The organism is Bacillus sp. FSL L8-0152, from assembly GCF_038006365.1.
Lineage (GTDB): Bacteria > Bacillota > Bacilli > Bacillales > Bacillaceae_G > Bacillus_A > Bacillus_A cereus.
This window is the reverse complement of the sequence record NZ_JBBOVB010000005.1, coordinates 1-51,450: the sequence shown is the minus strand read 5'-3', so window position 1 is coordinate 51,450 and position 51,450 is coordinate 1. Positions and strand designations below refer to the sequence as shown.

Sequence of the window (51,450 nt, the reverse complement as noted above, 5' to 3'; positions counted from 1 at the left end):
AAATACTGAAAATTAAATCTTATTTACATTGAGAAAATATTCATCCTACAAAGGAAGGTTATTTTTATGAATAAAGGTGATGCAATTTTAAGGTTGTTATCAGAAATCAAGTTGGAACTTAAAGAAGTAAAAGAACAGATGGAGAAAATGCAAACAAAGTTAGATACATTAGAACAACAAAATCAGGTGAAGAACAAAATAGAGCGAAAAAAGCCAAAAACAAAACCTGATAAACAAGATAAGCGAGATTGGAAATACCCAGCTAAGCTGAAATGAAAATTGTACAGAAAAAGTGAGATGATAGGTACATGAATAGAAAAGAATTTGAGGATACCTTACAAAATTTTTCTTTCTTTTTAGCTAGTCGTGGAAGAAAAGCATCCACAATTAAACGATATGTCTATGATATTGAGGACTTTGGAAGATGGCTGCAAACCTCGAATCGTTTTCAAGAAAAGAACTTATGGAACAAGATAGATAAAGAAGATTTTGAAGCCTATTTTCAGGAACTCATATACAAACGAAAGTATGGAGAGAGAACCATTCATCGCATTGCAGTCGTGTTAAAGAAATTGTATCAGTTCTTGGATATTCCAAGTCCTATTGTAGAAATGCAGGGAATCACTCCACCGAATCGGGCCCTACGTAAGGAGGACTTTATTACGAAGGAAGAAGAGAAAAAGCTGAAAAACATTCTTTCTTCTTCTGAAGGATTGTCAGAAGAACAACTTTCCGTTCGACCGCTTCTCATAGATCGAAATGTATCCATCCTATCACTTCTTTTAAATTATGGGCTCACACTACAAGAACTCGTATCGTTACAGATGCAACAGGTGCACTTTGGAAAGAACATGATTACTGTTTTACATAACAAAGGGACAGAGAGAAGGATCATGTTAAAGGAAGAGGATAAAATACGTTTATTTACGTACTATAAAACGATACCTGAACCAGTTCGTCCTAGATATCACAGTACAGATCCGTTATTGGTTGCATTTGATTTTAAACGAGGGACATTTCGTTGGGTGTATGACAATGATGCTCCAAAAGCACTAACAGCCATTGCTGTACAAAAGATGATTCGATTAGAAGTAGCCAGAGCGCAACTGAGAAAAGGAATTTCAGCACAGCACTTACGGAACACCTATATTCTACGCTGTCTAGAAAGAAATATGTCTACAGAGGAAGTCATAAAAAGAACAGGATTCCTTTCTCATCTATCAGTAAAGCGTTATGTAGAATATGCAAATCAATATTCACATGGAAAATAATGCGAAAAGAATCAATTTTTATGACATACTAAAATAATATAAGTTTATCTTTAAAAATATAACAATTGAATCTCTTGTGATGGAGAAATAATATTCGTCATATGCCGAAAATTCCAGTATTTTCAATACACTTACTTTATATGGTAATTCGCTAAAAATAGAATCGTAGAACATGAAGCATACGAAAAGCTCCCTGACTTGTTATACAAATCAGGGAGTAAAAGGTAGTACAGTATATCGGTTACGCTAATTATAACATAACTGGATTCAATCGGTCTATGTTTTCTGAATATTCAATTTATTTTTTAATATTAGTTCTTCAGGTTCAGATGGCCCTAAAGAATCATCTAACCTTGTGAAAAAGTGTACGGTACACTTTACTTGTCTAAAATAAGGCGTATTTCCGACAGTTCCATATTTGTAAACTTCGCAATATCTTCGATATCCATGCCATTTTTATGCATGCCTCGGATAAGTTGCTCTCTTTCGGCTACTTTCCCTTTTTCCATACCTTCTTCTATACCAATCTCACGAGCATGTGCCAATTTCGCTTGTTCATCAAATAGCACTTTTTCCCGTGCTTCATATGCGAGACGGAAAGAGCTACTCTGACTCATATTTTCCCATTTGTGGATTGCCTTCTGTAACATTGGATCTTGTTTCATGGCGATATCCTCCAACGTGTGAGTTAAATGTTCATCTTCATGCGCTGGTAGTAAAAGTAACCAACGAGCGAATTCATTTTCCCACGGATTAATTTTTTCTTCTCTCCATTGCTGTAGCAATTTCGGAATTTCAATAAAATGGATTTCCAAATCTTCGAGTAACACTTCCTTGTGTTGTTGACTCCAAAATTGTCCGACTGTATGCATATCATCATATTGAGGAAAGAGATCAAAATCTAATAGATTAATCGCAATCGTTTTCCGTAAAGAACGATAGGGCATTCCTTGCTCTAATTGAGATGTATACAGTTTACTCCAATAATACAGGGAACGTTTTACTATCTCTTGTGTATTTCGTAACTGAATTTCCACATTTACCTTGGTCTCATCTTGAAGTGTAGCTAATATATCTAGTATGGATAATTTATCTTCTTCATATTCTTTATGTAAATGTGGGTCTTCAATTTTTAAAGATACAATCGGTGTAGATAAGGATTCATGCAAGATTGCATTTAAAAAAGAAATCAGTAATTCCTCTTGTCCTTGTACACCAAATAATTGCTTAAAAGCAAAATCGACTCGTAAATTTACTAAAGGTTGATTCATAGAGTGAGTCACCTTTCTTTGTGTTTATTCTATCTCTATTGTAGCGGATACGGAAGAGAGGACGCAACCCTTGAATATTGCTTGTTTGTGATTGTTAGTTATTAAACCTTACGGTACATGAAATTATATGTATTGCCACTTAAACAGGCATATAGCCCTGCATAATCAGCTTGTTTTTTCTTAATTACGTTAAACGCCTTTATTATCTTATTTTTAGCGTTTAACGTTTTTTACATAGAAATGTATTCTCTTGCTCGTCTTCTTTCTTTAAAAATCAATCTGAGCAGTCTTTTTTTATTTTTCACAGAAAAATAGTCGTTCTATCTGTTTTTCAGAACATCATGCATACTTAGTGACCTATCTGGATTAGAGATGAATCACCAAATGAGACGAACAATAGTTCTCTGCTCGATTTTTCAACTCTTCATACGTGTATAACTTTTGCTTATCAAATAATTTCGGATGTTTCTTTCTATAGTATCCAAATAATTCTTCTCCATTTTTCCGTATACGATACCGACGCGTTTGTCTGATTGTACCTGGTATTTCTTCAGGAGCAAACTGTTTGAGTATTTGTAATGCTTGTGAAGAAGGGATTTCTTCCCCTGTTACATAGGCATGGATAAAGATAAGTTCTTTTATTGTTATATAATTGTAATGCGAATTTCCGCTCATAGAAGAATACCCCTCCTCGGTCATTATTTTTATCCGCACATGACTAGACAAATAAACGAAACTATTTGTTTAGCCTAGCAGTATCTTCAGGATTTGTTTCACTTTTTCATCGTCCACTCGATAAAATACTTCTAATCCTTTTCGCTCACATGCTACGACTTTATGTAATTTTAACTTGCCAAGATATTGTGAAACAGTGGGTTGTGGTATGGCAAGATACCGTTGTAATTCAGAAACATTTAATGAATTTTTCTTTATTATTTGACGTACAATTTGGAGACGGACAGGGTGTGCTAATGCCCTTACTACTTCTGCAACACGTTCTAATTCCTTTGGATTCGTGTAAAAGGCATTTTTCATCTTTTTACCTCTCCCATTTCTTTTATACAGAGTATTCCCTCTATATAATACATTTTTCTGTTATAGAATTTACATCTCATAAACTATCTTGCACCATTTCATTTACACCTTTATACTGAAACAAGTATACATAACAATAAGAGGTGCCTTATGAACAAATCAGAATTAATCAAACAAGTTGCAATACAATCCGAACTAACAAAACCACAAGCGAGTCTTGCAGTAGATGCAGTATTAGAGTCCATTCAACATGCACTACAAAATGGGGAACATGTACAGCTACTTGGCTTCGGCACATTCGAAGTAAGAGAACGTGCTGCCCGTGAAGGACGCAATCCACATACTGGTGAAGCTCTTACGATCCCTGCGGGAAAAACACCTGCCTTTAAAGCGGGGAAAGCATTAAAAGAAGCTGTAAAAGCTAAATAATATATCTTTAACAGTAGCATGAATTCTAAGGATTTCATGCTACTGTTTTATTTTAGAATCGAATCGTGGAGATCGCATGTTTATATACAAGCTGTTGCTTTCCTTCAACTTCTATTAAAACAGAATAAGTATCAAATCCTCTTATTATTCCTTTTACATGCAATCCTTTTAACAGAATTAAAGTGATATCCTTCCTCTTTTGAAACGCCTCTTGTAACAATTGTTCCTGCAAAGATATCATGTTCTTACTTCTATCCTTTTGAAATGCTTGTAATTTCGTTTCCAAAGCGTTCGCCCCCTATTCTTCTCATACCGTTACTTTGTATTGTTCTAATTCAGCTAACAGTTGTTTTACACCCTCTGGACTCAGCGTCAGCTTTCCACCTGCCAGTTTTACATTCCTTGCAGATATTTCTCCCGTGATAGGACACATACCATGAGATGTATATTTTTGTAGAATTATAGCATCCTCTTCTACAAAAATTTCTAGAGCGTCTCCAGAATCTACTTGTAAAATTCGTCTTGTTTCTTTTGGTATCACAATCCGTCCTAAATTATCTACTTTGCGTACAATTCCTGTCGCTCTCATAGAAATGCCCTCCTTTTGTACACATAGAATATCTCACATCTTATGTGACCGTTTTCATTTTTAAAAACTATATATACTATAAAAAGTTGATTTTAATCTGTATAAATAGAGAGGTTTCCCATGTCTACATCTGATGTTCTCCACTAACAAAAACAAATGGAATAAAAAAGAAGCAACTGCGACAGTTGGTAAAAGCACACGGATATACAGATCCCATTGTTCTTGCATCTAGCCAAGAACTAGATCAATTCGTGTACGTGATTACTCTCCTCGAACAGTTAAATGTAAAAAATGATTCCAATTCATCAATAGAATTGGAATCTCATTATACATATGTCCTCTATATTTTACCATAACTGGACTTTATGTGGGCTGAATAAAGAAACTTCTGCATAAATATAATTCTTACGTTTTTAAATATTAAAAATATAAACAAAATAACATTTCCCCTTAAATGCTAAAAGTTCCGCAAGGAACAGGTCGTATTTTCTTTCGCTATGCTTCAGAAAATCTCCACCTTTTATTTTTACTGCTTCACTCCGTTACTGCAGTAAAAATAATCCTTGCCCAACTTTTTTTGGCTCGTGAAATGGCGTCGCCAAGCCGACATACCCAAAAGCAAGTGTTTTCTCTATCGGCTTGATCTTTCCAGTATACGAGCCAAACCGCTAGCCTTTCGTCCTCCTATTTAGTTTTTCATCAATCGTCACCAGACGTTTCAAACCGTGGGGCATCGTCCCCACACGACGAGCCAACCTCTACCCCAAAAGGCAAGGGAACATCTTTTCATCTAAATCTAAAAAAAGGTTTCATTCTTTAGAAATTCGTGGTTCTCCAAACCATACAAACATAGCATCTCTGGAAATAATCCATTCTTTTCTTGTTCCATTTGGAGCTAAAAAAAACTTAATCAGTCCATCCTCAATCATTTTGTTCAATTCTGCTTTCTGTTCTTCCGTTAATGTAGATGGACTGATTTTATTTTTTAACGTGGCACGCTTAATTCCCCATGTATAGGATGCTTCAGCAGGTGTCATATACTTTTCGATTTCTTTCATGGTAACACTACTCCTTTAATGTTATAAGTAAGAAAAGGGAATAAAAGAATATCCCTTTTCTTTTAAAATGTATTGTAGTTTAGCGCTTAAATCTGTTTTCTAAAATTGCTAATTTGATAAGCCTTATCTTTATGTCTTGACTTAACGAAAGCCATTCTGGTGTATTAATTTTCATTTTTCTTCTTCCCTTCATTATATGTTATAATAAGGGGGTATAAAAGAATGTTCGAGATTCTTTTATACCCAAGTCATTCGTTTAGAGGCGGATGGCTTTTTCGCTTTTATTTTCTTCGTTATAGCTAACTCCTAAAATGTAATCTACTGCTTTCTGTGCTTGACTCGCTGCCTTAACAATTAATGTTTTATCATTTTTTAAATTACGTAACCAAGACTGTATATAAGACGCTGAGTTATCAAATGTTATATCAACGAACCCTGCAAATCCAGTTAGCATACTGGCTCCAATTTCAGCAACCAATTCCTCTTTTGAATAATCTTCTGACCCGAAATGAGCTGTTGCTGAAGTGATTCCGTCTCTCTTTAATCTGCTGGAATGACCTGTTGAATGAATAAATTCATGAAATAAAGTGCAATAGTATTCTTCAACTTTCGGAAAATCCTTCATTGGAGGTACATTTACATGATCCATAACAGGTTGATAAAATGCCCTTCCGCTGTTCCAGCTGAGACTTGGAGAATTTATATATCCCTTTGCGATGTTTTCCGCTTCTTCAATTGGATTATGTTCAAAAGTCTCTTCCTCTTTCCGCTTGCTTTCAATTCCTTCGCACTGATTTATGTTAAAAACTCTGTAATATCTCAACATTGGAATCTTTTCAACATTCCCCGATGCTTCATCTTCTTTTTCTAACCATTTCCAGAAAACCACAATTTCTGATTTTGCTCCTTTTTTGACTTTTCCTTTTGCTTCCTGAACCTGCTTGAAAGTAACATACTCACCTGAATCTAATAACATTGTATTAATTCCTCTGTACGGCTTTTGAGTTTTCCAGTTTACGGCTACATTTCCGTTTATCCAAGGCTTTTGCCAAGGCACTGTTCCTTGTTCTAGTTTCTCAATAATTTTGTTTGTTACGATCTCATAAACGTTATTTGTCATTTGATTTTCCCCTTTCATTATCTTTCAACCTTACAAGTCTATTATCTCATGAATAACTTAGACTTACAAGTCTTTTTAATTGTTTTTTTAATTACTTTTCGACAAAAAAGACCCTACTAATTAAGTAGAGTCTTTCCTTAATAATTTTCTATTTAACAAGATATTGCTGTGATTTTTTTATTGTAAATTGTTTATTTCCTTAACAATTCGTTTCGTTCACGTAACTAAACAAAATTCAAATTGTAATAGGGGCACGGCAACGATTCCTTCTTTTTGGGGCCACTTAAAAATAGTCGCAGTCCTTTTCATAAAAAGGTTGCGACTATTTTAGTCTAATTTGCAACTTGTAATCGTTTAGGTGAAATGGCCATGTCAAATTGAATGTCAGGTGGTTGGCGATTATCATCTAATCTATATTTGCCGAATCGATTGATATGAAACGTAAGATATGGGCTCAAATCCGAAAGCACTTCTTCGTCTAATTCATTTCCTTCCTGAATGTATTCATGTAAAATACGGGTAAGCTGAAAAACATTGTAGAAGATCACACAATTTGCAATGAGATGATTATATTTTATTGTTTTCCGTTGTCTTTCCCGATGGTTTTCTGCAATAATTCCATCTCCTCCAAAGAATAACCATTTTGTAAACCCGTTAAAAGATTCACTTTTATTTGTAGCCGCTTGAATTGTACTTCGTAACTCTTCATCAGATAAATATTTTAATAAAAATAATGTACGAATTGCACAGCCTAATTCGCGGAATGATTGATATAATTTATTTTTCTTGCTATATGCACTGAGTTTATTAAGAATGGTAGACGGATGAATCCGTCCGGCCTTAATTGACATCACGACACGTAACATATCCTCATAATGCTCTTCAATCACGTTCCAATTTACCGATGTTGTAAATAGTTCATTTATATGCTGATAATTGGAAGATTGGTGTGGTCGTAATAATTTTAAATTTTTCCAATTTCGAATTCGAGGCATAAGCTGGATACCTAATAAATAGGACAATCCAAATATAGGTGCATTTTGACCTTGCGTGTCAGAATGTAGGGTATTCGGTTGAATATCAGATTGATTTTTCATGAGAATATCTAAAATATAAACACCTTCCCAAACACCACAAGGAATGAAATGGCTGAATAAGGCGATATAATTATCTGAGACATGGTAATAGCCAATCCCACCATAGCCGCCGTAACGTATATGATTTTCAGATAATAAATTTTGTTCATATAGATCCCACTTTGTTCCATCAGCTGCCGCGCTGTTTCCCGTTCCCCAATATTTCGGAAGTTTAAACTTATTATAAGCATTAATCAACCCTTCAATGGCCTTCTGAATATTTTCTTCCGTAACATGACGTTCATTAATCCAAGCGATTTGCCTACGATCCACTGTGCCAAGTGAACGAGCTGCTTGGGTAGGTCCTAAATTGCATCCATAACAAAAAACAGTTGTTAAGTACCGTTCTGCTGGTTTAGCTATTTTGCTATCATAACCAGAAATCGGACTAAAAAAACGTGTCCAATTTAACCAGTAATTTGTATCGCTCAATAAATCTAGAACATTAATAGGTACCATTTTTTCTTCAATGCGTTTTCGAACCGCTTTTAGTAAGGGTGACATTTTTTTCTTTTTTAATTTTGTTATATAGGGTTCTCCATTCCGAATCGTAACAGCTTTATTTTTTGGAAAAGAATTATCTACTTTTTTTGCAAGTGATTCCAACTGATCATATACCTGTGTTTTAAATTCCTTAGCTGTTGTTGGAAGGCCTGCTTGTTCACAAAATGTATGTAAATTTTGTTTATATTCATCCCAAGATATTAATTGTTCTCGATAATCAGCATATTGTTCACTACTCTCAATACATAAATCACCAGATTTTAATTCATTTCTAACTTGGTAAAATACACAGGCTTCAAAGTGACGTCGATTAATTTTGTCTGGATATACATTTCTTCTACGATTGGAACTAATCCAACGCCACCAACCTTCAGGAATCCATGTTAAATCAACAAGAGGAACTGTTTCCCATTCATTTTTATTTCCCCCATTTTTCCTCGTATAGATAGTGGAAATCCACTCGGATTTTTTCTGTTTATTTTTTAATACGAAAGAAATGGCTTGTTCTAATCCCTTATTTTGTGTAGTCGATTTAAATTGCAGTGATTCAAGCATCTTAATCAGTTCAGAACGATTACTTTTTAAATATTTCCACATAAAAGAAAAGTAATTGTTACCAGTATAAGCTAAGTAATCCTCACAATTCTCTAAAATTTGTTGTCCACGATTCCCTCCAATTAATGTTTCTAATAAACGTAATCGTGTTTCTGAAGAATTGTCTAATTGATAAGTAGTGATGGTATCACGTAATGTAGTAATGAGTTTATCTGTTTGTTTTTCTCGTTTTTCTTTTAAAATATGAAGGGCTCTTTCCGCTTTATTTTCTGCTTTGGCAATCCGTTTGATATACATTGTTCCAATATCATCAATTGTTTGAGCGTATTGAACATGTAATAAGGAAATGGCTAATGTATATCGCTTATGCGGCTCAAGTTCTTTCATACGAGCTGCATCTAATGTTTTTGCCTCAGCTGCTAATCGTTCTACTTTTGCAGGAGGAATATGTAGGTTTCGAAAAAACGTAGCCCCTACTTGGCGGTTGCTCATCCAATTTTTTCGTTCAATCCATATCCTGATTTGTTCTAGCGTAGGACGTCCTGGATCCTTTTTGATCCCGTACCAATCAGAATAAGTAGCTCCATCCACCTGTTGAAATAACGCATCTATTTTTTCTTTTTCTTCATTGTCCAATGAATCCGTAACCTGTTTGTATAAACTTCGATAAGCTATACTATGAATATGATTGACCGACTTTACTAATGTCTGAAATGCAGGTAATTCATAACTATGTTTAACTAATTCATCGATTGCAACATTTACAATATCACTTTTTGCATCTTTCTCTAACACTGCACTTTCCATTGCCCGTGTCATAATCTGGCGAGCTTGGTTATCAAATATTTTTACCTTTCTATAATTACGAATCATAGTAATTTGACGTTTCCCAGTGCCTGTCCGATGATAGGAATCCCATTTTTCATCGCCTGTAAGAGTAATGTTAGCTGTTTTAGCGATGTGCTTAATAATAACAAGTGGAACCTCTGCAATAGGAACAAAATAGTTTAAACATTGGAAGGTTTTTAGCATAATTAAAAAGTTCAAATGAGAAAAAGAGTTACGAGAATGTGTTGCCGTCCAATCCAATTCTTTTAGTGTGGGTGCAAATAGCTTATCTAGTTCTTTAGGTGTAGGGTTACTCTTTAATCTTGGGTAAGCTGTTTCTTGAACAGTAAGCATAATGGATCTCCTTTCTATGATAATTTTCTAGTTTTAAAAATATATTTGGCTCCACATATCATGTACAACCTTTACAGGATATTTATCTTTCTTCACTAAGTTTTTGTAATATACTCCATTGTTCTTCTACAGATGGAGTAACATACCGGCGAGTGGTTTCAATTGATTCATGTCTGGCCATTTGTGCAACTAACACAAGGTCACCACCACTCACTTCTAAAAGGTTTTTGCAATATGTATGTCTAAGACTGTGTGTAGTTAGCCCACCTTTTGGTGAAACTTGTTCTAAAAGTGGCTTTACTTGTTTGTGAATAGCTTGTCTGGTAACTTTTTTCTGATGAGTGGAAAGAAAAAGGGCTGTGCTATCAATAGATTGTCCTCGAACTTCCATCCACTCATCAAGGGCACGACAAATATCTTTTACAGCCTTTACTACATCAAGCTTACCACCTTTACCTTCACGAATTGTAATAGTACCTACACTACCAATTTTTCTATAATCCTCTAAATCTAGATTTGCAACTTCACCAATTCTAAGACCTGCTTGTAACATTAAACGAACCATGGCCATATTTCGTTTTCGTTTCCGTTCATTTGTTTCTCGTCGGATCAAGTTAAGTAATTTTACTTGTTCAATTTCATTCAACCAACGAGGGGTATCTTCTAACCTAGAAATACGTTTTATCTTTATTTTCTTTGTAGGATCATATATTGCAATCTTTTGTTCAATAAGATACGACCAATATACTTTTAATGAGGCAATTCGTTTATTTATTGTAGGTTTCGCCACTTTTTCAATGGTTTGCATATAATGAATCCATTCATGAATAACTTTTGCACTTATTTCATCTGGATTCCAATTTTGTCCATGTGATATGTGTAACCATTCCATAAATTGACGGACTGAACGAGCATATACTTGAATGGTTTGTTCTCGTTTTCCTTCATTTTTCAACCAAATCTTAAAATCCATTAGTAGTTCCCTCTCTTTAAAAGTGTTCCGTAAACTTAATTTAATACCAATTTGAAAAGTGTTCCGTAAACAATATCTATTATAATAAACCCAATAAGTTTACGGAAGACATCTTCTGTAAATAAAAAAACAGATCAAATTCAAAATGATATTTGATCTGTTTTTATGAGTGGCCCCAAAAAGAAGGAATCGTTGCCGTGACCCTAATACGTTATCAGTCAAACTTCCATCAGTGGAGGTTTGACTGATTAACTATCTAAAATATGCAATTGCTTTTAGAAAACATCTTCTCCATCAATCCAAGTTTCATAGCCTTCAAAGTCAACCCTTAGATCACATCCGTTCTTGCTATATTTTTTATCTAATATTTTACCTGTGGCTTCGAGAGGAAGATCTGGTTCATAAGAAGATGAACTTAATTCTATTTGCTGACCGATTTCAAATTTATCAAATATACTCTTATACTTTTTTTCTTGTTTTTTATGAAGTTCTTCAATACTTAAATTAACTACCGTATTCATAATTCATTCCCCCGTTTTATATAAAATTCAAATTGGATTAAAACTCTGCAAAGATCCTTCTATTTATTGTTCATTTTCAATAATGTAATATCCTTGACTAGAAATTGATTTTATACGCTTTAAATCATCAATTATCCTTGCATTTAATTCTACTATGGTTCTACTTCCCCCATTCCGTCCATCGAGATCATCCAATTCCCATAGCAAACTTTTCTCACCATCAAAACCCATAAATTCTGGGTTAATTCCTTCTTTTAAAACTTTTATGGCATCTTCACAAGCATGAACTAGATTGTCAGGAGAAACTAATTCTAATTTCTTTGAGTTTGGAGGTTCAAATTGACTATATATCGGAATATGTATTCCATAATTTGCGAATACAGCTCTTAATGTCCCACTTGTTGTGTAAGTAAATCTTAATTCGCCTTGATCAAAATATCGTATCATCTCATCAAAATCATTTTCTTCATGTTCTACGATTTCAAATTGTTTGAAATAAGTCCAAGTTACTCCCATAAATTATTCCTCCCTACGTTTTATACAAAATTCAAATTTTAGTACCTTTCAATTTGTAGATTTGAAATAAAGTTAAATGTTTCAGTAAGGATTTGAGATTGTATTGTTCAATCTTTTTTATACAATACAACGTGTTTTTAATCTTCCTAATTCTTCAAACCAAATTTTATCGTTAGTTTCTAATGCTAGAAGTTGAAGATTATGAATTGCATCATTGTCTAATTGAAATTTAACTGGGGATATGTCGTCTTTTGAGTAAACCTTACTGTTTCTGTAACCAAATTTAACTTTTATAGATGTTTCAGTATGGTTTTTAAAAACGATAAAACCGACTTGATTTTCAGCTAAAACCCATTCACCAACGTTCATAATTACCCCTCCATTTTTATACAAAATTCAAATTGTATTAAACTCTATAAATTAACGCTATTATTTATTGTTAAGAAAATGTTCTATGGCAAAAAAACCAAGTAAAACAAAAACTACACCCATAATCCCTTCAAATACGCTCATATTCTGCTCCTTTTAAACAAAATTCAAATTGTATAAAGATTCCTCAAGCTTCTCTTCTTTGCTGACGTTTTACCTTTGATATCTTCATGGTCTTCTTCTTCGATTTTTGAATTTGTTCTTCCATATATTGAAGAACACGAGCTGTAATCTTTTCTGGAAAGAATCCTTGACGTTCTAAGAGAATATTCTCAATTACCCATGCTTTTCTTGTGTAATACTCATACTCTCCACCCGTTTCATTTACAGTAACCTGTAATTTTTTTTCTGTTTTAGATGCTTTATTGAGCAATTGCAAACCATAATAAGTCTGGCTTCTCGCTTCTCTCACTTCTTTTAGCAACAAATACAAATCATACGTGTGATACTGTTTCAACTCACCTACAGACTGATTAATATGCTCCAAGAAGATATTCTGTTGCATCTTTGTAAATTCAAAACGCTCACCATTCCGACAAATCTGTAGCATACCTGTTTGTTGTTCCCGCATATGACCACCACAGAATTCACAAACCTCTTGTACTACACCATTATTATCAACTTGTATGGGAGTTGCACAGTATAGACAGTTCACAAATACCACGCTACCTTTCGTTTTTATATATTCTAGATTGTTTAGATGAATGGATATTACTTTTCCGATAATTCTATTTCTTGTCCTCCGTTGCTAAAAAACTCTCTCAATTTCATCCCACATCTACAGACAATGATCTTTCCTGTTCGGAAAAGACTTCAATCCACAAAATCATTTAATTCTAATATTTTTACTTTCAAATTAAATTTCATTACCATAATTTCATTCTATTCACTTCTTAGCTTATTTCTCTGCTACCATTCATCGTTGTTAGGATTAGCTTGATTTCTTTTCTTTGTTTTTCCTGTTTGTTCGTTGTGTTTCTTTTTTGTTGATTCTTTGGCGTTTTAAGTGCTTCTAGGTACTTTTCAATATCAAACCAATATTTTTTTCCATCCGAATGGAATTTATATCTTGGGTGCTTAGTTAAATCATATTTTTTATCTTTAAAAGCTCTTTTACCGATTATTTGTACAATGCATTCATCACGTTCCATCACTAACAATTCATCTTGTGTCATTAATGATCTACCTAGTTTTGAATAATTTTGACCGAAACTATTGTTGTTAGAACGTGTTTTACTTTCGTTATAGTCATTAATTGTTTCTTTACCTAGTTCTTCACTCAGTGATTTAATGGTTGTTTTTTCTTTACCACCCAAAAATATTGAAGTATCGCAGTTACCGACTATAGTATCTGATTTCTCTTTATAAATTGTTTTCAACTGCGAAAATGCCTGTAAAATGATAGTTGCTGAAATATTACGGGAGCGAATGGTTGAAATCAACTTTTCGAAGTTTGGAATCTGCCCAATATTGGCAAATTCATCTAACATAAATCGAACATGAGTTGGAAACTCTCCTTTGTATTTCTCATCGGCAATTGTACATAACATGTTGAACATTTGAGAATACATAATAGCGACAATAAAATTAAATGTATCATCTGTATCAGGTACTATAATAAACAGCGCTGTTTTACGTCCTTCATCTCCAAGAGTATCAAGTTCCAATTCATCTGTGGAAAGTAAATCACGAATTGCTGGGATGTTTAATGGAGATAATCTCCCTCCACAAGAAATTAAGATACTTTTTGCTGTTTTACCGGCTGCAAGTTTATATAATTTGTATTGTTTTACAGCGAAGTGATTACTATCTTCTTTCTCCAATTCCTCAAAAAGATAATCCATAGGATTTTTATAATCTTCGTCATCTTCTTTTACTGTTGAATATGTTATTAAATCCATCAATGTCCCTAGATGTTGTTCTTCTTTAGGGAACTTTGAAACGATTAAACTGAAATAAGCCTGATATAACAAACTCTCTGCTTTCTCCCAAAAGGGATCGCCTTTTGGGCCATCTCCACTTGTGTTTGCAATTATAGTATGAACGAGTTTTAAAATATCTTGCTCACTATAAACATAGTGTAATGGATTATATCGCATACTTTTTAAAAAGTTCACTGTATTAAATATCTTAATTTTGTACTTCCCTTTATTTTTTAACGCCATGCCTATTTCATTAACAATTGTTCCTTTGGGATCAGTACATACATAGCTTGCATTCATTTGTAGCATATTGGGTTTAATTACAAACCTTGTTTTACCACTACCCGACCCACCAACAACATATACATTTTTATTACGTCTTAGCTTAAAGGGAACACCTTTATCGTCTAATCTAATTTTTGTATTTTCTGAGAAAAGAATATTATTATATTGATCTTCTTCATCATACATACCTTTTAAATCTTTTTGTACATCACCCCATTGTGCGGAGCCATGTTCAACACCTTTTTTATATTTCTTTTTATTATTTTTCTTGTCAATTAAAACAAATACAACAAATACTACTACAAACAGGGGAACAAACAAGTCAATAACATTGAAAGACAAAGGAAAAGCGTATAAAAGATATTGAGGTTCTGAAAACAAATAATCAATTGCTGCAAGTGTATTAACTTCAAAAGTCACTCTAAAGTAATAGAAAAGGTAATTTAATAGAATAAATACAATTACACCAAGAATAATATAAGTTTTATTCTCCTTAATTTTTTCCATTTCAATACTCCTTATTTACCGTATTGAACGCCTATTTTATCGCTGTTACCCTATATGAATGCAAATCGTTAAAAAACCGTTCTGACGTTCTTAATAAAGCGTTTTTTATCCTACTTTTATGGATCTTATATAAAGAAAGGGCGTGTAAAATTACTCGCCCTTTTTTGTTTAATTCTGACTTAGCTAAATAAATTTTTTAATGAAGGAACAAGTAACGTTGCGATTAAAACAATACCAGCCCCACTCATAAACTGTTTCATCCCTTGTGACTTTGCCCCTGGGTTATCATTACCATAACCTTCTAATAAGTTTACAACTCCCCATACACCTAAACCTGCACCAATTAAGATAACTAATTTTTGTAATACATCTACACCTTTTGTGAAAAAATCCATATATTTTTCCCCCTACCTTTTTTGTTTAACTTTGACTTAGCTAAATAAATTTTTTAATGAAGGAACAAGTAACGTTGCGATTAAAACAATACCAGCCCCACTCATAAACTGTTTCATCCCTTGTGACTTTGCACCTGGGTTATCATTACCGTAACCTTCTAATAAATTTACAACTCCCCATACACCTAGACCCGCACCAATTAAGATCACTAATTTTTGTAATACATCTACGCCTTTGCTGAAAAAATCCATTATTTTTTCCCCTTTTCTTTATTTGTATTTGGTAATTCATTCTTTATAAGGATAGATAATAAAATATCCACTTTATAATACTTGATAAGTTTTAAACCGCCATTTATTAAAAGGGGTAAACCTATCAAAAGTAACACTACTTGAATAACAAGATATATATCTAACATAGTCTTTACCGCCTCTACATATTAATGTTTTGTTTTTGATTCTTTTCTTTCTTTTTTCTCTTTTTGAAGAATAAAAATGTTCCTAAAATGATACAGATCACCGCAACTGTAATCAATGCAATTATTATATTTGGATTAGTTGAATCTTTCGTCTGGCTATTTTTTTCATCTTTCTTATATAAAAAACTGTTTGCATTGTTCTTTGCGGTAGTCGGATATATTTCTGTTATTTCTGTTGCATTCACTTGAACGGTTCTTGTATCCAGTCCTAAAAATGTTGAACCTTTATTAACGTATCTTTCTGTATCCAGGTTAATTGTAGTGTCTTGTCTAACCGCATATTCTTCATGAGAATTTTCGTTTTCATCTAATATTTTAATTGTTCTTCCATAAGGTAGCGTTAGACTAGAAACAAATGCACCACTTTCATCTAAAAATTTGACCATGTATTTCTCGCCAATATTTTTATTTTTAAACACGTACTTTGTTTCAGTGTATGCAGTAATTTTGTTGCTGTTTGAAGCTACATTCCCTTTTAACTTAGTATCATTTTGCATTGAACCTCCCCACGGATTACTTGTAGGGGGATTAGCATTACTATTATCTGTCTTTGTATTATCTTTTGTATTGTTAGTATCCGATTTTTGATTGTTATTTGTAGCTGCACCTTTGTTGTCGTTGTTATTGTCTTTCGGTTTTTCTATTGTTCCAGTTGTTCCTTTATTAAGCACTTCAGTTGTAGTTTCACTTTGTTTTTCAGTGTTGGTTTGGCTTTCTTTTAATTCTTTAAAACGTTCATTTAAAATCTTTTCAACCTGATCTGAAACATCTTTATCTGTAATTGGTTTTTTTTCAGATTCAGTGATCACTTTTTCAGCGTTCTCCCATTTTGCATAAAGAGTAACGGAATCTTTTAAATTGTCATTGCCAAATTTATTTGTTAATTCAGGATTTGTATACCAACCGATGAAAACCTTGTCTTTATTAGACAGTTTAGGTGTTTTAATTTTTTGACCAACATTCAATTTTACAGGTTCAATTTGTTCTTCTATATTTGTTACAAAATTCACTGTGATTTCTTCTGTTTTATCGTCAATACCATTATTATTAAAGTCAGAGAAAAATTTAGCATAATATTCACCTTTAGAATCCGCGATCTTAATATCCTCAATATTTTGTAATTTCTCCTCAACCTTTTTCCCATCACCTTTGTCTACCATTGCAAACCAGCCTGTGAATTTATAATTATTGTCTGGATTTACATCGGGTAAAACATCTTTTAACTTTGCATCTTTAGTAGCACTTTTCACTACTTCTTTTATTCGCTTATGGTTTTCTAATAAATTTCCACCCACATCTTTAACATAAAACCTGACTGAAAATTCTTCTTTTACTGTTAAGACTGGTTTAATAAATAATTTTCCATCTTTCATTTCAATGGTCCAATAACTTAACATTTTCCCATTACTAACCTTCGGTTTCTCAAGGTTCATTTCTTTATCACTAGTTAATACCATACTTTCCACTACATCATTATTTTCATTAAGCACTTGGATCATCGTTTTTGATGCTACTTGTTCATGGAATAAAACTTTACTTTCATAGCTCACTTTCAAATAATTCCGAGCAATATTTTCATTTTCTTGTGTTTGTGTAGGATTATTTACAGTAGCAAGGACTGTTGTGTTACCTATTAAAGAAAGTGATAGAACACTACTGACTAAAACTCGCTTTGATTTTTCCCACATATCATTTATCCCTTCTGTTTAATTCTTTTTACTCTTTACTTCTTTTTGCTTCAATTTTTCTTGAGTATGATTCAACTCCTTTTGCGCCCTGCTTAACCAATTCAAGTTGAATTCAACATTTTCAAAAATCGAATCTTTTTTACTCTCAGTTTTATCATTTGATTCAATCTTTGATTTACTCATATTCTCCTTATCACAAGAAGGATTTATATACTCCATAATGTCTTTTTCTAGGTCGTCAAAAGGTATATTTTCTAATTTCAAATTTGTTTCTTTTTCTAAGTTTGAAATAATAAAACCGTTATTATAATACTCCTGAGCTATAATGCCTTTTTTATTGTGATTTAACACTAAAAGCAACAAGTTGAGCAAAAAGATATTTGTACGTTGATTTTCAACTAATATATTTTCGTTATCCTCTATTTTTGTAAGGGGATATAACTTGAAAATTTGCGATTTATCAATTTTTATATTTAACTCTTGCTCAACTTGCTTTTCTAATTGCTCATTATTCTGAGTCGGAAGATGAAACATGTGCTTTTTTATATAGGCTTTAATTAGCACTATTAATCTTCCTTATCGTGTTTCTTTTTCTCATTTTCTAAATTATCTTCATAGTAATCATCTTCCATTACTTCTTCATCTTCATTTGTTTTGCTTTGATTCTTTTTCTTTTTCATGACTAAGAAGTAATATAAAGTAACCCCAATCCCAGCAAGTGCTAATACAATAAGCAGAAACGAATTATTATTACTTTCTTCTTTTGGTTGTTCTGATGCAGGTTTAGTACTTGCTGTTGTTTTATCAGCTTCAGCTTGTTTTTGATTTGGTACATTCGGTTTTACACTTGTGCCATCTTTACTAGTGGTTGCAGCCGCAGTACCATCTAATGTATTCTTTTTAACATCTGATAAAAAATACACATTGTTTTGAGTTTTATCTAAATCTACAATCAAGTAAAATACGTTACTATCTTTATCAGTAATTGTATAAAATGCTTTAGATCCACTCGTTGTAAAATCTGTTACTGTCCCTGTACCATCAACTTTTTTTCCGTTAACACTTGCAGGCGTTTGGGCTTCAACTTCTTTCTCTTTCTTTTCAGCTGTAACACCTGGTCCAGACGGTGGCTCTCCTACTGATTTATTTTCTGTTACCTTTTGTGTTTCAGTTTTATTTTCTTCTGCGTATGCTAAGTTGGAAATACTTCCGAATGACAGTGAACACATTAATACTGTTGCGAAAAACGATCGTTTAGTGATTTTGAACATAATCTTGAGCTCCTTCTCGCATAGTACTGTTATTTGAGTTTTCCTCTTTCACTTCAGTTTCAACTTGTTTTTTTTCTACTTCATTATCGAGTGCCTTTAGTGCCTCATCAGGACTTACTCCTGTTTCTTGCAGTCGTTTGAACACTTCACTATATTTCAGGTTAAACAGTAGTTGTTTATCTTTTTCTAATCGGCTTTTTTCATCTTTTAAATTGTCGTTTATTTTTTCAATTCGCTGTTCTCTATTTGCGATTTTTTCCTCTAATTTTTTTATGCGATCTGACAAAAAAACCACTCCTTAATACATTTTTAAAACTAATTATCTTTTCACTCTGTGGATTCCAGCGAAATGTTTTTGCCAGTATGGAGTTTTCCAACTGTGATAACCAATCCCAGCATCTTCACTGTCATACATAGTGTTTTCGTCAATGTAAAACCCAACATGAGAAATATGATCGGGACTTTGATAAGTACCTTTGAAAAAGATTAAATCCCCTGGTTGTGCTTGACTTGGATCAATTGGTTCTGTTAGCTCATATTGACTTAGGGCGTATGAAGGTAAATCTATTCCAATTTGTTTTAAGCCCCAAGATGTTAACCCGCTACAATCGAATCCTTGAGTTGGATTTTTACCGCCCCATTTATACGGCCATCCTTGATACTTCTCAATCTCAGCTAATACTATTTTGAAATCTCCTGAAATATTTGCACCAGGACCACCAATGTACTCACTAATTAACTCACCATAATGGAAGTTTCCTCCATCAACATATCTATAGGGTTTACCTACTCGAAGCGATGTTTCATTGACGTAAGATGTAGTAATCCCAGTAGTATTTCCTAACGATGGGGCTACTACAGTTCGTGAGTATTCTTCAGCTACCTCAAGGTTATACTCTCCCCCTCTTTTACCAAGCCATGTTGCGAAATAATTACCATAATTATAGGCTTGTGCTAATGCCTTAATATTATTTTCAAACCCCATGTTAAAAGCTTTTAGGGCAAGCAAGCATTCTTTTAAGTGCTTTACACCTTGTCGAACTGACTCTTCCTCTGTCTGAAATACGTTTGGTCTACCATAACCAGCAGATTCCGAAGACTGCATAATATCGCGAGTACCCGTTCCTCCGCTCTCGATTTGTATTATAGCTAAAAGTAAATTAACGAAATCTTGCATGCCTTGTGCAGCAGCCTCTTTTTCAACTAGTCCTCGCCATTTTTCAACTTCAGGAGATAAGTTTTTTGAAGCTCCAATGTTTCCACTGACTTGTTCTTGTGATGATGATCCTGCACCAAATGCACCTGCAATTAGTAAACATATCATCCCAATAAGTAGTAACGGTACAGCACTAGCCAATCCACCACCAAGTATTGCTGCAATCTTAGTTCCTATTAGTTTTTTAACATTTTGGAGATTAATTTTACCTAAGCTTTTGAACAAATTAGCAACTTGATTTTTAACGTTAGATGCAATACTAGTTAAAGTTTTTGCCTTATTCTTATCTCGAAATGAACCGTAGTACATTTTCTTTTTAACAGCTTTTTTCTTCAAGATGGATCTTGATTCTACTTTGAGTTTTTTATCTTTATTAGGAAAAGCTACGAGTTTACTTTGTTGCTTACCCATTTTCCCTAATTTCGCATTTGCTTTAATTTTATTTTTAGCGAGTTTTTTTGTAGCTCTAGCAATTTTCGTAGCACTTTGACTCGCTAATTTTACGCCTTCATCACCTTTTTCTAGTTGCTCCTGATACTTTAAAGCACTACTTCCCGCTACATTTAGCGGTAATTTTGTTAACTTTATTGCTGTTGCTTTCGTTAATTTTTTTGCGTTAATCTTTTTATCTAGTTTTTTGTTTAGCTTTTTTTCCTTTAGGTAATTTTCAAGTTTCCCTTTATCAAGTGTTTTTATATAAAGCTTTTCTCGTCTTCTGTGCCTTAATTTTTTAAAACCCTTTTTAGCTAATCCGAAACCCTTTTTGGTTAATGTTCTGGTTGTTCTATAACCTTGAGTGACTCCTTGACTCCCTATTCTAACGCCTTCATCTTCTCTTTCTAATGCTGTTTGATACTTTTTAATACCACCCTTTAAAGAGTCTTTTGTAGCAATCGCAGTAGTTTTAGCACCATATTTCAAACTGTTTTTTGCATCAATTAAGTTCTTTTTAACTTCGGCCTTTGTAGCAATCAAGGAATTCTTACCCAGTTTTCCAACAAAACGCATTCCCTTTTGGATTTTTGAGTTATCAGTTGATGATTTTGGGGAATCTTTATCATTTTCTTTTAAAAGAGCTTTCCCCGTTTGCCCTGTATGATTTTGTTGTGATGTTTTTAATATTTCTGGTTGCTTAACATCTTTAATGAGATCTTGTTTTCGAATCTTTTGATTAACATGTTGTGACTGTTTAGAAGATTGCTTTTGTAATTTCCCTTGATTTGTCCCCTGTTGCGGAATTTCTATTGCACTTTTAGTTTGCGAAACTTGTTTTTGCTCGGCTGTTTCAACCTTACGATCAACTTTCTGTACCGCACTTTCATGGGGTTGAAATTCCTGTTTGATGTGTTGGGATAACTTAGAAGATTGCTTCTGTAACTTCCCTTGCCTTTTTTCTGGTGGGCTTTCAGTAGCATCTATCGTTTGTAAAACTTGTTTTTGTTCGGCTGTTTCTTGTTTTTTATTTAGTACCTTTACGGTACTTTCTGGTTGCTTTAGTTCTTGAGCACTGTGTTCTAGTAACTTAGAAGATTGCTTTTGCAATTTTCCCTGGCTGGTATCCTGTTTTGGGCTTTCTATAACACTTGCTGTCTGTGAAAATTGCTTTTGTTCAGCTGTTTCAAACGTTTTATTCTGTACCTTTGCGGTACTTTCTGGTTGATGAAATTCTTGGCTGGTATGCTCAAATAATTTAGAAGATTGCTTTTGTAATTTTCCTTGGTTTGCCTCTTGGTGTGGACTTTCTATAGTATTTACAGTTTGTGAAAACTGTTTTTGTTCAACTGTTTCAAACGTTTTATTTTGTACCTTTGCGGTATTTTCTGGTTGATGAAATTCTTGGCTGGTATGCTCAAATAATTTAGAAGATTGCTTTTGTAATTTTCCTTGGTTTGCCTCTTGGTGTGGACTTTCTATAGTATTTACAGTTTGTGAAAACTGTTTTTGTTCAACTGTTTCAAACGTTTTATTTTGTACCTTTGCGGTATTTTCTGGTTGATGAAATTCTTGGCTGGTATGCTCAAATAATTTAGAAGATTGCTTTTGTAATTTTCCTTGGTTTGCCTCTTGGTGTGGACTTTCTATAGTATTTACAGTTTGTGAAAACTGTTTTTGTTCAACTGTTTCAAACGTTTTATTTTGTACCTTTGCGGTATTTTCTGGTTGATGAAATTCTTGGCTGGTATGCTCAAATAATTTAGAAGATTGCTTTTGTAATTTTCCTTGGTTTGCCTCTTGGTGTGGACTTTCTATAGTATTTACAGTTTGTGAAAACTGTTTTTGTTCAACTGTTTCAAACGTTTTATTTTGTACCTTTGCGGTATTTTCTGGTTGATGAAATTCTTGGCTGGTATGCTCAAATAATTTAGAAGATTGCTTTTGTAATTTTCCTTGGTTTGCCTCTTGGTGTGGACTTTCTATAGTATTTACAGTTTGTGAAAACTGTTTTTGTTCAACTGTTTCAAACGTTTTATTTTGTACCTTTGCGGTATTTTCTGGTTGATGAAATTCTTGGCTGGTATGCTCAAATAATTTAGAAGACTGCTTTTGCAATTTTCCTTGATTTGTCTCTTGGTGTGGGTTTTCTATAGTACTTGTAGTTTGCGAAAACTGTTTTTGTTCAACTGTTTCATATTTCCTATCTACTACCTGTACCACACTTTCTTGAGGTTGAAATTCTTGGCTGGTGTGCTGTGATAACTTGGAAGATTGTTTTTGTAACGTCCCTTGACCTGTATCCTGTTTTGGACTTTCTATAGTACTTGTAGTTTGCGCATATTGTTTTTGTTCGGCTGTTTCATATTTCCTATCTACTACCTGTACCGCGCTTTCTTGTTGCTGAAACTCTTGATTACTGTGTTGCGATTGTTTAGATGATTCTTTTTCTAATTTCCCCTGATCTATCTCTTGTTGCGGGCTTTCAATAACATTTTTAGCTTGTAAGATGTTTTTTTGCTCTGCTGTCTCAATATTTTTATCTAATTCCTTCATAGCACTCTCTTGTTGCCGAAAATTGCTATTTGATTTATCAGATGTTTTTTTCCTAATCAAGTTTCAGCAGCCCCCTCATCACTCATTTGCGGTTGCCCTCAAATGCTTAATTTCCTCTGGCTTTGTTGTCATAACTGGATATAGGGAATTGTCTTTAGGAAACTTATCCTTAAACGGTAAAATGACTCCTGAATAAACAATTAAACCTTCTCCCTCTTTAGAGTTAGTTATATAGTTTGCTTGATAATCACTAATACCGAATTTACTTTGTAAAATTCTTCTATCACTTTGCGCTTGATTTAAAAGGTAAACAAAGTCTGTATTATCAATGATTGTTTCAATTTTCGGACTTGTTAATAAATCTTTAACGTTTTGCGTCATACCTGTTGGTATACCGCCCCATTTTCTAAACCTTTTCCAAAATTCCACACTATAATTTGCTGTTTGTTCTTCTGCTAAAAGTTTGTGGAATTCATCCATGTAATACCATGTCTTCTTATCTTGATTACGGTTTATCGTTACTTTGTTCCAAACGTGATCCTGTAGGACTAACATGCCTAACTCTCGTAAATTAGAACCCAACTCTTTAATATTGAAACAAATCAAGCGATTATTAACGTCAACAGATGTAGGATGATTAAATACATTTAATGAACCGTGAACATATAATTCTAATGCATCTGCTAATTCTTGCCCTTCAACTCTCTTGGTATCAACTAAAGCATTATATAAATCCTTTAAAATCGGTATTTTACCAGGTATTGGATTTTCAAGATAAGGACGATAAATAATACGAACACATTTATCTACAATTGTTCTTTGTTTTGCTGTTAGTCCCCATTTCCCCCCAGCAACTACTTCCATCATGGTGAGAACGAACTCCGACTTGTAGGCAACTGGATCTTCTCCTTCCCCATATTCCAATGAAATATCTAACGGATTGATATGTTGCTTGGAATTTACAGATAGTTTAATCACTTCTCCACCTAGCCTGTAAACAAATGGGGTGTATTCCGCCTCTGGATCACAAATCAAAATATCATCTGTAGTTCTCAAGAAGGTATCTATTATTTCTCGTTTGGAGGAAAATGATTTCCCCGAACCAGGTGTACCCAAAACCAATCCATTTGGATTTTTAAGGGATTTTCGGCTAACCTGAATCAAGTTACTACTTAGAGCATTTAAACCGTAATATACAGGTTCTCTTTCTTCTTGATACAATTCTATTGTAGTAAATGGTACGAATATGGCAGTAGATGAGGTTGTCAGTCCACGCTCTAAATCTGTTTCAGTAATGTTATCACCAAACGGTAAAGCACTGATTAGTGCTCTTTCTTGCTGTAGTTTCAGTTTTTTCAATGTACAATTTTGCTTTTGTGCGACAGAATTCAATCTAAAAATTGCATTATCTAGGCTTTTGCGGTCATTTTCAAAAACTACAATTGTAAAGGTCAAATAGAAATATCTTTCATTTTCTCTTTGTAAGTCCCTTAAAATCTTTCTACTTTCTTCAACGTGCATATTTAAATCTGTTGGAAGAATATCCATGTCATAACCACTGCGTAGAGCCTTTTTTTGTTCCTCGATTTTAATACTATCTAGGTCAGATGTTTTTGATTTAACCATTTTAACAGCCTGTTGTTGTCCCAGACTACGAATATGCATACTAACAAGTATTTCGAGGTCTAAGTCTAAAAAGTCTGCTAGAACTCGGTCCGATAATTCCGTTGCTTCAATCTTTAAATGTAAAGCAGCCGCATGCTTGTTATTCACTTTAAATTCATCTGCATAGGACTCAAAATCTATATTCTTAGGTGCAATCAAATCTTTAGTTGTTCCACCATTTAATTGTTCCTTTGATAAATTCTCTAATTCGATGTAGTGTTTAGAATTATTATTTAACAGGTAATTAATAATTGATAATCGTTCAATACCATTTAATTCTTCTACCCCTACACCTAATGTTTTAAAGTGATCTCTAATATTTTCTTCGATACTTGCTAAACGTCTAACGGCATTATCATAGGTTTCATCTGTGATTGAAAAAACCAAGTACTTATTTCGGACAATACCATTATTTCCTTTTTTCCTTTGTTCCTCTAAGAATGAAAAGTATTCTTCCTGCATTGTTTCAAAATCTTCAATATTACTCATGCTTTTGCTGTACTCAAGCACTTCCTCATTCTCTTCACCATTCATGCGATAATTGATAAAGCAAAATTGAATTTTAATCGTGTCATCGAATGAGTTTAGTAATGTACTATATTGTGCGAAGATCCTTTGTTTTATTTCGTCTTGTGATAATTGATACGATATATCCGAAAAACGAATCATTCTGTTATATGTTTTCTGTCCAACATGACAAACCCCATTCGGATACATTTTGTTGTAATTTAATGTTTCTTGTGTAGTTTTTTTTATTGGCCGTTTTGAATCAATTAGTTTTTGCAACGCCTGAAACAGATTGATTTTTTCTAACCTTGCGTTTTTCATTCATCATATTCCTTTCTGTTGCAATTTTAACGTTTCTTTTTGATACCTTAAAGTATCTTTTTTGTGGATTCAGATGTTTATATTCTAAATACAGTTTGATCCACGTTTCAGCAGGCATCCCATCTTTGGTGTAGATTGTAGCGAAAATCGCTGGGCATGCTGCAAAGAAAAGACCATATAAAGCAATGTCCACGCTATAGCTTTTTAGTAAGAAAAATACTGGTAAACCTATCGCTAAAGCGATTGAAAATCCTATCAATTGCCTTTTTGTTAATCCGAAAAACAACTTAGATTTTATGCTCTTTAACTCCTTGGGAATAGATACAACGAAATTGTTATTCATTCTTATCTAACCCCTTCCTAAGTTCACTAGGCATATCTTTCAAAAATCTTAAATCCTCTATAAATAAGGCGTTGTGTACTACCTTTTTACTTGGAAAAATAATTTTTAGAAAGATAATGATAAATGTAAATGTCCAAAGAGCAAGTAGTATCATATTAAATACACCTAGTACGCTAACAGTCTTTAAATCATCTGAAACAGTTTTTGATGTTGAATATTCGTATAAATCTTCAGCATTACTTACAATTAAATGTATCTCAAACAATGCTATTATTAATGTTATTAGAGACATTACACCAAACGTAATTAATAACTTTTTATTTTTAGTGAACCATAGCTTCATCTACATTGCCCCCACTACAGATTTGGCAAGTGTATGTGTTCTAGTTAACGTGACTACTAGAATTGCCATTGAAACAATCATTAACATTAATCCGTATAACCCTGTTCCCTCGGTAGTTATTAAGCTACTTGCCTTTTCAAGTAATCCAGCATATACAACTAGACAGACTAACATGAAATATCCCTGAAGCATTAGTGCCAATAAATTTTTAACGTATGATTGCCCTATACTTCCAATCCAATCACGATTTAAAAACGTTGCAAAAGGAAGTGGAGCAACTGAAATATAAAGCATAATTGTAACGATACGACTCCAAGCTACTAAATAGATAATCCCACTCATAACGAACGATATAACTAAAGCAATACCTGAAACAAACCACATTGACATTGCAGCTCCTACATCACCCTCTTCTATTGAGCCAATAATGTTCTCTTTTATAGAATCAGGTATCTTTAATGTCGAGGCTGGCACATGATTTGTTATCCATTTACCGAGATCAAATACAGCAAGTGTTATATCAAAAGCGTTAGTTAACAATAAAATCATTGCACTTGTTTTAATGATTAAAAACATTAATTGTCCCGCGTCAAAATCGCCACCACGATTTTTTTCAACAACTAGTTGATATAGTTCATAACAAAACACATATGTTAAAATCAGCCCCGCAACGGGCAATATGGCGGTGTCAGATATTATCCTCAGGTTATCGACAATCGTTTGGGAAAACTCTGTTGGCGTTTCTGAAACATTTGTTTGAACCGTATCAACGCTTTTTTGGAACAATTCAGTAATCATATCAAGGAAGCTCTTCGTACTCCCCATAAGCATGTCAAAAAAGAAATTCGTTATGCCCTTTATGATGTCGTCTAACATTCGTCCACCTCGTTTAATTCAAATCAATATAAACAAGTTTATTTGTCTTATTTATTTTTTGAACGATTTTTAATTGTAAGCTTTTATTTTTAGCGTATCTATTCGGAATCGCTAATAATATTTTTCCTGATTGTTCAAAAGTCGATTTTGCTCTATGATCGGCGGTAATATATGTTTGCTGGTATTCTAAAAATTCATTTTCACTAGCTAATTCATTTTCACCTATTACAAGTCCTGAACCCACGTTTAATAAATAGCCTTCGTATGGATTACTTCTTGCTTTTTCATTTATTTCATGTTTCATGTTAATGATTAGTAGTTTAAAATCATTTTTGAAGTTTAAACTTTTTTTACTTACATAATCGTTATAACGATCCCGAAAATCAAGTTCAGATGATTGATCAAAATCTCTCATTTCAACATTTGTAATACTACGAGTGAATGTAACTTTTTGCCCTTCAATTTTATAGTTGTTATTTTCAAAAATATTGACTGGCAAGTGTACGGATTCATTCTTTTTGACACTTTTTATCGACGTCTTCTGATGTTCTATTACACGATTGTCCTTTGGCTCACTACAAGCTCCTAACAGAGAAACTGATACAAGTATGAATAAAGCCTTATTGGTTATCTTCAGTTTCGTAACCTCCCATTCTCTGTCCTACCGCCTTGCGCTACGCTACAGTTGCATCAACTCCGTACACTTCTGTTGTCCCATACCCTTAAGTACTTTCATTTTCATATTTTCTGCCCTTGTATATGTTCATCTAGAATCTGTAGAGTAAGATGCATCGCTTCCTTAGGAATCTGCCCATCAAACCGCTTCATAACTCGGTAAAATGGATGACTCTCATGTAATACGTCTATAATATGAGAGCATATATAGGGGTTCTTTTCCATTTGTGTAAAGAACATTTGCAAATCAGCTAAAAATCCCTTTTCTTTCGGAAACATACCCAGATACAGTACCGTACTTGCTAAAAGATCTACCACCGTTTCTTTCCAAACAGTCGCCTGTTCCACAGCCTGATACGCCTTGCTAGAAACTACCAAATCTTCTGCATATCGGTTTAACTCTTGCATTAAGTAGAACTTTCTACCTCTCCCAGGTTTTCCAAAGATTACGTTATTTTTCTTCACTTCCGCTCCCACCTCTGGTAAAGTAAGCGGATTGATGTACATCTGCTCTATACTCTGTGTCAAATCTATACATTTTGTCAAAAACATGACCAAATACCCCTTTCATCGTTTTATTTTTATATATCGTTAAAGAGAAATATAAAGTATTGTTAAAGTGGTTACTTTGGCTGTACCGATGTTGGAAATTTCTCATCGTATTAAACCATTAATATATGTGTTCAGTTTTCAAAAGCCAGTAATTCCATTTGAATTTTGAATATTTTTCACTATAATTAATCTAGAAAGTTAATTAAATTTCATCTTTTTATAATCAATTACTATGAAGTAACTTCTTCACGAACCTTATAATAAGTCGGTATGAAAAAGTATTCTACAGGTTTATTGAAAATAGCAGAGATCTTTTCTGCTCGTTCTGCATTCACTCCAGATTTTCCTTTTTCAATAGCATGTAACACTTGGGGTTTAATGTGTATCTTTTGGGAAAGCTTTTCTAAAGAAATTGATTTACTTACCCTCTCTTGGTATAACATAGTTAATTCAACCTCCTTTCTTTCGACTTAACTACATTGTACATCACTTCAAAAGTGAAATCAACTATAATTTAGTATTTTTTCAGAAAATACATCCGAAGTAGTTGTCGTTTAACTACTTCGGATGTATATCTTTATAGGATATTAATTAGAAAGGAATTGAAATATGAGTATTTTTGGTGCCCGTGTAAAAACGTTACGCTTAGATCGCGGATGGAGTATGAAACAATTAGGAGAGGAAATCAGTAAATTATCTGGATCTCCCTTACCTCAAACAACTGTATCTAATTGGGAGAATAAAGGTTCAGAACCTCCATATAGTATTCTAGTTTTTACTGCTACAGCATTAGAAGTAAGTACAGATTATTTACTTGGCAAAACTGATGAACTACAATTTGAACAGCATACTTTAAAAGATGCTGTACTCACACATCCTGATTGCACAGAAGATGTTGCAATCATAAATAACAATAGTACTGCATCTTTGCAAAACTTAATTCAAGAATTAAAACAAGAACTAAATAATCTACCTATAAATAAAAAAGAGTCCATAGAAAACGACTTAAATGAATATTTAGAATTCTTAGGATATAAACAAGAAAAATTATTATTTGACTTTAAAACATTTTCAAAATACATTAAATATCAAATAAAAAATCCCTAGTAATAACTAGGGATTTTTAAAATTTATATGGTATTTGCTTTAAATAAAACCATAACTATTATTGATATCCTTCAATAATAGTTATACAATAGAACATATACATAAAAAACAACTATGATATAGTAAAAAAAACAAAAATAAACCCTACCGCACACATTTTTAATTGGTAAATTCACTTTGGCCGGTGAACCAATTAAAAACCCGATTAAAGTAGGGGGTTTATCTTTTATAATTATGCTTGCTACATGACCATTATAGCATGTAAAAATTATAATGTGAATAAAAACCTCTACTTTTCCAGCGTTTTTCTGTGCATTTACGGTGGCAAAAAATAGGAGGTTTTTTTCTATGGCAACTAATTTTGAAACCCTAACTGCTAGTGATCTAACTAGCGGTATTCACTTAGACAAAAGAACTTTGAAGACAAACATGAAATTTAGTAAAAAAAATCAAAAATCAAAATTCCTCATGCATGGGCCAAAGTTTTTTGATGAGCTTCGTATATATTTAATCAAAAATAACGTGCTTGGAGAATATGCTTTGCCTTCATCCGCATTAGCCACTTACATTTTACTTCACTATAAGGTAAATGATTTAGGGCGACTTCCTCGCGATTTCAAACTATCTACTATCGCGAACGAATCTGATATTCCCTATACAACTATTCATACAGGTTTCCAAGCTTTACTTCATTCTGGACTTGTTAGAGAAATTTTTATTAACGGAAAAATTCCAGTGTATGAAATTTGCAACTATGCAAGATTAAATCGTACAGCAAAGGAAACAAAAGATAATGATGGAAAACTTTCATATTTTCGAATTCCCCATGTATTATTAGAGACTTCGATTTTAAAAGAATTAGTTTCCCATCGTGACAGCAAAGGTATTATTGAATTTTTAGGATTATGTACCCACTTTACTCATCAATTTAAAAATAGTAAAAATTCCGTTGAAGATTATTCTTGTGTTCGTAACATGGATGGCTTAAAGGAACGTTTAGGGCGCAATGCGAAAAAGGTGCGTAACTACCTGAAAATCATCTCGCCAATTTTTAAATTTGATGCTGCTATACAAAAGGTTCGAAACCCACGTAAAGGACGCATAGCTCGTATACGTGAAAAAATCCAACAAATCGTTATCACTCAATTTACAGTTAGCATGAATCCTGCATGTGTGATTGAAAATGATCGACCTGAGATTAAACAAACTGAAGCTAAAATGCGTAAAGAAGCAACAGCCCGTCTTGAATCCATTGGCATAGCATTAACCAATAAAGATCGTAAAGACATTGTTGTTTCTTATAAAGGAGAAGTATCACGAATCGCTACATATATTAAAAACAAACAACTTCGTGATAATTTTATGACTTATACCATGAGTTATGCAATGGATCAATGTGAAAGTTTCTTAACACTTGGAGAAAAAATAAAATCAATCGGTGGCATGATACGAGCAAAACTGCGTGAATCGTTTGTTCCATGGGCGGAACGATATTTAGACAATGATACGCGTCATGCACTTGTACTGGAACTCATTTCTCATGATATAGATGTACCTAATGCGTTCCGACTTACTTAAATTTGAAAAACGAATAGATTATAAGCCTTGTTCAAAAAAATTACTAAGAACAGGGCTATTTGTCATGTTGAAATAAAATAGACAATCTTTCTATTACCCTATAATTCTAAAAAACAGTAGGTTTGATTTTTCTTCCCTACTGTTTTTTGTACTTCCATATACTGAATTACGTCTAAATACTTGTGGAATTGTTAGTAATTTATTAATTAAATTGTGTAAACCTTAGTACATTGTTATAAAACTTGTGTGAAACTGAATTGTTTGTTGTTGTATTTATGGATAAGTTAGTATTTCGATTCAATTTTGCCAGACAATTAATCTAACCCTAGAGCCACAAGGGATTTCAGAGTTTTCTTTTCGCCTATATAGTATTTGTATTTTTTATATAATTATTGAACCTTTTATATAATTATTGAAATTGTTACTTAATAAATGAATTTATACATAAAAAGTGAAAAAATTAATAAAAACTCTATTCTTTAATACATTTAAGATTCATAAGGGATTCTGACAAACCTCATAAATAGAATTAAAACTTTTAGGGAAACTTGACTAGTTTTAGGGAAACACAAGGGTTTTCATAAACCATATAGAATTGCTAGAGCAACTCACTTAATCTCTAAAACTTTAATTAGGAGTTGATTGTATGAGTCAAGTAATCTCATTACAACGTCCACAACGTCCATTAAACAGTTCGGACGTTGTAAACAAGCTAAACATACCCCCAAGCACATTGCGGACATATACGGCACATTTCAGACGTTTGGGCCATACATTCCAGAAAAAGAATGGCCGAATATTGTATTCAACTTGTGATGTAGAGCTATTTAAACAAATGATGGAATTACATGAACAAGGTTTTGGGACAATTCCTGAATGTGTTTACAACGTTGTAAACGTCCATCGCAACGTTGTAAACAGTTCAAACAATAGCGAGGACACAAAGGACAATCAAAACAAACAAATTAAACAACCTCAGGACACCTGTTCACCAATTGAAACAGTAGATGAAATAGCACGGATCAGGAAAGAAATGGAGGAATTGCGGAAATTTGTCGATGAAAGCATAAAAAAACGAGATGAATTGTTGCTGCAAACACTACGGGAAGTATTGGATGCTAAACAAAAGAAGCAAAAAAAGAAACGATGGTGGCAATTATGGAAGTAAGCCAACCATCCCCAACCTCTTTTAAGATTGGAAGGGGTTGGGGATAGACGAATCTGTCCATTCCTTATCCTCCCTCGCAAAGAACGCTCAATCCAGTACCATGGACGGATACAATGTGTACGCCACCACTGTTTGATCGTGGGGACCAATGATTTTTAAAAAAGGAAACTCTAAATATAGCGTAGAGTTTCCTTTTTATCTTTTTAATTAGCAAGGTAAAGGGCTGTATTCTAAATTATTCGTTCTAAAATCAAAATACCGACAAAATTTTATCCAATTAGGGTGTTCGTCATACATTGGTAGTAAACTTACAAGTCCTACTTATTAAAGTGTAGGATAAATGTATTTAAATTATATAAAAAATATATGATTTTATATATCATCTTCTTCTGAGTTTTCGCACATTTCGTTTATATATATATTATATATATTATGTGTATGAACCTTATATAAAATTTAAATAAAAAATGTATATTAATCCCTTCTTGGTTAAAGGTGAAATAATTTTCATATAAAAAATATATAAGAATCATATAAAATAAATACATATTGTATTGAAAATTAAATGTTGATGGTTTACAATATAATTAAGATATAAAAACGTACAAAAAATATATAAAAAAGGTGGTTTTTGAATATGATGATGAGAACAGTCGCTGATATCGGAAATAGTGAATTGAAAATGGTGATTAATGGTGGAAAGGTAATCAAACTACCAGATGTAAATAAGCGTGTATTTGGCCGCGTGACAAATAAAGAAGGAAGTTTAAAACAAAGCGTAACTAACTTAATGAATGAGATTTGTGCTCATGTAACGAGTGATGCAATTGAACGTGATGGAAAATTCTATGTAGGATATCGTGCTGCACACTCAAACGGTAAGCCTGATAGCCTTGACATTGAATTAGGAGATAAATATAAACGAGATATACCAGTGGTTAATGTTCTATCTGTCATGGCAACTAAAGCGGTTCAAACGATTTATGAAGAAGTAGGAGAATTACCAAAAAGTATAGAGGTACCTGCATCTCTAATATTAGCAATTCCAGCTTCTGAATATGAAGGAAAGAAAGCTCGTTTTCTAGAAAGCCGTTTTAAAGAAAATGTGCATATTGTGATCGTGTATGTGGGTGAAGAAAAAGTAACAGTACAAATCGAATTTGAAACTGTAAAAGTAACTCGAGAAGGTATTCCGGCTTTATATGCCATCTTTGAAGGAAATCAAGATATGTTCGATGACTTTAATAAGTTGTATAAAAAAGAAACAGATAGTAAAGAAGATGATAAAGAGGTTAAAAAGAGAAAAGCTAATCTAATGGTAGAAGAAGAAGTAAATGGTGAATATTTTAAAAACAAAAAAATTCTGCACGCTGATATTGGAGATGGTACCTCTGAATACATTTTCTCTAAGGGTTTAAACCCTGTTCCAGACGCTTGTTGGGGAGAAAAAAGAGGGATTGGTCATGCAATAGAGGGAGCAATTAAATTGTTGCAAGAAGAATATGAGGGTGGCGTAGATATCAATCGTCAACAATTCAGTGAATTAGTTACTGATCCTAACGATAAAAAACATGATAAAGCTGTAGAGTTTTTAGAAGAAACTCGTTATATGCAAGCTCAAGGGATTTATGATGATATCGAAAAAGCATATGTTTATAAAACAGCTAGCCAAGCTGAAGTTCTCGCGGTTTACGGCGGAGGAAGCATTGCACTAAAAGAAGATTTGTATAAAAAAGCATTTGAGTTTTGTGAAGTAAATGATATGCAATTATTGTGGATCTCACCAACTTATGCAACAGAAATGAATGTTAGAGGTATGGAGATTTTAAGTAAAAAATTGGCTTCTAAGGTGGCTAAGAAATGAGTAAACAGAAACAGAGAGAACAATACAATTGGAATTTTAAAAAAGAGACAAACCCAAAATTTTATGATTGGCTCAATGCACAAACGAATCTATCTGAATCGTTAATTACATTAGTTTTACATTTTGTAGACCAGTACGGAATAGATGATGTAACAGATTATGAAGTATCGAAGAAAATGCAAAGAGATCTGTTCATGAAGGAAAAGTTTTATCAAGACATTTCGGCGTTGCTAGAAAATGCGAATGTAAATAATATTCACCAAAACAAGAATGTTCCAATTGTTGAAGTAAAGGAACAAAAAGTCGGGAAAGAAGAAATGCATATTGAGAAAGTGGATAAGAACGAGGAAGTAAAAGTGCAAAAGGAATCAGGGCCAATTGAAAAGAAACAAAAAGATGATACTTATTTGAATGATGTTGATGAAAGCGCAATATTTGGTGAGTGAATCTTGCTATAATTTATATTAATTATCAAATATATTTTGAGGCGGATTAGATATGATTTATGTTCAAACAGATGATAAAACACATTGCTTATTCAAAGGAGCGATTATAGATCTAATACCCGTTGAAAAGTTAGATTTAAAGGAAGTTAGTAGAATAACATCCGAGTGGGAAAAATCAAAAGAAGTAAAAAATCAACAATACGTATAAATACAACATGGAGTGCTTATTTTGAGGTACTCCATTTTTCTATTTTGATAAAAAAGGAGAAAAGAGAAATAGCCATATTACATTTGTAATTCGGCTATTTCTCCTTTTGTGAGTAATACTCTCAGCCAGTATTGCCATGTGCATAACTAATTACAGCACTACTAGCTTGTTGGACATCAAATCCGATTGAAGGATTTCCAATTGTAAAAATACCTATTGCGATAAGGCTTACTAAACTTAATTTTAAGAGCTTCATTTTACCACCTCTTTGCTAATAATTTTTTCTTTTGCCTGATAAGTTAAATGGAAGTATGTGCTAGATTTTTCGAATTGTGTATCGTTATGAAACTGAAGAGCTAAAATTTCGTAATACTCTTGAATATACTCCCATAGTTTTTCTTGCTTAAAGTATTCCATTCCTGCTAATATAGTATTTTCTAAAATTTCAGTTTTATCTCCGTTGCATAATTTATCAAGAATTTCAAAGTGATATTGGTATTCCAGTATCTCTAATTCTTTACAAATATGTAGGCCTCTTTTTATAAGCTCTGATGCAATATCTGTTTCTCCTAATATTAGGCGTTGTTTAGCTTCAACAAAAAGTGCTCTATAGTTACTTGACATCTTCTCATTTACTTCAGATAAATAACGAACCGCCAAGACAGATTGCTTTTGTTCAGCATACATTAAACCCAAATTTTGACGAGCAATTAATATATCCCTTTCGTTACCGAATGAACGAAATAAGTCTATTGCTGTGAGGAAATATTCTTCTGCCATCTCAAATTCGTTTAAGTGAGTACAAGCTAATCCTAAAAGATTATTACAATAGGAAATTTTTAATTCGCAATCAGTGTTATTAATAAATATATCCTTGGATATATTTGCGTATTTTATGGCAAAAAGAGCTTGGTGAATATGGTAATGAAAAATAGCTAAATTATAATAGAATTCAGCTTTTTCAAGATCATCAGGAATGTGTATTAGTAGTAATTCAGCTTTTTCATAATGCTCTTTTGCTAAATTATAGCTTCCAACTGCATTAGAGTGAATGGCTTTAAAAAAGTGGTAATAATATGCTAGATAATCTTCTCTTGGAGTGTCGAAATCTTCGATTTTGTCAAAACTATTTTTAGAAATACCCATGTTATTAATTAGATATTTATGACGGAAATTAAGAAGTGAGTAATAAAATAATAAATCTTGATTGTTTTGTATATTACTAATTTGACTTTCGATTTCTTTTTTTAAACGATTAGCATTGTCACTATTCCTGGAACGAATTTGTAAATACCATTCATTAAGTAATTCAGTAAGTTGTTCATTTCCCTTTAGTTGAACGTTCATATAATCCTCCAATCACCCTAATAAAGGGAATATTCTTATAATACATAATATCAGATAAAAAAATACTCATCTTGATAAGGCGTATTTTTCAATATTATTCAGAAAATTTAGATTTATCGCGAATAATACAAACTCTATATAGTGGTATATCCATCTTGATGGAAAGTTAGTTCATTCCTTTTTAAAATTTTGTCATGTTAGAGCCGATTCGCCCAAGTGTAAGAAAAAATAGGATGAAAAGTAGCACAAATTTAATAATTGCAAATGAAATGGTAACGGTGAATATCAATAACTTTAAAAATGTTCTTAGAATCCATTTTAAAATATTCATAGATATTTGCTCCTTTATAATTCCATATCATGACTTTTTCGTTTTATTTTCTTCTCTCTCTTCTCTTCATTATCCTCTTCAGTTTCTTTATTGGTTGAGCTTTTTACTTTGTCTAAATCTCCAACTGTTTGTACAGTATTTTTTGTGTCGTCTATATCTATGCGGTCAGGTGTTCCATCATTATCTAAATCCCGTTCTCTGGTTATTTCCTCATAACGAATACGAATGATTGGATCTTTAGCCATTATAGTATCTAATGTATCAGCCCCTACTTTGTTATCTATTTCTTTCAAATCTAATGATTCAATACTTGTCAAAAATGATTCTTTATATTGTTCTTCAAATAGATCTTTAAAGGAGGTGTATGTGATTGATTGCGTGGGAAACATTCTTTCTTTATCTTCCAAATTAAATGAGGAGAATTCTATGTTTCCATCATCTCTTTCTTTGAAGTTTTCAAGAAAACTTTTTTCAAATTCACATAATGTTCTATATGAAATTTCCTCTCTTTCTTTATCCATAGTATTCATTCCTCTCCTTAAGTTTATTTTTAAAAAACGATAGATAAAAATATATCTATCGTTTTAAAGATTTATCGACTAATTGATTGTTTCTTGTTCTTATCTTGAGATACTTCTTTTTCTTCTTTCTTGATTTTGGCATCAAGATTTTTAACGCCATCCATTGAAAATTCAACTTTCTTTTGTTTAGGAGTATCTTTTTCTTTTTCCTTTGCGCTCTCTTTTCCGTTTTCTCTTGCCATTTCTTTCTTTGCATCTGTAAGAATACTTTGAAAATTGTTGGCGTGAATTTTCCCATTTTGTTTCTCGGTTGAATTTATATCTGCATATATATTTTGATTAACAACAGCGGTTACTTTTTCTATTTGTTCAGGAGTGAAATCTTTCAACATCTCATCAAATTTATCTGACTCTTTATACGAGCTTTTATCTGCATAATGATTACTTAATCCTTCAGACATAACATTTGTATATTGAATCATTAATTTTTGTTCATCATTGCTCAATGAATTTAACATATTTTTAACTTGTTCTTTATCATCTTTAGCATGTATTTCAACTTCAGTTTTTTCTTTATTCATATCTTTTTCCGTTAACTTCGGCTCTTTTTCTACATCTTGTTTATAACGGTTTTCAAATAGTTTTTCAACACGATTCACTTCTTGCGAATATAAACCTCTTTTGATTTCATCAAGTTCTTCTAACTTTGCATAAAGAAGCTTTTCTTGTTTTGACAAACGATCATAATTAATATTATTTTCTTTTGGTTCTTTCTTTTCTGCTGTCGTAATTTCATCGTAAACTTCTTTTACTTTTTCGGCTTGTTCTGGTGTTAAATTTTGGCGAACTTCTTTCAGCTCTTTTTCTGCTGTCTTCACTTCTTCTTTTTCTAATACCGCACTTTTTCTTTCAACAATATTTTTTAATGCTTTTTCAATTACATTAGCCTGTGCTGCTGAAAAGAAGAAAGAATAATCCTCTTTACCATTTCTCACAACAGAAAAATCCACACCTAATTTTTTTAACTCTTTTTGATAATCATTTAACTGTTGCTTTGTTAAATTTTCATCTAAAGCAACTATGCCGCCAGTTTTTTCATGTTTTTTCATAAGATCACTAATTTTTTGTTTTCCAATTTTAGTCTTATCATCAAATATAAAATCTTTTGGTTCTTGTTCTTTGCTTTCCAGTAATTTTGATAAAGCTTCTAAAAGACGTAATAAAGTTTGTTCTGATATTTTCAAAGACTGTGCTACGATTTCTATTGCGACCTGTGTATGCTCATCTACAGAAACCATTTTCAGACCAACCCCTTTATAAAGTGATTAACTAAATTATACCATTTTTCGGACGGAGATGATATAATTTTCAGAAAGAAATATTGAGGTTTTAGCAAAAGGCAAGCTACGGGTGTGTGACCACACACCCCAAAAACGTTGTTTTTGACTTGGTAGGATATTCCTACGACCTTTACAAATATATATAAGCGATTTTTTGCAAAATCACTTATATATTTGTTGTCGCTTCGCTCGAATTTTTTAAAGATGGAAAGGAGTTTTTTTTTATGCCAAGAATTAAAACAGATTTAAAAATATCGTTATCAAATGAGGATAAAGAATTAATAAAAAATAAAGCAAATGATTTAGGGTATAAAACTGTATCTGCATTTCTTATTGATAGTGCAAAAACGCATTTTAAACTTGAAGTTGATATGAAAGTTTATAGGGATTTAACTAAAGAAATAAACTATATTGGTAAGAATATAAATAGCTTAATTAGAAGGATCAATACAGACGGAATTTACACGGATAGTGATATTGATTTTCTAAGAGTTAATCAGAAAAAAATCATAAAAATAATTCATAAAGAATATGACCGATTACTTGATTTAAAAACCAAGTTTAATAGCGATAGCTTGACTAAAAAACAGAAGAAAAAATTAATAGAATCATTATCCGAAAATCAAATTCAAATACCCAAAAAATTAGTATTAGAAGAAGTATATGAAAAAATAAAAGAAGATTTTCTTTATATTATAGAATCTATAGAAAACTCGCCTGAACAAGATAAGGAAGTAACAGAATATGTATGGCAATATTTATATGGAGATACGTTATATAAGTTAGATGATAATCAATTAATAAAATTAGCCGATAGCATATTTATTTTCGCACAGAAATTAAAATTCAAGTTATCCAAACTTGATAATGTTTTTGAAGATGATGATTGGTTTGAATTGAAAGATATATTAGATGAATATGAAATTTATTAGGTAGGGATTGATTACAATGTCTATTGTTAAAATACAAAAAATCAAGAATTTAAACGGTTTCATAAATTACGGTATGCAAGAGCACAAAACAAACGAAGAATTAGTCACATCCTATGAGTGTTCTATTGAAACAATAGAAAGGGATTTTAGAAGTATTTTAGTTGATTATAATGAAAAGAATAATTGTAATAAAAACGTGAGCGCAAGAATGATTATTCAATCGTTTGATAGTGACGATAATCTAACACCAGAACAAGTTCATCAATATGGAGTAGAATTTGCTGATAATTATTTGAAAGGAAATCATCAATATACAGTTATTACACATATAGAAACTGATAATTTACACAATCATATCGTTTTTAATGATATTGATTTTAATAAATTAAAAATGTTCGATTCAAAGCGTGCAAACACTTTGGATAGATTACGAGAAGAAAATGATAAAATATCCGAAAAGTATGGTTTGTCAATAATCGAAGAAGGCAGAAAGGGGAGAAAAAAATATTTAGCTTTTAACGAGTATGTAGCCAGATCAAAGCAGAAATCCTTCAAAGGAAATTTAGAAGAAATAATTGATAAAAACATATCAAAATCAAATTCATTCAATGAATTTTTAAGCTTCATGCAAAAAGAAGGATATGAGCATAAACAGGGGAAATATTTATCATTTATGAATCCGAAGTCAGGGAAGTTTATGCGAACTAAAACAATGGGATTTAATTACCTTGAATCCTCTATCAAATACAGAATAGAAAACAAAGGTTATTCACCAATCAAAATAAGTATAATCAACAGGAAATGGATTGATAAGTCACAAGAGAAATTTAAAAATAATAAGGGGCTTCAAAGATGGGCTACTAAGCAAAATATTAATTACTTAAACGAATTAAGCTCTAAGCTATATAAACTCAATGTTTCGATTACGGAACTTGAGGAAATTGAAGCAAATAAGGAAGCGTTAATTGACAGCTTTGAAAAGCAACTTTTAGGTATTGATAATGAGATTTTTAGATTAAATAAAATGAAGGGCTGTTTCCGCACTTATAAAAAGAGTCATCCTTTAATTGTTGCTTATAAAAAAGCTGAAAATAAAATGGCATTTAAACAAGAACGGTATCATGAATTTAAAGAGTATGATGTTGCAAAACGTGATATGAACTATCTCAAAAAGAATTATGGTATTACTGATGAATCTGAATTACATTATAAGTTGTCATTGATGACAAAAGAGCGGAATTTACTGTATGGAAGTTTAGGAAAAGAAAAAGAAGTGGAAGTAAATAGACAAGAGCATCAAAGACAGCAGCAACAACGTAAAAAAGAAAATGAAAGATAAAAAGTTGTAGCGCCTCACAAAAATAATATTGTATAGTTTTTGATGATTGAAATAAATTAAAGCGCTGGGAGGTGGAACGTTTTTGTCATATATATGGAATGAGATCTTAACGGCTCGTGAGGCGAGTATAAAGCTAGGTAAAAATCCTAAATATATATATTTTTTATGGATAAGGCATTCAAATGTTTTATTGAAGGATAGCGTGAAAATGATTGGTAGAGAACTACTGATTACAAGAGAAGGATATGAATACTTAAAGATATTAGCAAAAAAAGGTGAGTGACCTTGCTGTTTAAATTAACGTACAAGAGTAGTCCATAAAAGGGAACTCTTGTATTTTTTTTAGTACAAATTCGAAAAAATGAATCATCATCATATTTATTAAATGTACCTAGAAATTTATATGGATGGTGAGGATTTATGAGTCAATATCAAATGTTGTACAGCACACCGTATCTCTATTCTTCTCGTACATTGCAACAAATGTACAAAAGTACAAGAAAAGAAGAGGATATAACAGCGATACAGGGGCACATGCTACGTCATGACGTGTATCTGGACCGACAGTACCGAGGTTATTATTATTTAAGTCAAAAAATAGAAGAAGATTTATATGATGATGAACATCCTGTATCTTGGAATGAGTTATTAGAAGATTATCAGTTATTTAGGGATTCACAAGGTAATTTATCTATTCAGCCGAAAGGATGGAGATAATATGACCATTGTTGGAGAATTAGGCATTGTATATGGCGTGACAGGAGCAACGGTTATAGGCATTAAATTATTAAAAAGAATAGGGCTTCACCTTCCTGATTGGATGCTACGTGCGGGTCTCAAATGCTTATTAATTGGAACGGTGTGGTATGTGCTACGTGATATGCTCGATGTATTTCTACGCTAGTATTCGATCGGGTAGTTGATGGGAACTGTCGTAGTGTATTTGAACAACTTTTTTATGATATTCCTGATAGCCCCAACTACCTCTAAGGAGGTAAGGAGTTTATGTTTTCACTTTTGGTGATTCCAGTTACTTTTTTAACAGTGGCGTATTTTTATAAAGGAAAAGAAATGAGTGATAAGAAGAAAATTAAAGCATTTTTTGAAATTACGAAAGTGTGTGTGCAGCATAAAGGAGAAACCCGGTACCCAGTGTTCCTCAAACAGACGGAAGATGGTATGAGTACCACATATGTCTATCGGCTTCCTTTGGGAGTTCCCAGTCAGTTAATACAGAAGTTAGCGCAAGTATTAGAGGAAGGACTCTATAAGCCCGTGATAATCTCGTTTCAGCAACGTGAATTGTTCATACGGGTTTTTGAACAACGGATTCCTGAGGAATGGCATTGGTCCAAAGAATTGTTACAAGAGAAAACGTGGAGAATTGTCATGGGGAGAGCGTTAGACAGAATGATGTATCATGACTTTGAAAAAACACCACATATGTGTGTTAGTGGTATGACTCGCTTTGGTAAGACTGTCTTTCTCAAAAATATCATGACCAGCTTAATCTTACAGCAGCCAGATCATGTGAAATTGTATGTGATTGACTTAAAAGAAGGTTTAGAGTTTAGTCCCTACAGGGATTTATTACAAGTAGAAGAAGTGGCGGAGAATCCCATGCAAGCATTTGATATGTTGAATCGTATCCGTGAAAAGATGGTAGAACAGGTAGTACGCATGAAAGACTCTTATTTTACCAATATTGTAGATACGCCAATCAAAGAACGCTATTTCATTATAGTTGATGAATCAGCGAACTTGTGTCCAACACAGGGATTGCCAAAACAAAAGAGAGATATGCTCTATATGTGTCAAGAAATGTTATCGGAAATAGCGAGGATTGGCGGAGCATTGGGGTTTCGACTGATTTTTTGCACCCAATACCCGACTTCTGATACCTTACCAAGACAGATTAAACAAAATAGTGATGCAAAGATTGGATTTCGTTTGCCGACAGTGGTTGCTTCGCAAGTCGCAATAGATGAAGGAGGACTAGAAACTCTTCCCTCGATTGCTGGAAGAGCCTTATTCAAAACAGATCGTATAGAAGAAATCCAAGTGCCTTATCTGTCCAATAAGGAAATGTGGAATGCATTAAAACAGTATAAGGTGGTGAAGCATTATGAAACACCAAAAATTGAAGCAAAAAGCGAGACAAATCGAGATTTTATCGAGTTTAAGTAAGCTCGAATTTGCTTCTAGGAGACAATTGCAAGCGATTCATTGTCTTGGAAGTATTCGGAATGCCAATCGTATTTTGAAGGATTTACGGCCGTATTGCCATGTGACTTCGCACAACCGAGAGTATGTCTATTATCTCAATAAAAAAGGGATGGCACTGCTCGGTATACAGGCAAAAGAACGAAAAAAGAAGCATCAATTAGAACATATTTTATTACGAAATGAAGCATGGATGTGGCTAGATTTTCCTGAATGGAAGCCAGAGCAAGTCATTACCTTACGTTATCAAGGAGAAGAAAAAACAATTGTGCCAGATGCCTTCTTCATCAAAGACAATGTTCCCTATTTTGTAGAAATCGATCGGCTACAGCACATGAAAGTGAATGAAAAGAAAATACAGTATTATGCGTATGTAACTAACATTTATCAGAAGCAACAACATCTAAAGCCCATCATCATCTTTTGTACGATCTCTGACTGTAGGGAGAAGCAATTAATGAATTATGCGATGAAACATAATGTGTATGTGCAAACGTATTTAATGAAAGATGTATGGTAAGCATTTACTTTACTCTAAAAAAAATCTTCATATCTAACGTCTTTTTTTAATTTCTTTAAACCTTTGTTAATTTTAAAAATTGTAGAATATTTAGGTTGATAGGATTCTTCATTGCATATTCTAGAAATCGTTCCCCTACTTAATTTTGAGGTATTTTCTAAGTCTAATTGACTGATATCAGACTGTTTGTCTATCCAGCGTCCAAATTTGCTTCGCTTTTTACCTAAGTTAAACCAGTTCATAATTAACACCCTTATGTTTTAATAGTTGCTACAAGGTTGTCCAAGATGTCCAATTTTTATACAGAAGAAACATTTGGACATAAAAGTGAATACTGATGAATAGATTAATAATAGTAAAATGAATAATTAAAAATGTAATTTTTTCTCGGAATATAGCATACATATTAATAGCTACAAGTTGCGACTACACTGAAGTATAAATTGCAACTTGTTGTAACAGGTATGCTAGTGAAATAAAAAGGCTGAATCCCTTGTGAGAGAAGGGATTCAGCCTTTTATTGTTTTATAATCTAATAAATATTTTTTGGCTGTTTCATATGCACGATGTCATTAGCTGTCGAGTTTTATCAGCATAGTCTTAGTTCACTAATATACTAGATACAATACTTAGGACAGTTATTGAGCACAGATTAAAAGCTCCATGAGCTAACCAAGCTGACAGGAATCCCAATCTGAGAAAAAGTAAAGCATCCACTACGCCTGGAATGAAATATAAATAGAAGGTTGATATGTCAGGCCCATGTAATAATGCAAATCCTATGTTTGTTAGTATTACCCAACTCCATATATATTGAGGTTTTTTTTGTATAAATAATTCACGGTACACTTTTTCTAACCATAAAAATTTTGTTTTAAAATCAGCAAGTGCAAAAAATATTCCAGCATAAAGTAAATATCTAAAGAAAATTTCTTCATTAAATGGTCCTATTATAGAAACTAAGAAAAGAAATCCTGTTGTAGTTAAATCTGATGTATATGTTACTTGACCAGATCCTATGCCAATCATATTATGACCAAAAAAAGTGGGAATAAAGCGGATGAAAGTCAATATAATTTGCATGAGTATTGCAATTAGAATAGGGAGTCCAATCGTTAAATATGGTTTGTTTTTATGAAGGACGAAGCGGTTTTGGAAATCATTTCTGATTGTAGGGAATACGAGAATGCCTGTTAATAAAACTGAAAAGAAATAGAGTGACCCAATGGCATCTGTATTATCAGAAAGCCCCAACCCTGATAGCTTATCAGCTAATACCAGAAGTATAAAAAATAAAAAGAAAGCTATAAAAAATATAATCGGTCGAACAATGTCACGTAGAAAAGTCAAATGAATTCCTCCTTTTAAATAGTTATTAATGTAATTTTATCATTATTTAGAAAATTATTTCATTTTTGTTTTATATAGCAAAATAAAATTTCACATACCACGATTAAAAATATATAATGCAAAAGGAAAATACATAAAATAGGGAATTCCGCCTGTGACAATGTCGGTATTTGTTATATAATAGGGAAGAACAATCAATATGGCTCTGTATATGCGGAGTGAAAAATGAAGTACCCCAAAACAAAGGGCAAGTATCATGTAGTTCAGCTGACATAATACTTGCCCTTTCCTATTCGTTAAATAATATAGCAAATCCATTGCGATGCTATTGCCTTGGCTAAAGGAATATATCTTCTGAAACCCCAACATGTAGTTTTAGTAAAGGGAATCCCCTTAACAGGAAAACGTTGCTATGAAAGCGATACATAGATATTTTGTAAATCAAAACACTAAGGTACATAATTTCTCCGATTTCTGTAGATAAAGAAGCATGTATGCCCTCAATGTTAATTTGTTTTATACAAAATATGATAGAATATATATGTCAAATTATTTTTATATACGATTTATGAACTGTGAAATGGGAGGTCTTTTATGAAAATATGGTTAGATGGAAAACGAATCTTTGAAGAAGAGACGGACTATGGAAGTAAGTATTATGTATTCCCACGAGATAAGATGCAAAAAAATGTATCATTACATGGCTATATAGTGAAAAAAGGGGAATTTAACCAGCCTTGCAAATGGATTTATGCCGATGACCTACCGAAAACAGAACGTATTATAACTGTGAAGGATTTCGACTACTCCCAATATGATTGCTTTATATTTGATGACTATACACTAGGAAAAGATATTCAAAAAGTTTTGTTTTCATATAATATTGACATTCATCAGGATATAAAAGAGTTTTTGAAATTAGAAGTATTACCTGAAGAAGTGGTAAAGGAATTAAAAATACTTTTTGAGGAAAAAGAATACTACAATAAATATCCTGAAGATTTTTTGTTTTGTGAATCATATAATTATAAATACAATGAAATGGAAAAAAGGTTTATTGTTGATCCCGATGATAATATAGGTGTTTCCATTACATATGACCAGACAGACTGGTTTGGTAGACAATACCTTGTAGAAGTGTATGCAAAAGAAGTCCACTCTCAGACACATTATGTATTGAAAAATGATTGGGACTATTGGTACAAATACTATCCAGGTGATTCAAACGAAAATTATTGGATTATTGAAGAAATAGATGAAGAACAGATAGAGAATTTTTCTTTTGAAGAATATCAACCTGTAGAAATTGAGAAAAGAGACCTTCCAGAAAAAGCACCTGAAATAGATCTATCGAAGTATTTTGCACCAGATACAGTATATGATTTTTATTACTCTGAAAAAATGTTTATCATGTGGTATAACTTAGAACAAAAAGTCGCGACAGTGAATATAAATGGAAGCCGAGAATTCTACACAGAAATGGTGAGGGAAGGCGAAGAATTAACAAGTAACTGGGACGATATGAAACATATTGGTCGCACTACTTATGGTGAAGCGGACATACAACATCCTAATTTAACACATAAGGACATATTGGAGCATATGTTTGGAAAGCGAGCCCTCTTACAATCATAAGCCCATACTATAATATTTAAGGAGCGAATAGACATGTCAGTAACTGAAGAGCATATGAAAAGTAGACGGCACTATATATTTGAAAGATTAAAACAACCAGGTTACGTAAATAAAAGTATCCAAACCATTGAGCAAGTAAAACAAGAAGTACAAGAACATATAGAAGAAATGATAGATTTGTTGTTTCTGGATGCAGAGGACCCATGTTTACCGTTACTTTGTGCTTCTCAAGTAAAAGGATTCGAGCAACATCCAACGTATCGAAAATTACATTCCATGACAAGACCACAATTGTGGGATATGGAAAAAGAAGAACGCGATCAAATCTTAGATGACACCTTGGCTTTGGTGAATGAAGTATTTCATTTACAACGTACGATTTTTATTATGTTGTATCAAGAAAAAACAGAGCTGTTAACTAAGTTTTATGAGCAACGTCCACAAAAAAAATCAAAGTTACATTTTGATGTGAATGATGGGAATGGTTTTAACAAAAAAGAATATATAAATAGGATTCGTTCTTTACGACATGATATTCGTGTAGTGGCGTTTAGAAAATTTAATAGGCAAGATGAGATACATAGTGATATGGATACGATAAAAAAACATTATGAAACGGAAATAGAACCAAAAATAAAAGAGATTGTGTCTATTATTGATCCGAGCTTGATTGAGCTGGATTTCTTTTTTAAACCAATCATAGCATACGGTATGAATCAAATTTCTTTAGAAGAAATGATTCGTAAATTAGAAGGGGCATTTATTCAGATTCATAACATCTCTAAGGTGGAATATTGTCCTACATTGGAAATGACGGTACAACAATGTAAGATGCTCTTATTATTTAAAGAAGCGGATACGAAATTAGATAATAAAAAACATAATTTAAAGGTACTTCAATAAAACTAGTTGTTGAAAATGTTTCGATGGGTTATATGTAAACAAAAAGAAAAGCGAGATAAAATATCTCGCTTTTCTTTTTATAAAAGGTTTTTAATGACAGATTACATTTAGTATATACTAAATGTATAGAACATGTAGTGGTTTTCATTTTTTCTCAATAAGATTAATTTTTACTAAAATAGTGCAAGTTGATAATCAGATAATCGAAATAATATGCGGTCTATGACCCGAAATTACATGTATCTGGGCCCCAAGGTACGTGTATATTCATTATGCTTTAAATTGTCTATAATTTATTAGGTATTTGATGATTTAAAAAAGAAATAATATTTTTTTCGTAATATGGGATTCTTATTAATTTCAAATTGTTATTTTGACAATAATCATTTTTTATCTTATCCCTTTTTTTCGTCTCTTCATATTTCTTTTTCCCACCAAAGTACGGAACTGATTTAAAATGCTGTTCACCATCAAATTCAATTAAAGCTAATAAAGAGTTATTTTTATCAAAAATAGCAAAATCAAATTTTAATAAATCAATATTTTTACAATCTGGGAATGTAAATTCTCTTTTAAAACAAATATTTTGTGCTTCAAGATATTCTTTAATGATACGCTCCCCCTTACTTTCATTACAATAGGGACATCTAGTTCCTGTAACAAAGTGTGAAGGAGTTACTTGATATGTATGACCACAAATCGTGTGTTGCATGAGTATCTTCTTCCTTGCTTTTTCATAAGAGCCAATGACTTTATATTCGTTCCCTACAAGTTGGAATACTCTTTCTACAAATTCATCATGTGTTTTTGTTTTAGCCATACTAATTCTTTTACCTTTGCATTTTGGACAGCCTTTCCCTTTTAAAAAATTAGATGGCATGACAGTAAATTCATTTCCGCAATCGTTATGTCTCATCTGTACATGGATATGTGTTGCTATGTATTCTGATAGCACAGTATATTCCTCACTAACTAAATGCTTACACTCTTTAAGGAATTCAATATGGGATTTTCTTTTTAAATCTCCAATCACCTTACGGTTACATTTAGGACAGCGAGAACCAAATAGAAAACTTGCTGGATCTACTAAGTATTCAAGGCCACAAATATTATGTCGCATTAAAATCTTTATATGTGCTTTTTCGTAATTTCCTAAGACAGTATATTCCTCACCCACAGAAGAGTAGACATCTCTAATGAATTGTTCATGTGTTTTTGCATTCATATTCTTAAATGAACACACTTTACATCTCGAACCGGAGGAAGTGAAATGGCTGGCTCTAACCCAAAATGCGCGTCCACAAGTATTATGCTTCATCAAAACCTTTTCCTTTGATGAAATATACTTTGTTAAAATTGTGTACTCTTCCCCTACTAAATTGTAAATTTTGGTCAGGAACTGTTCGTGAGTAATTGAATTCCTGTTCTTTTTACTTGTATTTTCAGACATTAATAGAAACCCTCCTAATAAAAATCATTCGTAACAGTAATAAGTTCAAACTTTCTTTTCACTATAAATCTAGGGGGTTTTTGGGAAATATAGGATATAACATGAAAAAAATATATTGGTCATGTCCCTATTTATTTAAAATAAAGTCATTTGACAAGGTTTAATTAAATCTATATTTAAGCATGTAACTTCAATTTGATATTTTGTCCCCATTCTTCTTCTAATTTCAAATTCAATAGTTTGAACCGCCTCTTCTTCCGATGTAGCATATAGTTGAATTTCTTCAGGTCTGTATTTTTCACCAAGTGGAGAAATAATTGTGTAGATAATGTGATATACATTTTTGTTTATTACTGTTTGCATCTGATATCCTCCTGTAAACTTAAATTTCAATCGTTTCTTTACATTTCTTTGCGATATGCTTTATAAATTCAATTATTGGATATGCAACCAAAGAAGAAGGTTGTGCAAATTGCACACCTTCTTTTTGGAGTATTTTGATGAGTTCTTCTATAGTAATTTCTTTTCGTTTAACTTTATTGTAATGTTGAAATACAATTTGTTTCCATTTATAAGATGACCCATGAATATAGCCTTCGCCTTTAATGGGACGATTAAAAATTATTTCTAGCAATTCCCGTTTTTGTTTTTCTTCGATTGTACTTTTCATAATAGAAACACCCCTTTTGATTATTTTGCAATACAAAGCTTTCTTCCATATTTGCTATAACCTGTTTCTAACGTTAAAATCCAATCATGTAAATCTTCCCAGGTGAATCCTAAATCTGTTAAGATTGGCGGGAATTGTTCGAAATCCTCCCTCCAATCATATAAATTGTTTAGAGCATCCTCTAATCGGCCAAATGAAAACAAGGGGATATTTTTCTTCTTTTGATTTTTATAAGTAGCACGTACTAAGTAAACATAAGTCCTACCATGTTTTTTACTAAAAACGAAAAAGCCTTTTGTTCCCTCTTTTCCTTTCATTTATCTCATCCTTTACGTTTTTCCCACCATACTATTAAAAAAAGAATATATGGTGGGAAAGATTTATTTGAATGTGATCTTACTTAACTAGTTATTAGCACATTATCTTTTACGAAATTTTTAGCTTGTATATAGGCCTCACCATACCATTTCGGGAAAATTGTACGTTAAGAGACAACTGCCCAGAAAACCTTATATTTCTTTTCCCTCTATTTTTTTAGCCCTTGAACAATGCCTTTCAGATAATCCTCTTTTAGATTCCGATCTATTTGAACATACCCATTTAAATTTTCAAAAATCAACATTACTTTTTTCATTATTGCAACCATACGCACAATAATCTATTATATGTACACCAAAAGTATCTTTTCCCTGCTCTACATAACGATTATCTTCACCACATAGATCACAATCACCAATAGTAAAATATTCATCTTTATCATGTGAAGATTCCACTTAATCACTCCTTTGCTCATGCGATATGATCTTTCAAATCAGACTCTCCATTTCCCAGTTTCTCTTTTTAATAAAATTCAAATTTGATATCAATTAAAGATTTTAATCAGTCTTCCATTAATCCATCCATTTTTGGCATTCCCTCCTTCATTTTAGGTAGTGGTTTTGTAGTTAAAGTTATTTCGTAATCCTGTGCTAGTTTGTAAAATGTTGTTCTTTTGAATCCATATTTTTTCATGGCAGCCGTAGCGGTTAATGCACCTGATTTCCATTCTTTGTAAGCATTTATAAATTCTTCAGATATTTCCTGTTTAGGTCTTCCTAGATGTTTTCCTTTTTTCTTTGCTAATTGAATTCCTTCACGTTGACGGGTTTTGATTTTTGTTCGTTCTTCTTCAGCAAGCCATGAAAGAATTTGTAATACCAAGTCTGTGATAAGATTTCCTAAGCTATCTTTGTATTTTGTTGTATCTAATAAAGGCATATCCAAAACCACGATATGTGCTTGTATATTTTTTGTAATGTCTTCCCATTCATTTAATATTTCTACTTTATTTCGTCCAAGTCTATCTAGTTCTTTTACATATATAACATCTCCTTTACGTAACATCCGTTTTAAGAGCTGATATTGTTCTCGATTAAAGTCCCATCCAGATTTTCTGTCAATGAAAATATCTCTTTCATTGATTTGAAGCTCCTTCATCACTTCAAGTTGTCTACCTTCATTTTGATCCTTGCTACTCACACGGATATATCCGAATTTTCTGTTATCCATATTTTGATTTCTCCTTCTAGCTATGTTGCTTGCTTTTATTGTAACACTTTCGTTCGAAAAGGTATATATAACAAATGAATATTCATAAAAGTAAATTCCGACATTTACGAACATATATAATGATATAGCTATAAGTTATTCGAAAAGGTGTACCTTTACGAATAAAAAAGAACAGACTATTGAAATAATCTGTCATAGATAAAAGATGAAATGAAAGTCATTCAAATTCATAGTATAATGAATTTCTAGATAATAAAGAGGATCAACATAAAAAAAGAACGGTTCTATTGGCATAGTCCGTCCTTTGAGAAGGAAATAATGAAAGTTATTCTTCTTTATTATACCTAA

The 51,450-nt window shown here is 32.5% G+C and carries 60 protein-coding genes; 19 read left to right on the top strand and 41 right to left on the bottom strand.

What is annotated here, in order from left to right; translation table 11 throughout:
• The first annotated feature begins 66 nt into the window (after positions 1 to 66).
• Both MHH27_RS31365 and MHH27_RS31360 read left to right on the top strand, forming a co-directional pair.
• The gene (locus MHH27_RS31365) at positions 67 to 276 is read left to right on the top strand and encodes a hypothetical protein (RefSeq protein ID WP_088081389.1); all 210 of its coding nucleotides are present in this window, start codon (positions 67 to 69) and stop codon (positions 274 to 276) included.
• 32 nt (positions 277 to 308) lie between these two features.
• Positions 309 to 1,271: a tyrosine-type recombinase/integrase gene (locus MHH27_RS31360; RefSeq protein WP_340945917.1), complete on the top strand. Its 963-nt coding sequence runs from the start codon at positions 309 to 311 to the stop codon at positions 1,269 to 1,271.
• A gap of 377 nt (positions 1,272 to 1,648) precedes the next feature.
• On the opposite strand, the gene MHH27_RS31355 is transcribed toward MHH27_RS31360, so the two are convergent.
• From MHH27_RS31355 to MHH27_RS31345, 3 genes are all read right to left on the bottom strand, one after another.
• The gene (locus MHH27_RS31355) at positions 1,649 to 2,542 is read right to left on the bottom strand and encodes an Rpn family recombination-promoting nuclease/putative transposase (RefSeq protein ID WP_320483930.1); all 894 of its coding nucleotides are present in this window, start codon (positions 2,540 to 2,542) and stop codon (positions 1,649 to 1,651) included.
• A 366-nt stretch (positions 2,543 to 2,908) separates the two neighbouring features.
• Positions 2,909 to 3,217 carry a 50S ribosomal protein L7ae gene (locus tag MHH27_RS31350; RefSeq protein WP_098806698.1) on the bottom strand — a complete coding sequence of 103 codons (309 nt, stop codon included), beginning with the start codon at positions 3,215 to 3,217 and terminating at the stop codon, positions 2,909 to 2,911.
• A 69-nt stretch (positions 3,218 to 3,286) separates the two neighbouring features.
• Positions 3,287 to 3,577 (bottom strand): ArsR/SmtB family transcription factor, encoded by a 291-nt coding sequence (locus tag MHH27_RS31345; RefSeq protein ID WP_098679747.1) that lies wholly within the window; start codon positions 3,575 to 3,577, stop codon positions 3,287 to 3,289.
• Positions 3,578 to 3,727: 150 nt separating this feature from the next.
• Between MHH27_RS31345 and MHH27_RS31340 the strand changes: the two genes are divergently transcribed.
• Entirely contained in the window at positions 3,728 to 4,006 is a 279-nt protein-coding gene (locus tag MHH27_RS31340) for an HU family DNA-binding protein (RefSeq protein ID WP_001043043.1), read from the top strand.
• 52 nt (positions 4,007 to 4,058) lie between these two features.
• Here the strand turns inward: MHH27_RS31340 and hfq are convergent, their stop codons facing one another.
• Entirely contained in the window at positions 4,059 to 4,292 is a 234-nt protein-coding gene (hfq, locus tag MHH27_RS31335; protein WP_078185989.1) for an RNA chaperone Hfq, read from the bottom strand.
• A gap of 21 nt (positions 4,293 to 4,313) precedes the next feature.
• On the bottom strand, positions 4,314 to 4,595 hold the full coding sequence (locus MHH27_RS31330) for an AbrB/MazE/SpoVT family DNA-binding domain-containing protein (protein WP_078185990.1): 282 nt from the start codon (positions 4,593 to 4,595) through the stop codon (positions 4,314 to 4,316).
• 185 nt (positions 4,596 to 4,780) lie between these two features.
• Between MHH27_RS31330 and MHH27_RS32160 the strand changes: the two genes are divergently transcribed.
• Positions 4,781 to 4,951, top strand: coding sequence for a hypothetical protein (locus MHH27_RS32160; RefSeq protein ID WP_255288138.1), 171 nt, complete (start codon positions 4,781 to 4,783; stop codon positions 4,949 to 4,951).
• A gap of 453 nt (positions 4,952 to 5,404) precedes the next feature.
• Here the strand turns inward: MHH27_RS32160 and MHH27_RS31325 are convergent, their stop codons facing one another.
• The 24 genes from MHH27_RS31325 to MHH27_RS31210 form a co-directional block, all read right to left on the bottom strand.
• Entirely contained in the window at positions 5,405 to 5,653 is a 249-nt protein-coding gene (locus MHH27_RS31325) for a hypothetical protein (protein ID WP_086408981.1), read from the bottom strand.
• A gap of 256 nt (positions 5,654 to 5,909) precedes the next feature.
• Positions 5,910 to 6,773, bottom strand: coding sequence for an ArdC family protein (locus tag MHH27_RS31320; RefSeq protein ID WP_327642377.1), 864 nt, complete (start codon positions 6,771 to 6,773; stop codon positions 5,910 to 5,912).
• A gap of 332 nt (positions 6,774 to 7,105) precedes the next feature.
• The gene (locus MHH27_RS31315; protein WP_340945780.1) at positions 7,106 to 10,150 is read right to left on the bottom strand and encodes a Tn3 family transposase; all 3,045 of its coding nucleotides are present in this window, start codon (positions 10,148 to 10,150) and stop codon (positions 7,106 to 7,108) included.
• An 82-nt stretch (positions 10,151 to 10,232) separates the two neighbouring features.
• Positions 10,233 to 11,123 (bottom strand): tyrosine-type recombinase/integrase, encoded by an 891-nt coding sequence (locus MHH27_RS31310; protein ID WP_242266548.1) that lies wholly within the window; start codon positions 11,121 to 11,123, stop codon positions 10,233 to 10,235.
• Between the two features lie 275 nt (positions 11,124 to 11,398).
• Positions 11,399 to 11,644: a hypothetical protein gene (locus MHH27_RS31305; protein ID WP_340945893.1), complete on the bottom strand. Its 246-nt coding sequence runs from the start codon at positions 11,642 to 11,644 to the stop codon at positions 11,399 to 11,401.
• A gap of 63 nt (positions 11,645 to 11,707) precedes the next feature.
• Positions 11,708 to 12,160: a vacuolar protein-sorting protein 36 gene (locus tag MHH27_RS31300; RefSeq protein ID WP_340945892.1), complete on the bottom strand. Its 453-nt coding sequence runs from the start codon at positions 12,158 to 12,160 to the stop codon at positions 11,708 to 11,710.
• 117 nt (positions 12,161 to 12,277) lie between these two features.
• Positions 12,278 to 12,529 (bottom strand): hypothetical protein, encoded by a 252-nt coding sequence (locus MHH27_RS31295; protein WP_340945890.1) that lies wholly within the window; start codon positions 12,527 to 12,529, stop codon positions 12,278 to 12,280.
• 187 nt (positions 12,530 to 12,716) lie between these two features.
• Positions 12,717 to 13,244: a hypothetical protein gene (locus MHH27_RS31290; RefSeq protein ID WP_340945888.1), complete on the bottom strand. Its 528-nt coding sequence runs from the start codon at positions 13,242 to 13,244 to the stop codon at positions 12,717 to 12,719.
• A gap of 238 nt (positions 13,245 to 13,482) precedes the next feature.
• Positions 13,483 to 15,303, bottom strand: a complete 1,821-nt coding sequence (locus tag MHH27_RS31285; RefSeq protein ID WP_340945885.1) for a VirD4-like conjugal transfer protein, CD1115 family — start codon at positions 15,301 to 15,303, stop codon at positions 13,483 to 13,485.
• A 179-nt stretch (positions 15,304 to 15,482) separates the two neighbouring features.
• Positions 15,483 to 15,698, bottom strand: a complete 216-nt coding sequence (locus MHH27_RS31280) for a Maff2 family mobile element protein (RefSeq protein ID WP_006919475.1) — start codon at positions 15,696 to 15,698, stop codon at positions 15,483 to 15,485.
• 36 nt (positions 15,699 to 15,734) lie between these two features.
• Positions 15,735 to 15,950, bottom strand: a complete 216-nt coding sequence (locus tag MHH27_RS31275) for a Maff2 family mobile element protein (RefSeq protein WP_023523661.1) — start codon at positions 15,948 to 15,950, stop codon at positions 15,735 to 15,737.
• On the bottom strand, positions 15,950 to 16,117 hold the full coding sequence (locus MHH27_RS31270) for a hypothetical protein (protein WP_170925746.1): 168 nt from the start codon (positions 16,115 to 16,117) through the stop codon (positions 15,950 to 15,952). The genes MHH27_RS31275 and MHH27_RS31270 overlap by 1 nt, the downstream gene beginning before the upstream one ends.
• 14 nt (positions 16,118 to 16,131) lie before the next feature.
• Positions 16,132 to 17,865: an InlB B-repeat-containing protein gene (locus MHH27_RS31265; RefSeq protein ID WP_340945882.1), complete on the bottom strand. Its 1,734-nt coding sequence runs from the start codon at positions 17,863 to 17,865 to the stop codon at positions 16,132 to 16,134.
• An 18-nt stretch (positions 17,866 to 17,883) separates the two neighbouring features.
• Complete coding sequence (locus MHH27_RS31260; protein ID WP_099010169.1) at positions 17,884 to 18,429, bottom strand: hypothetical protein; 546 nt, start codon at positions 18,427 to 18,429, stop codon at positions 17,884 to 17,886.
• 2 nt (positions 18,430 to 18,431) lie between these two features.
• Entirely contained in the window at positions 18,432 to 19,136 is a 705-nt protein-coding gene (locus MHH27_RS31255) for a CD1107 family mobile element protein (protein WP_098425318.1), read from the bottom strand.
• Positions 19,120 to 19,431: a hypothetical protein gene (locus tag MHH27_RS31250; RefSeq protein ID WP_340945874.1), complete on the bottom strand. Its 312-nt coding sequence runs from the start codon at positions 19,429 to 19,431 to the stop codon at positions 19,120 to 19,122. The genes MHH27_RS31255 and MHH27_RS31250 overlap by 17 nt, the downstream gene beginning before the upstream one ends.
• Positions 19,432 to 19,455: 24 nt before the next feature.
• Complete coding sequence (locus MHH27_RS31245; protein WP_340945872.1) at positions 19,456 to 23,400, bottom strand: lysozyme family protein; 3,945 nt, start codon at positions 23,398 to 23,400, stop codon at positions 19,456 to 19,458.
• 18 nt (positions 23,401 to 23,418) lie between these two features.
• Complete coding sequence (locus tag MHH27_RS31240; protein ID WP_340945871.1) at positions 23,419 to 25,833, bottom strand: VirB4-like conjugal transfer ATPase, CD1110 family; 2,415 nt, start codon at positions 25,831 to 25,833, stop codon at positions 23,419 to 23,421.
• Positions 25,775 to 26,176, bottom strand: coding sequence for a PrgI family protein (locus tag MHH27_RS31235; protein ID WP_340945867.1), 402 nt, complete (start codon positions 26,174 to 26,176; stop codon positions 25,775 to 25,777). Before MHH27_RS31235 ends, MHH27_RS31240 begins: the two co-directional genes overlap by 59 nt.
• The gene (locus MHH27_RS31230; RefSeq protein WP_340945864.1) at positions 26,169 to 26,519 is read right to left on the bottom strand and encodes a hypothetical protein; all 351 of its coding nucleotides are present in this window, start codon (positions 26,517 to 26,519) and stop codon (positions 26,169 to 26,171) included. The genes MHH27_RS31235 and MHH27_RS31230 overlap by 8 nt, the downstream gene beginning before the upstream one ends.
• Positions 26,520 to 27,395 (bottom strand): VirB6/TrbL-like conjugal transfer protein, CD1112 family, encoded by an 876-nt coding sequence (locus tag MHH27_RS31225; protein WP_340945863.1) that lies wholly within the window; start codon positions 27,393 to 27,395, stop codon positions 26,520 to 26,522.
• A gap of 13 nt (positions 27,396 to 27,408) precedes the next feature.
• Positions 27,409 to 27,894 carry a hypothetical protein gene (locus MHH27_RS31220; protein WP_340945860.1) on the bottom strand — a complete coding sequence of 162 codons (486 nt, stop codon included), beginning with the start codon at positions 27,892 to 27,894 and terminating at the stop codon, positions 27,409 to 27,411.
• 239 nt (positions 27,895 to 28,133) lie between these two features.
• Complete coding sequence (locus tag MHH27_RS31215; protein ID WP_340945857.1) at positions 28,134 to 28,622, bottom strand: hypothetical protein; 489 nt, start codon at positions 28,620 to 28,622, stop codon at positions 28,134 to 28,136.
• A gap of 230 nt (positions 28,623 to 28,852) precedes the next feature.
• Positions 28,853 to 29,065: a helix-turn-helix domain-containing protein gene (locus MHH27_RS31210; protein ID WP_144508676.1), complete on the bottom strand. Its 213-nt coding sequence runs from the start codon at positions 29,063 to 29,065 to the stop codon at positions 28,853 to 28,855.
• Between the two features lie 166 nt (positions 29,066 to 29,231).
• On the opposite strand from MHH27_RS31210, the gene MHH27_RS31205 reads away from it, so the two are divergent.
• From MHH27_RS31205 to MHH27_RS31180, 6 genes are all read left to right on the top strand, one after another.
• Complete coding sequence (locus MHH27_RS31205; RefSeq protein WP_340945852.1) at positions 29,232 to 29,729, top strand: helix-turn-helix domain-containing protein; 498 nt, start codon at positions 29,232 to 29,234, stop codon at positions 29,727 to 29,729.
• 348 nt (positions 29,730 to 30,077) lie between these two features.
• Positions 30,078 to 31,307 carry a hypothetical protein gene (locus tag MHH27_RS31200; RefSeq protein ID WP_340945849.1) on the top strand — a complete coding sequence of 410 codons (1,230 nt, stop codon included), beginning with the start codon at positions 30,078 to 30,080 and terminating at the stop codon, positions 31,305 to 31,307.
• A 646-nt stretch (positions 31,308 to 31,953) separates the two neighbouring features.
• Positions 31,954 to 32,475 (top strand): MerR family transcriptional regulator, encoded by a 522-nt coding sequence (locus MHH27_RS31195; protein WP_340945847.1) that lies wholly within the window; start codon positions 31,954 to 31,956, stop codon positions 32,473 to 32,475.
• 637 nt (positions 32,476 to 33,112) lie between these two features.
• Positions 33,113 to 34,339 (top strand): ParM/StbA family protein, encoded by a 1,227-nt coding sequence (locus tag MHH27_RS31190; protein WP_340945844.1) that lies wholly within the window; start codon positions 33,113 to 33,115, stop codon positions 34,337 to 34,339.
• Positions 34,336 to 34,785, top strand: coding sequence for a hypothetical protein (locus tag MHH27_RS31185; protein WP_144508541.1), 450 nt, complete (start codon positions 34,336 to 34,338; stop codon positions 34,783 to 34,785). Before MHH27_RS31190 ends, MHH27_RS31185 begins: the two co-directional genes overlap by 4 nt.
• A 52-nt stretch (positions 34,786 to 34,837) precedes the next feature.
• Positions 34,838 to 34,993 carry a hypothetical protein gene (locus MHH27_RS31180; RefSeq protein WP_340945833.1) on the top strand — a complete coding sequence of 52 codons (156 nt, stop codon included), beginning with the start codon at positions 34,838 to 34,840 and terminating at the stop codon, positions 34,991 to 34,993.
• A gap of 121 nt (positions 34,994 to 35,114) precedes the next feature.
• Here the strand turns inward: MHH27_RS31180 and MHH27_RS31175 are convergent, their stop codons facing one another.
• The 4 genes from MHH27_RS31175 to MHH27_RS31160 form a co-directional block, all read right to left on the bottom strand.
• The gene (locus MHH27_RS31175) at positions 35,115 to 35,249 is read right to left on the bottom strand and encodes a hypothetical protein (protein WP_254914922.1); all 135 of its coding nucleotides are present in this window, start codon (positions 35,247 to 35,249) and stop codon (positions 35,115 to 35,117) included.
• The gene (locus MHH27_RS31170) at positions 35,246 to 36,340 is read right to left on the bottom strand and encodes a Rap family tetratricopeptide repeat protein (RefSeq protein WP_340945830.1); all 1,095 of its coding nucleotides are present in this window, start codon (positions 36,338 to 36,340) and stop codon (positions 35,246 to 35,248) included. Before MHH27_RS31170 ends, MHH27_RS31175 begins: the two co-directional genes overlap by 4 nt.
• A gap of 345 nt (positions 36,341 to 36,685) precedes the next feature.
• Positions 36,686 to 37,192, bottom strand: a complete 507-nt coding sequence (locus MHH27_RS31165; RefSeq protein ID WP_340945827.1) for a hypothetical protein — start codon at positions 37,190 to 37,192, stop codon at positions 36,686 to 36,688.
• A 71-nt stretch (positions 37,193 to 37,263) separates the two neighbouring features.
• Positions 37,264 to 38,490 carry a DUF3801 domain-containing protein gene (locus tag MHH27_RS31160; RefSeq protein WP_340945825.1) on the bottom strand — a complete coding sequence of 409 codons (1,227 nt, stop codon included), beginning with the start codon at positions 38,488 to 38,490 and terminating at the stop codon, positions 37,264 to 37,266.
• 266 nt (positions 38,491 to 38,756) lie between these two features.
• On the opposite strand from MHH27_RS31160, the gene MHH27_RS31155 reads away from it, so the two are divergent.
• The 7 genes from MHH27_RS31155 (at position 38,757) to MHH27_RS31125 (ending at position 43,546) form a co-directional block, all read left to right on the top strand.
• The gene (locus MHH27_RS31155; RefSeq protein WP_340945821.1) at positions 38,757 to 39,464 is read left to right on the top strand and encodes a hypothetical protein; all 708 of its coding nucleotides are present in this window, start codon (positions 38,757 to 38,759) and stop codon (positions 39,462 to 39,464) included.
• Positions 39,465 to 39,480: 16 nt separating this feature from the next.
• The gene (locus MHH27_RS31150; protein WP_340945818.1) at positions 39,481 to 40,803 is read left to right on the top strand and encodes a relaxase/mobilization nuclease domain-containing protein; all 1,323 of its coding nucleotides are present in this window, start codon (positions 39,481 to 39,483) and stop codon (positions 40,801 to 40,803) included.
• Positions 40,804 to 40,885: 82 nt separating this feature from the next.
• A complete protein-coding gene (locus MHH27_RS31145) occupies positions 40,886 to 41,086 on the top strand; it encodes a hypothetical protein (RefSeq protein WP_086390786.1) in 201 nt (66 codons plus the stop codon).
• 137 nt (positions 41,087 to 41,223) lie between these two features.
• Positions 41,224 to 41,520: a hypothetical protein gene (locus MHH27_RS31140; protein ID WP_340945815.1), complete on the top strand. Its 297-nt coding sequence runs from the start codon at positions 41,224 to 41,226 to the stop codon at positions 41,518 to 41,520.
• Position 41,521: 1 nt separating this feature from the next.
• Entirely contained in the window at positions 41,522 to 41,707 is a 186-nt protein-coding gene (locus MHH27_RS31135) for a hypothetical protein (protein WP_340945813.1), read from the top strand.
• Between the two features lie 101 nt (positions 41,708 to 41,808).
• Positions 41,809 to 42,990, top strand: coding sequence for an FtsK/SpoIIIE domain-containing protein (locus MHH27_RS31130; RefSeq protein ID WP_340945811.1), 1,182 nt, complete (start codon positions 41,809 to 41,811; stop codon positions 42,988 to 42,990).
• Positions 42,929 to 43,546, top strand: coding sequence for a replication-relaxation family protein (locus MHH27_RS31125; RefSeq protein ID WP_016110580.1), 618 nt, complete (start codon positions 42,929 to 42,931; stop codon positions 43,544 to 43,546). The genes MHH27_RS31130 and MHH27_RS31125 overlap by 62 nt, the downstream gene beginning before the upstream one ends.
• A 14-nt stretch (positions 43,547 to 43,560) precedes the next feature.
• On the opposite strand, the gene MHH27_RS31120 is transcribed toward MHH27_RS31125, so the two are convergent.
• Together MHH27_RS31120 and MHH27_RS31115 are read right to left on the bottom strand one after the other, a co-directional pair.
• The gene (locus MHH27_RS31120; protein ID WP_016110581.1) at positions 43,561 to 43,788 is read right to left on the bottom strand and encodes a hypothetical protein; all 228 of its coding nucleotides are present in this window, start codon (positions 43,786 to 43,788) and stop codon (positions 43,561 to 43,563) included.
• 358 nt (positions 43,789 to 44,146) lie between these two features.
• Positions 44,147 to 44,896, bottom strand: coding sequence for a CPBP family intramembrane glutamic endopeptidase (locus tag MHH27_RS31115; RefSeq protein WP_340945810.1), 750 nt, complete (start codon positions 44,894 to 44,896; stop codon positions 44,147 to 44,149).
• 594 nt (positions 44,897 to 45,490) lie between these two features.
• Between MHH27_RS31115 and MHH27_RS31110 the strand changes: the two genes are divergently transcribed.
• Complete coding sequence (locus tag MHH27_RS31110) at positions 45,491 to 46,531, top strand: hypothetical protein (RefSeq protein ID WP_340945809.1); 1,041 nt, start codon at positions 45,491 to 45,493, stop codon at positions 46,529 to 46,531.
• Positions 46,532 to 46,564: 33 nt separating this feature from the next.
• Complete coding sequence (locus tag MHH27_RS31105; protein WP_340945805.1) at positions 46,565 to 47,434, top strand: hypothetical protein; 870 nt, start codon at positions 46,565 to 46,567, stop codon at positions 47,432 to 47,434.
• A 286-nt stretch (positions 47,435 to 47,720) separates the two neighbouring features.
• Here the strand turns inward: MHH27_RS31105 and MHH27_RS31100 are convergent, their stop codons facing one another.
• From MHH27_RS31100 to MHH27_RS31075, 6 genes are all read right to left on the bottom strand, one after another.
• Entirely contained in the window at positions 47,721 to 48,884 is a 1,164-nt protein-coding gene (locus MHH27_RS31100; protein WP_340945802.1) for a hypothetical protein, read from the bottom strand.
• A 135-nt stretch (positions 48,885 to 49,019) separates the two neighbouring features.
• Entirely contained in the window at positions 49,020 to 49,247 is a 228-nt protein-coding gene (locus MHH27_RS31095) for a hypothetical protein (protein WP_340945801.1), read from the bottom strand.
• Positions 49,248 to 49,266: 19 nt separating this feature from the next.
• A complete protein-coding gene (locus tag MHH27_RS31090) occupies positions 49,267 to 49,554 on the bottom strand; it encodes a hypothetical protein (protein ID WP_340945798.1) in 288 nt (95 codons plus the stop codon).
• 20 nt (positions 49,555 to 49,574) lie between these two features.
• A complete protein-coding gene (locus MHH27_RS31085; RefSeq protein WP_098398570.1) occupies positions 49,575 to 49,871 on the bottom strand; it encodes a hypothetical protein in 297 nt (98 codons plus the stop codon).
• Between the two features lie 291 nt (positions 49,872 to 50,162).
• On the bottom strand, positions 50,163 to 50,327 hold the full coding sequence (locus tag MHH27_RS31080) for a hypothetical protein (RefSeq protein ID WP_340945794.1): 165 nt from the start codon (positions 50,325 to 50,327) through the stop codon (positions 50,163 to 50,165).
• A gap of 106 nt (positions 50,328 to 50,433) precedes the next feature.
• Positions 50,434 to 51,102 carry a recombinase family protein gene (locus MHH27_RS31075; protein ID WP_340945791.1) on the bottom strand — a complete coding sequence of 223 codons (669 nt, stop codon included), beginning with the start codon at positions 51,100 to 51,102 and terminating at the stop codon, positions 50,434 to 50,436.
• Between the last annotated feature and the right edge of the window lie 348 nt (positions 51,103 to 51,450).

Excerpts from the sequence above, each read along its gene's own strand:
- MHH27_RS31165 (WP_340945827.1), bottom strand. The coding sequence starts at position 37,192 with ATGGATAAAGAAAGAGAGGAAATTTCATATAGAACATTATGTGAATTT.
- MHH27_RS31285 (WP_340945885.1), bottom strand. The coding sequence starts at position 15,303 with ATGGAAAAAATTAAGGAGAATAAAACTTATATTATTCTTGGTGTAATT.
- MHH27_RS31170 (WP_340945830.1), bottom strand. The coding sequence starts at position 36,340 with ATGAACGTTCAACTAAAGGGAAATGAACAACTTACTGAATTACTTAAT.
- MHH27_RS31265 (WP_340945882.1), bottom strand. The coding sequence starts at position 17,865 with ATGTGGGAAAAATCAAAGCGAGTTTTAGTCAGTAGTGTTCTATCACTT.
- MHH27_RS31215 (WP_340945857.1), bottom strand. The coding sequence starts at position 28,622 with ATGTTTTTGACAAAATGTATAGATTTGACACAGAGTATAGAGCAGATG.
- MHH27_RS31365 (WP_088081389.1), top strand. The coding sequence starts at position 67 with ATGAATAAAGGTGATGCAATTTTAAGGTTGTTATCAGAAATCAAGTTG.
- MHH27_RS31225 (WP_340945863.1), bottom strand. The coding sequence starts at position 27,395 with ATGTTAGACGACATCATAAAGGGCATAACGAATTTCTTTTTTGACATG.
- MHH27_RS31360 (WP_340945917.1), top strand. The coding sequence starts at position 309 with ATGAATAGAAAAGAATTTGAGGATACCTTACAAAATTTTTCTTTCTTT.
- MHH27_RS31130 (WP_340945811.1), top strand. The coding sequence starts at position 41,809 with ATGTTTTCACTTTTGGTGATTCCAGTTACTTTTTTAACAGTGGCGTAT.
- MHH27_RS31155 (WP_340945821.1), top strand. The coding sequence starts at position 38,757 with ATGCCAAGAATTAAAACAGATTTAAAAATATCGTTATCAAATGAGGAT.
- MHH27_RS31140 (WP_340945815.1), top strand. The coding sequence starts at position 41,224 with ATGAGTCAATATCAAATGTTGTACAGCACACCGTATCTCTATTCTTCT.
- MHH27_RS31135 (WP_340945813.1), top strand. The coding sequence starts at position 41,522 with ATGACCATTGTTGGAGAATTAGGCATTGTATATGGCGTGACAGGAGCA.
- MHH27_RS31200 (WP_340945849.1), top strand. The coding sequence starts at position 30,078 with ATGGCAACTAATTTTGAAACCCTAACTGCTAGTGATCTAACTAGCGGT.
- MHH27_RS31230 (WP_340945864.1), bottom strand. The coding sequence starts at position 26,519 with ATGAAGCTATGGTTCACTAAAAATAAAAAGTTATTAATTACGTTTGGT.
- MHH27_RS31255 (WP_098425318.1), bottom strand. The coding sequence starts at position 19,136 with ATGTTCAAAATCACTAAACGATCGTTTTTCGCAACAGTATTAATGTGT.
- MHH27_RS31280 (WP_006919475.1), bottom strand. The coding sequence starts at position 15,698 with ATGGATTTTTTCACAAAAGGTGTAGATGTATTACAAAAATTAGTTATC.
- MHH27_RS31120 (WP_016110581.1), bottom strand. The coding sequence starts at position 43,788 with ATGAACTGGTTTAACTTAGGTAAAAAGCGAAGCAAATTTGGACGCTGG.
- MHH27_RS31330 (WP_078185990.1), bottom strand. The coding sequence starts at position 4,595 with ATGAGAGCGACAGGAATTGTACGCAAAGTAGATAATTTAGGACGGATT.
- MHH27_RS31295 (WP_340945890.1), bottom strand. The coding sequence starts at position 12,529 with ATGAACGTTGGTGAATGGGTTTTAGCTGAAAATCAAGTCGGTTTTATC.
- MHH27_RS31210 (WP_144508676.1), bottom strand. The coding sequence starts at position 29,065 with ATGTTATACCAAGAGAGGGTAAGTAAATCAATTTCTTTAGAAAAGCTT.
- MHH27_RS31175 (WP_254914922.1), bottom strand. The coding sequence starts at position 35,249 with ATGAAGCTCTTAAAATTAAGTTTAGTAAGCCTTATCGCAATAGGTATT.
- MHH27_RS31185 (WP_144508541.1), top strand. The coding sequence starts at position 34,336 with ATGAGTAAACAGAAACAGAGAGAACAATACAATTGGAATTTTAAAAAA.
- MHH27_RS31275 (WP_023523661.1), bottom strand. The coding sequence starts at position 15,950 with ATGGATTTTTTCAGCAAAGGCGTAGATGTATTACAAAAATTAGTGATC.
- MHH27_RS31095 (WP_340945801.1), bottom strand. The coding sequence starts at position 49,247 with ATGCAAACAGTAATAAACAAAAATGTATATCACATTATCTACACAATT.
- MHH27_RS31075 (WP_340945791.1), bottom strand. The coding sequence starts at position 51,102 with ATGGATAACAGAAAATTCGGATATATCCGTGTGAGTAGCAAGGATCAA.
- MHH27_RS31305 (WP_340945893.1), bottom strand. The coding sequence starts at position 11,644 with ATGAATACGGTAGTTAATTTAAGTATTGAAGAACTTCATAAAAAACAA.
- MHH27_RS31325 (WP_086408981.1), bottom strand. The coding sequence starts at position 5,653 with ATGAAAGAAATCGAAAAGTATATGACACCTGCTGAAGCATCCTATACA.
- MHH27_RS31310 (WP_242266548.1), bottom strand. The coding sequence starts at position 11,123 with ATGGATTTTAAGATTTGGTTGAAAAATGAAGGAAAACGAGAACAAACC.
- MHH27_RS31150 (WP_340945818.1), top strand. The coding sequence starts at position 39,481 with ATGTCTATTGTTAAAATACAAAAAATCAAGAATTTAAACGGTTTCATA.
- MHH27_RS31340 (WP_001043043.1), top strand. The coding sequence starts at position 3,728 with ATGAACAAATCAGAATTAATCAAACAAGTTGCAATACAATCCGAACTA.
- MHH27_RS31345 (WP_098679747.1), bottom strand. The coding sequence starts at position 3,577 with ATGAAAAATGCCTTTTACACGAATCCAAAGGAATTAGAACGTGTTGCA.
- MHH27_RS31195 (WP_340945847.1), top strand. The coding sequence starts at position 31,954 with ATGAGTCAAGTAATCTCATTACAACGTCCACAACGTCCATTAAACAGT.
- MHH27_RS31205 (WP_340945852.1), top strand. The coding sequence starts at position 29,232 with ATGAGTATTTTTGGTGCCCGTGTAAAAACGTTACGCTTAGATCGCGGA.
- MHH27_RS31350 (WP_098806698.1), bottom strand. The coding sequence starts at position 3,217 with ATGAGCGGAAATTCGCATTACAATTATATAACAATAAAAGAACTTATC.
- MHH27_RS31355 (WP_320483930.1), bottom strand. The coding sequence starts at position 2,542 with ATGAATCAACCTTTAGTAAATTTACGAGTCGATTTTGCTTTTAAGCAA.
- MHH27_RS31315 (WP_340945780.1), bottom strand. The coding sequence starts at position 10,150 with ATGCTTACTGTTCAAGAAACAGCTTACCCAAGATTAAAGAGTAACCCT.
- MHH27_RS31090 (WP_340945798.1), bottom strand. The coding sequence starts at position 49,554 with ATGAAAAGTACAATCGAAGAAAAACAAAAACGGGAATTGCTAGAAATA.
- MHH27_RS31320 (WP_327642377.1), bottom strand. The coding sequence starts at position 6,773 with ATGACAAATAACGTTTATGAGATCGTAACAAACAAAATTATTGAGAAA.
- MHH27_RS31100 (WP_340945802.1), bottom strand. The coding sequence starts at position 48,884 with ATGTCTGAAAATACAAGTAAAAAGAACAGGAATTCAATTACTCACGAA.
- MHH27_RS31110 (WP_340945809.1), top strand. The coding sequence starts at position 45,491 with ATGAAAATATGGTTAGATGGAAAACGAATCTTTGAAGAAGAGACGGAC.
- MHH27_RS31240 (WP_340945871.1), bottom strand. The coding sequence starts at position 25,833 with ATGAAAAACGCAAGGTTAGAAAAAATCAATCTGTTTCAGGCGTTGCAA.
- MHH27_RS31270 (WP_170925746.1), bottom strand. The coding sequence starts at position 16,117 with ATGTTAGATATATATCTTGTTATTCAAGTAGTGTTACTTTTGATAGGT.
- MHH27_RS31085 (WP_098398570.1), bottom strand. The coding sequence starts at position 49,871 with ATGAAAGGAAAAGAGGGAACAAAAGGCTTTTTCGTTTTTAGTAAAAAA.
- MHH27_RS31125 (WP_016110580.1), top strand. The coding sequence starts at position 42,929 with ATGAAACACCAAAAATTGAAGCAAAAAGCGAGACAAATCGAGATTTTA.
- MHH27_RS31300 (WP_340945892.1), bottom strand. The coding sequence starts at position 12,160 with ATGGGAGTAACTTGGACTTATTTCAAACAATTTGAAATCGTAGAACAT.
- MHH27_RS31105 (WP_340945805.1), top strand. The coding sequence starts at position 46,565 with ATGTCAGTAACTGAAGAGCATATGAAAAGTAGACGGCACTATATATTT.
- MHH27_RS31160 (WP_340945825.1), bottom strand. The coding sequence starts at position 38,490 with ATGGTTTCTGTAGATGAGCATACACAGGTCGCAATAGAAATCGTAGCA.
- MHH27_RS31235 (WP_340945867.1), bottom strand. The coding sequence starts at position 26,176 with ATGAATAACAATTTCGTTGTATCTATTCCCAAGGAGTTAAAGAGCATA.
- MHH27_RS31180 (WP_340945833.1), top strand. The coding sequence starts at position 34,838 with ATGATTTATGTTCAAACAGATGATAAAACACATTGCTTATTCAAAGGA.
- MHH27_RS31190 (WP_340945844.1), top strand. The coding sequence starts at position 33,113 with ATGATGATGAGAACAGTCGCTGATATCGGAAATAGTGAATTGAAAATG.